Here is a 57,671-nt window from a genome sequence, read left to right as displayed (position 1 = left end):
GCATGCTGGAAGGAGCCGGTGGAGGGCCTGCGGGTCACCTCGGCCGGCACGGATCTGCTGTGCCGCCCGTGCGCCGTCGGCAACTACCCGCGGCGCGTCGAGCTGTTCCCGCCGCTCGGCATCTTCGGGTTGACGGAGCGCCAGATCGAGTCAGGTAAGCACGGGTCCGGTTCGCCGAAGACCCCGCCGGACCAGGGGCCGCCGCTGCCTCACCCCCCGCCGGCTCCTTCGCCGCCTGGCACGCCGCCGGTCTAGGCGACGAGGTCGGCGAGCGGGACGCCAAGGGCTGCCGCCAGGCGGAGCAGCATGCTGAGACTGGGGTCGGACATCGCGTACTCGATGCGGTGGACGGTCTTGTGATCCATCCCTGCGCGCTCGCCGAGCTGTATCTGCGTCAGTCCGCGGTCCTCTCGGAGCTCGCGGAGATGCCGCCCGATCTGCTGCCGGCGGGCGAGCGCCCGGTCCGGGGGCGGTTCGGTCGTCACCGGTCCACCGTCAGACGATCATGATCCGATGTCTTTACCTGACCAGGTAAATTTGCGGATCATGGACATGCGTGCGGTCAGGTCGTGATGGGCGTCCGCCTCGACCGCACCTCCTCGGCCACATTTGGCCGAGGAGCGCCGCCCCACCCCTCGCGCGGGGGTGGGGCGGTTTACTGTGTGCAGCACGACGCCCCCCTGCCGAATTCACCGGCAGGGGGGCGCGTTCCGACCCGGAGCCTCCCGAGCATCCGGGCCGGGTCTGTCTGGGGTTGGGCGTCAGACGGGGCCGAGAGCGCCGACCGTCCCCCCACCAGGCACTCTACGCACGGCGCACCCGCGATCTACAGGGGGTACGCCCAGTGCACACAGAGTCGTGACACCGTGTGCGAATCACGGAAGGTCCCGCTCCGGGGACCGCCCCCACCAGGCCATGACCTGGTACAGCGTGCGAACGCCGAGCCGGTCCCGAAGGGCCGCGAGCTCCTTTGTCACTGTGCGCTCCGCGAGCCCGAGCCGGGGGCCGGCCTGCTGCTGCGAGTACCCGGCCTCCAGCTCGTGCAGGATGTCTCGCTGGCGAGCAGTCGTCGCCGCGCCCTCGGTGGCCCGGTGCAGGGCTTGCCACGGGGTCGCGCGGTCCCACATCAGCTCGAAGACCATCCGAGCCCACATCACCGCAGCGCGGTCGGAGACGTGCCACCCCGAGTGCGCGGAGGCGGCCTCGACGACTAGGTTGTCGATGAACAGGTGTTGGCGGTCGAGGAGGACGAGCCGGGGGAAGGCACCGCCGATCACTCGGACGTCGACCCCGGCCTGGACCAGGTCGTCGATGTGCTCCCGCGTCTGGGGGTGTTCGTGGGCGCGGGCGTTGTAGAGGGAGCGGACGCGGGCTCCTCGGCGGCACGCGGCGGCGGTGCGCTCGGCACCCGCGCGGAGGATCTCGGGGTCGCGGTCGGCCGGCTCTCCGGGTTGGGAGCTGTAGACCTCGACCGTGGCCGCATCGGTGAGCGGCAGGATCCGCGCGTTCATGAGTCCGGGCGTGCCGAGGTATTCGGAGCCGGGGCCGCCATACCAGCGGTGGGGGTCGTAGTCGGCGGCGAGCGCTTCGACGGTGGGGATCTGCCCGATTCGCTCGACGGTTGCGGCGAGGTCCGCGAGGGCGGCTGTCATGAGGTTCTGGGCGACGGCGCGGGGGTCGTGGGCGATGTGCTGGCCGGGGGCGTACGGATCGGGGGCGACGAGGCCGAGGTCGAGGAGGTTGGCGAGCCCGGCTTCGTCGGGCGGTACACCGGCGGAGACCGCTCGGTAGGTTTCTGCGGCGGTCTCCGCGAGTAGAGGCGGGCGCGTTTGCCCAAGTTCGTTCATTTTTCCCCCGGTTGGCGTGACACAGAAATCTGTACGTGCGGATTTCAGCACGGCGAGCCCCTTGGTGTCACCGTGTCGGCATGGGAGCCTACGTAGAGCAACGAGAAAGCGAACACGCTTTCGATTAAGGGGTACCCGTATGGCCAGATCCAGGATCGGACTGCTTGCCGCGTCGCTGCTCGTGGCCGCCTCCGCCGCCGTCGGAGTAGCTGCCACCGCAGCCGCCGACGAGGCACACCCTCCCGCACCGGCGAGCGAGACGGGCCACGGACCGGCCCCCGCACCCGCCGCCACCACACTCCCCTCACCGACCGCCTCACCCGCAGGCGACGTCGGCTGGGGCTGACGCCCCCACAGGACGTCCAGCCAGGATCGGGAGGCCCCGGCCGGACAGCAGCAGGCCCCCGCCGCGGAAACCGGCGGGGGCCTGCTGTGTTCTGGCCACAGAGTAGCTGTGAACCGGCCAGACGGATACAGGCCGGGTCCAGCAGGAAGTTACGGACCAGTAGCGGACTCTCAAGATCAACAAATGTAGAAGGCCGGTAGATCCCCAGGATCTACCGGCCTTCTGACCAGGCGTTACGCCTCGGTGGGGCTAACAGGATTTGAACCTGTGGCCTCATCCTTATCAGGGATGCGCTCTAACCAACTGAGCTATAGCCCCGCCGCGCTGTACTGCTCCGCGCTGACCTCTGAAGATTAGCGCACGTCGGGGCCAGTCCCAAAATCGATACCCGGCGCCCTACTCGTCCTCGGCCAGGGTGAGCTCGACGCCGCCGACGAAGCCCGCCGACAGGTTGTAGATGAAGGCGCCCAGCGTCGCCAGCGCGGTGGCCAGCACCACGTCGATCACGGCGATGACCGAGGTGAAGATGAGCACGCGCGGCAGCGACAGGAACGACTGCAGATCGAAGCCGTTGCTCTCGTTCGAACCGGTGGCCTCGCTGATCGTGCCGCCGACGGTCTCGAAGACGCCCATCGCGTCCATGACCATCCACAGCACCGCCGCCGCCACCACCGTGCAGATGCCCAGCGCGATGGACAGCAGGAAGCTGACCTTCATCACCGACCACGGGTCGGCCTTGGCCACCCGCAGGCGCGCCTTGCGGGTACGCGGCGTCGTGCGCGCCCCCGTGCGCGGCTTGCGCGTCGCCTGAGCGCCGCCCATGCCCTGCGCACCGCCCAACGTGCCCCCGGGGCGCTGCTGGCCGCCCTGGGTACCGCCACCGGGCGCCTCGTACGCCTGGGGCGGGTGGTACGGCCCCGACGGCCCCGGTGCGGGCTCACGCTCGCCGGGCAGCGGCCCGGTCGCGTAACCCTCGTACTGGGGCTGAGGCCCTCGTGTGTCCGTCACAGTGCCCCCTTGGGAGTCCGTGGCAGGGCCACGGGCACCGTTCGCTCCTGCTCCGGAAGCGGCCGAACCGGCGCCCGTGGCTCCACTCACGCTCTTACTCCTCGTGCTCCCCGGTCGAGGGCTCCGTGCCCTCGACTGTGCCCTCGTTCACGCCCTCGGCGTGAACCCCGGCCGTCCCGCCCTCGGCGTCATCGGTCCCGTCGACCTCTTCCGCCTCACGACCGGCCTCGGCGTTGCGCGCGATGCCGACGACGGCGTCGCGCTTGCCGAGATTGATCAGTTGGACGCCCATGGTGTCACGGCCCGTCTCCCTGACTTCATTGACTCGCGTACGAATCACACCACCGCCGAGCGTGATGGCGAGAATCTCGTCCGTCTCCTCGACCACCAGCGCGCCGACCAGCGACCCGCGGTCCTCCACGATCTTGGCGGCCTTGATGCCGAGGCCGCCGCGGCCCTGGACGCGGTACTCGTCGACGGCGGTCCGCTTCGCGTATCCGCCGTCGGTGGCGGTGAAGACGAACGTACCGGGCCGGACGACATTCATCGAGAGGAGTTCGTCGCCCTCGCGGAAACTCATCCCCTTCACACCCGAGGTGGCGCGGCCCATCGGGCGCAGCGCGTCGTCCGTCGCGGTGAACCGGATGGACTGGGCCTTCTTGCTGATGAGCAGCAGGTCGTCCTCGGCCGACACCAGCTCCGCGCCGATCAGCTCGTCGTCGCCGCCGTCCGGCGTCTCGCGCAGGTTGATCGCGATGACACCGCCCGAGCGCGGCGAGTCGTAGTCCTTGAGCGCGGTCTTCTTCACCAGACCGCCCTTCGTCGCCAGGATCAGGTACGGCACGGCCTCGTAGTCGCGGATCGCGAGGATCTGGGCGATCTTCTCGTCCGGCTGGAAGGCCAGGAGGTTGGCGACGTGCTGGCCGCGCGCGTCCCGGCCGGCGTCGGGGAGCTCGTACGCCTTGGCCCGGTAGACCCGGCCCTTGTTGGTGAAGAACAGCAGCCAGTGGTGGGTCGTCGAGACGAAGAAGTGGTCGACGATGTCGTCCTCGCGCAGCTTCGTCCCGCGCACGCCCTTGCCGCCGCGCTTCTGCGAGCGGTAGTCGTCGGTCTTCGTCCGCTTCACGTAGCCGCTGCGGGAGATCGTGACGACGATGTCCTCCTCGGCGATCAGGTCCTCGATGGACATGTCGCCCTCGAAGGGCACCAGCTTGGAGCGCCGGTCGTCGCCGAACTTCTCGACGATCGCCGCCAGCTCCTCGCTGACGATCTCGCGCTGCTTGGAGGGCGAGGCCAGGATCTCGTTGTACTCGTTGATCTTCGCCTGGAGCTCGTCGTGCTCGGCGGTGATCTTCTGGTGCTCCAGCGCGGCCAGCCGGCGCAGCTGCATCTCCAGAATGGCGTTGGCCTGGAGCTCGTCGATCTCCAGCAGGCCCATCAGGCCCTCACGCGCGATCTCCACCGTGTTCGAGCGGCGGATGAGGGCGATGACCTCGTCGATGGCGTTCAGGGCCTTGAGGAGGCCGCGCAGGATGTGCGCCCGCTCCTCGGCCTTGCGCAGCCGGAACTTCGTCCGCCGGACGATGACCTCGATCTGGTGCGTCACCCAGTGGCGGATGAACGCGTCGATCGACAGCGTGCGCGGCACCCCGTCGACCAGGGCCAGCATGTTGGCGCCGAAGTTCGTCTGGAGGTCGGTGTGCTTGTACAGGTTGTTCAGGACGACCTTGGCGACCGCGTCCCGCTTGAGGACGACGACCAGGCGCTGGCCCGTGCGCGAGGAGGTCTCGTCGCGGACGTCCGCGATGCCCCCGACCTTGCCGTCCTTGACCAGGTCGGCGATCTTCTGCGCGAGGTTGTCGGGGTTGGTCTGGTAGGGCAGCTCCGTGACGACCAGGCACTGCCGGCCCTGGATCTCCTCGACGGCGACGACCGCGCGCATCGTGATGGAGCCGCGCCCGGTGCGGTACGCCTCCTCGATGCCCTTGCGGCCCACGACCAGCGCGCCGGTGGGGAAGTCGGGGCCCTTGATGCGCTCGATCAGCGCGTCCTGCAGCTCCTCGTGCGACGCCTCCGGGTGCTCCAGGTACCACTGGGCGCCCTCGGCGACCTCGCGCAGGTTGTGCGGCGGGATGTTGGTCGCCATGCCGACCGCGATCCCCGCGGAGCCGTTGACCAGCAGGTTCGGGAAGCGCGCCGGCAGGACCGTCGGCTCCTGGTTGCGGCCGTCGTAGTTGTCCTGGAAGTCGACGGTCTCCTCGTCGATGTCCCGGACCATCTCCATGGACAGCGGCATCATCTTGCACTCGGTGTACCGCATGGCGGCGGCCGGGTCGTTGCCCGGGGAACCGAAGTTGCCGTTGGAGTCCACCAGCGGCATGCGCATCGACCAGTGCTGCGCGAGGCGCACCAGGGCGTCGTAGATGGAGGAGTCGCCGTGCGGGTGGTACGTGCCCATGACGTCGCCGACGACGCGGGCGCACTTGTAGAAGCCCTTCTCGGGCCGGTATCCGCCGTCGTACATCGCGTACAGCACCCGGCGGTGGACGGGCTTCAGACCGTCCCGTACGTCGGGGAGCGCACGCGAGACGATGACGGACATCGCGTAGTCGAGGTAGGAGCGCTGCATCTCCGTCTCGAGCTGGACGGGCTCGACACGCATCCCCACGCCGGGGACGGTGATCTCCTCGTCGGGCACGGCGGATTCAGGTGTCACGGGGGTGTTCTCGTCGGCCATTGCTGGTCAAAGTCCTTTCGAGCTGCGGCGTGGCTGGTGCGGCCGACTCAGATGTCGAGGAAGCGGACGTCCTTGGCGTTGCGCTGGATGAACGAGCGCCGCGCCTCGACGTCCTCGCCCATGAGCACCGAGAACAGGTCGTCGGCCTGCGCCGCGTCGTCCAGCGTGACCTGGCCGAGCACCCGGTGGTCGACGTCCATGGTGGTGACGCGCAGCTCCTCGGCGTTCATCTCGCCGAGGCCCTTGAAGCGCTGGATCGAGTCTTCCTTGATCCGCTTGCCGTTCTGCTTGCCGAGGGCCACCAGGGCGTCCCGCTCGCGGTCCGAGTACGCGTACTCGAAGTCGTCCCGGCCCCACTTGATCTTGTAGAGCGGCGGGCGGGAGAGGTAGACGTGACCGGCCTCGACCAGCGGCTTCATGAAGCGGAAGAGGAAGGTCAGCAGCAGGGTGTTGATGTGCTGGCCGTCGACGTCGGCGTCCGCCATCAGGATGATCTTGTGATAGCGGAGCTTCTCGATGTCGAAGTCCTCGTGGACCCCGGTGCCGAACGCCGAGATCAGCGCCTGGACCTCGGTGTTCTGGAGGATCTTGTCGACCCGGGCCTTCTCGACGTTCAGGATCTTGCCGCGGATCGGGAGGATCGCCTGGTACATCGGGTTGCGGCCGGACTTGGCCGAACCGCCGGCGGAGTCACCCTCGACGATGAAGATCTCGCACTTGGTGGGGTCGTTCGACTGGCAGTCGCTGAGCTTGCCCGGCAGCGAAGCGCTCTCCAGGAGGCCCTTGCGCCGCGTCAGGTCGCGCGCCTTGCGGGCCGCCACGCGGGCGGTCGAGGCGGCGATGCCCTTGCGGATGATGTCGGCGGCCTCGTTGGGGTTCCGGTCGAACCAGTCCGTCAGCTGCTCGTGGACGACCTTCTGCACGAAGGTCTTGGCCTCCGTGTTGCCCAGCTTGGTCTTCGTCTGGCCCTCGAACTGCGGCTCGCCCAGCTTCACCGAGATGATCGCGGTGAGGCCCTCGCGGACGTCCTCGCCGGTGAGGTTGTCGTCCTTGTCGCGGAGCAGCTTCTTGTCGCGCGCGTACCGGTTGACCAGCGAGGTCAGCGCCGCGCGGAAGCCCTCCTCGTGCGTACCGCCCTCATGCGTGTGGATCGCGTTGGCGAAGGAGTACACGCCCTCGGTGTACTGCGTGTTCCACTGCATGGCGATCTCGACCGACAGGAGCCGGTCCTTGTCCTCGGACTCGATGTCGATCACCGACTGGTGAATGACGTCGCCCTTGCGGGAGTTGAGGTACTTCACGAAATCGACGATGCCGTTTTCGTAGTGGTACGTGACCGAGCGGGCCGTCTCCTCCTCGGCGGGCTCGGCCGCGTCCACGCTGTCCGCGCCGGCCGTGGCCTTCGCCGACTCGCGCTCGTCGGTGAGCTTGAGGGTGAGGCCCTTGTTGAGGAACGCCATCTCCTGGAAGCGGCGCGAGAGGGTCTCGAAGCTGTACTCGGTGGTCTCGAAGATGTCACCGTCGGCCCAGAAGGTGACCGTGGTGCCGGTCTCCTCGGTGGCCTCGTGCTTCGCCAGCGGGGCGGTCGGGACGCCGAGCTTGTAGTCCTGCGTCCAGCGGTAGCCGTCGCGCTTGACCTCGACGGCGACCCGGGTGGACAGGGCGTTGACGACGGAGACGCCGACGCCGTGCAGACCGCCGGAGACGGCATAGCCGCCACCGCCGAACTTGCCGCCCGCGTGCAGCACGGTCAGCACGACCTCGACGGCCGGCTTCCCTTCGGACGGCACGATGTCGACCGGGATACCGCGGCCGTTGTCGATTACGCGCACCCCGCCGTCGGGGAGGATCGTGACGTCGATGGTGTCCGCGTGGCCCGCCATCGCCTCGTCGACGGAGTTGTCGACGACCTCCTGCACCAGGTGGTGCAGGCCGCGCTCACCGGTCGAGCCGATGTACATGCCAGGCCGCTTGCGGACCGCGTCCAGCCCTTCCAGCACGGTGATCGCGCTGGCGTCGTACGAGGTGGCGGGGGCCTCGCCCGACTCACCGGCGGTGGACGGAATGTTCTCGTTGGGGTTGCCGGAATCGGCCACGAAGCGCCCTTTCTGGCACAGCACAGGCCGTTCCCCGGACAACCGGGAGCGGCTGCGTCGTTCGGCTTGTATCGACGACTCCCGCCTCAGCGGCGGGATTACTCACCAGTCTACCGGTAGCGCTGACATGAGTGGGGGTTTGCCGGTACCTGAGTACGCATGTGCCGCCCTCAACGAGCGGCTGACGACTCCCCATATTCAGGACGGGGCCCCAAGAGGCCCTGAAGGGCTTTGAGCGCTTCGGCCTGTCAACCTCCCGCTACGGTGAGGGACGCTTCGGCCGTACCGTCCGGTTATCTGCCGCGCGAACCCCGGCCGAATCATCCGAGCATCGCCCCGTACACGACAATTTTGCGCCAAAAGCGCAGCTCAGCGTTGGCGAGCGACGATCCGTGCGGAAGCGGTCGAGGAGGACGGAATCCGACCGCCGACGACCCGCCCCGGCCTCGGGGCCGGGCCCGTCACCCGTAGGTGTCCCCCGGGCCCCTGCTCCCGGGCGCGCGCAGCGGACCGTACCGGCGCTCCGGACCGCCCGGCCCGACCACCTTGATCAGCCGTACGGTGCCCTGTCCCAGATCCGCGTTCAGCCGGGCCACCAGCTGCGGGGCCAGCAACCGCAGCTGCGTCGCCCACGCCGTCGAGTCGCAGCTCACCGTCAGCACCCGGGCGTCCGGGGCGTCGTCGTACCGCAGCGGTACACAGTGCTTCGCCAGGTCCTCGCCGACGATCTGCGGCCACCGCCCCATCACCCCGCCGACCGCCGCGGGCGTCTCCCAGCCCCGCTCGGTGATCAGCCGGTTGATCGCGGACCCCAGCGCCTGCGGATCCCGGCCGTCCGACCGGGCCCCCGAGCGCAGGCCACCGCCCCGCCGGGCCTGCTTCCTCTGCTGCGCCGCCGCGCCCCGCGCCCTGGCCTGCTCCTTCGCGGCCCGCAACGCGACCCGGGCGAGATCGACCCCGGACACCTCGGGCGGCTTCGCGCCCCCGGTCTCCGGCGCACCGTCGCCCGCGCCCGGCTCGCCCGCCCGCTCGTCCCGGCCGGTCATACGCGCTCCACCTCGCCCGCGGTCACCGCGTACCGCGTCCCCGCCAGCACGCCCGGCACGTCCTCGGCCACCGCGGCCGTCACCAGCACCTGCTCGCCCGGGGCCACCAGCTCCGCCAGCCGCTCCCGGCGGCGGGCGTCCAGCTCGGCGAAGACGTCGTCCAGCACCAGCACCGGCTCGTTGCCCTCGGACCGCAGCAGCTCGAAACTGGCCAGCCGCAGCGCCAGCGCGTAGCTCCAGGACTCGCCGTGGCTCGCGTACCCCTTCGCCGGCATCCCGCGCAGCCCCAGCAGCAGATCGTCGCGGTGCGGGCCGACCAGCGTCACACCCCGCTCGATCTCCTGCTTCCGGACCCCGGCGAGCGCGGCGAGCAACTGCTCGTACAGCTCGTCGCGGGTGCGCTCGGGCCCCACGTCGTCACCCACGGAGCTGCGGTACTCCAGCGCCACCGGGCCGCCGCCCGGCGCGACGTCCCCGTACGCCTTGTCGGCCAGCGGCTGGAGCGTGGCGATCAGATCCAGCCGCTGCGCCAGCAGCTCGGCGCCGACCCGGCCCAGGTGCTGGTCCCAGACGTCCAGGGTGGACAGGTCCATCGAGCGGCCGCCGTGCCGCCGGGCCATCGCGGCGGACTTCAGCAGGGTGTTGCGCTGCTTCAGCACCCGCTCGTAGTCGGAGCGGACCCCGGCCATCCGCGGCGAGCGCGCGGTGACCAGCTCGTCCAGGAACCGCCGCCGCTCGCCCGGATCGCCCTTGACCAGCGCCAGATCCTCCGGCGCGAACAGCACCGTCCGGACGATGCCCAGCACGTCACGTGGTCTGACCTGCGAGGACCGGTTGATACGGGCGCGATTCGCGCGGCCCGGGTTCAGCTCCAGCTCGACCAGTTGCGAACGCTCGCCCTGGGTCACGGCCGCGCGGATCACCGCCCGCTCCGCGCCCATCCGGACGAGCGGGGCGTCCGAGGAGACCCGGTGGCTGCCGAGGGTGGCGAGGTACCCGACGGCCTCGACGAGGTTGGTCTTGCCCTGTCCGTTGGCGCCCACGAACGCGGTGACGCCCGGGTCGAGCGGGACCTCGACCCGGGCGTACGAGCGGAAATCGGCCAGCGAGAGGTGGGTGACGTGCATGGTGACCGGCCTCTCCCGTCGGTGTTTCCGCCGCGCGGGCCGTCGCGCCCGCCGCGTCGTACGGCGCGTCCTGCCCGCGCCCTCCCCGTGGTGGGGATGCCGGCGTTCTCACGCCGGCGTGCCGGTCAGTTCTCGGACTTGGACTCGACCGCGTGCCCGCCGAACTGGTTGCGCAGCGCGGCGATCATCTTCATCTGCGGCGAGTCGTCCTGGCGCGAGGCGAACCGCGCGAACAGCGACGCGGTGATCGCGGGCAGCGGCACCGCGTTGTCGATCGCGGCCTCCACCGTCCAGCGGCCCTCGCCCGAGTCGGCCGCGTACCCCCGGAGCTTCTCCAGGTGCTCGTCGTCGTCCAGCGCGTTGACCGCGAGGTCGAGCAGCCAGGAGCGGATGACCGTGCCCTCCTGCCAGGAACGGAAGACCTCGCGCACGTCGGTGACGGAGTCGACCTTCTCCAGCAGCTCCCAGCCCTCGGCGTACGCCTGCATCATGGCGTACTCGATGCCGTTGTGGACCATCTTCGCGAAGTGGCCGGCGCCGACCTTGCCCGCGTGGACGGAGCCGAAGTCGCCCTCGGGCTTGAGCGCGTCGAAGATCGGCTGGACCTTCGCCACGTTCTCGTCGGAGCCGCCGTACATCAGGGCGTAGCCGTTCTTGAGGCCCCACACGCCGCCGGAGACGCCGCAGTCGACGAAGCCGATGTCCTTGAGGCCCAGCTCGACGGCGTGCTTCTCGTCGTCGGTCCAGCGCGAGTTCCCCCCGTCGACGACGACGTCGCCGGGCGAGAGCAGCTCGGCCAGCTCGTCGATCGTGGACTGGGTCGCGGCGCCGGCCGGAACCATGACCCAGACGACCCGCGGGCCCTTCAGCTTGCCCACAAGCTCTTCGAGACTGTGGACATCGGCGACATCCGGGTTGCGGTCGTAACCGATGACGGTGTGGCCTGCGCGGCGGATGCGCTCGCGCATGTTGCCGCCCATCTTGCCGAGGCCGACGAGACCGAGCTCCATCAGAGATTCCTTAAGCGTCGTGGCGATAAGCGTCGGGGCGTGTGCGCCCGTCTCCGAGCCTACGCCCGGCCGGGGACAGCGCGGCGGGCCCGCTCCGCGCCGAGCGGGCCCGCCGGAAAACCGCCGATGAAAGACCCCCGGACGGCCGGGGGCGCCGGGATCAGCCGGAGAGGCGCACCGGCATGATCAGGTACTTGTACGCGTCGTCCGCCTCGGCGTCGACGGCCGGGCGGCCGCTGAGCAGGGCGGGCTTGGTGGACGTGGTGAACGAGAGCTGGGCGACCGGCGAGTCGATCGCGCTCAGACCGTCCAGCAGGAACGTCGGGTTGAAGGCGATCGAGATGTCGTCGCCCTCCAGCACCGCGTCGACCCTTTCCACAGCCTGTGCGTCGTCGCTGGAGCCGGCCTCCAGGATGAGGACGCCCTGCTCGAAGCTGAGCCGTACGGGGGTGTTGCGCTCGGCGACCAGGGCCACGCGCTTGACGGCCTCGACGAACGGGGCCGTCTCGATCACCGCGACGGAGTTGAACTCGGTCGGGAACAGCGTGCGGTACTTCGGCAGGTCGCCTTCGAGGAGCCGCGTGGTGGTGCGGCGCCCGGCGCCCTCGAAGCCGATCAGGCCCTCGCCCGCACCGGAGCCGGAGAGCGCCAGCGTGACCGTGTCACCGCTGGTGAGCGCCTTCGCGGTGTCCAGGAGCGTCTTGGCGGGCACCAGGGCGACGGCCGAGGCGTCCGCGTTCTCCGGCTTCCACAGGAACTCGCGGACCGCGAAGCGGTAGCGGTCGGTGGAGGCGAGGGTGACCGTGTCGCCCTCGATCTCGATCCGCACACCGGTCAGCACGGGCAGCGTGTCGTCGCGGCCGGCGGCGATGGCGACCTGGGCGGCGGCCGAGGCGAAGACCTCGCCGGGGACGGTGCCCGTCGCGGTCGGCATCTGCGGCAGCGCCGGGTACTCCTCCACAGGCAGTGTGTGGAGGGTGAAGCGCGAGGAGCCGCAGACGACCGTGGCGCGCACACCGTCGGTGGAGATCTCCACCGGGCGGTTGGGCAGGGCACGGCAGATGTCGGCGAGCAGCCGGCCGGAGACGAGCACCGTGCCGTCCTCATCGACCTCCGCGTCGACCGAGACCCTGGCGGAGACCTCGTAGTCGAAGCTGGAGAAGCTGAGCGCCCCGTCCTCGGCCTTCAGCAGAAGACCCGCGAGAACGGGCGCCGGCGGACGGGCCGGGAGGCTGCGGGCCACCCAGGCCACCGCCTCCGCGAGTACATCGCGCTCCACCCGGATCTTCACCGGAACCGCCTCCTGCTGTTGCTCGCTCGCCCTGCTGGCCTTCGTCTGTCTGGACCGGAGTCCGCTGCCGAGGCGGCGGAGGCTCCGGGGTCCAGTCTGACGTACCGCACCGACAGCCGTTGCTGCTCGGGGTCAAGTCGGGCCGAGACGTTCGCGGCGGTCGACGGTCGAGTTGTACACAGGCCCCACTTCGAAGCTGATTCCTGGCTAACTCTGAGTGGTAGTAGTAGTAGGCCCTGTGGATACCGTGGATAACGTCGTTTGCGCAGGTCAACGACTGTTTTTTGTCCACCGGTCCTGTGGGCGGCACCCGTGGACAACCGGGCCTTTCTGTGGACGGGCGGAAGTTCTGCACACCCGATGCACAGGAGGGGGCTACTTCTCCCCAGCGCTGTCCCCAGCTTTACCCCCGTTCCCCACAACCCAACCCAGCACCTTGGTGTGACGCCTTTCACTCCGGGCAGTGAGAGCGTGTGTCGCGTTGCCGAACAGTGGACAGGGGTGTGGAGAAGCTGGGGACAACCCGGCCCGGCCTGTGGGCCGCCGGTGGACAACATCGATCACCCCCTGTGGAAGAAAAAACTGTCCACAGGCTGTGGATCATCGTTGGCCACAAATCCCCAAGCGTGTGACCTGGCCTGATGGAGTATCGGCAGCGCACCCTGTGGACGCAATATGGACAACTTCCCAGTCCCCAGGCTGTGGACGGAAAATTCTTCGCACATCTGTGGAGAAGGGCCTCTGAGCTGGCTGTATTCGAACAGCGCGGGCGTGACGGAGGAGGCGCCGGAGGCTCCGCGGCTGGTCGTGAGACCCCGTAGACGCCTTCCAGCACCCTTCTGGACCTCTCCCGACCCGCGGTCCGAGCGCCATCAGGGCGCGCTGGGGACGCGGTGAGGGCGTGGTCCGCGCGGAGGTGGACGCGGGCGAACGCGGAAGGGCGCCCGCCGTTAACCGTGGAGGTCCGCGACAGGCGCCCTGAGGAACGCTCTCCTGTGAACGACGTGATGTGGGAGGCCCGGGGCTCACGAGCCCCGGGCCTCCCACATCACGCCCCGGCCGGGCGCCGGGGTCAGCCGTTCTTGATGCGGTTGGTCAGCTCCGTGACCTGGTTGTAGATGGAGCGGCGCTCCGCCATCAGCGCCCGGATCTTCCGGTCCGCGTGCATCACCGTCGTGTGGTCGCGGCCGCCGAACTGCGCACCGATCTTCGGCAGAGAGAGATCGGTCAGCTCACGGCACAGATACATGGCGATCTGGCGGGCCGTCACCAGCACCCGGCTGCGCGAGGATCCGCAGAGGTCGTCCACGGTGAGGCCGAAGTAGTCCGCGGTCGCCGCCATGATGGCCGGCGCGGTGATCTCCGGAGCCGCCTCCTCACCGCCCGGGATCAGGTCCTTCAGCACGATCTCGGTCAGCCCGAGGTCCACCGGCTGCCGGTTCAGCGAGGCGAAGGCGGTCACCCGGATCAGCGCGCCCTCCAGCTCACGGATGTTGCGCGAGATCCGCGAGGCGATGAACTCCAGGACCTCCGGCGGGGCGTTGAGCTGCTCCTGCACCGCCTTCTTGCGGAGGATCGCGATCCGGGTCTCCAGCTCGGGCGGCTGGACGTCGGTGGTCAGACCCCACTCGAAGCGGTTGCGCAACCGGTCCTCCAGCGTCACCAGCTGCTTGGGCGGCCGGTCCGAGGAGAGCACGATCTGCTTGTTCGCGTTGTGCAGCGTATTGAAGGTGTGGAAGAACTCCTCCTGCGTCGACTCCTTGCTCGCCAGGAACTGGATGTCGTCGACGAGCAGGATGTCCACGTCGCGGTAGCGCTTGCGGAAGGTGTCGCCCTTCCCGTCGCGGATCGAGTTGATGAACTCGTTGGTGAACTCCTCCGAGCTCACGTACCGCACCCGGGTCCCCGGGTAGAGGCTCCGCGCGTAGTGCCCGATGGCGTGCAGCAGGTGGGTCTTGCCGAGCCCCGACTCCCCGTAGATGAACAGGGGGTTGTACGCCTTCGCCGGCGCTTCGGCCACGGCGACGGCCGCGGCGTGCGCGAACCGGTTGGATGCGCCGATCACGAAGGTGTCGAAGAGGTACTTCGGGTTGAGCCGGGCGTGCGGTTCGCCGGGGCCGGGCGCCGGGGCCGGCTGGGCGCCCATCGGCCCGGGGGCCGAGCCGCCGGTCCGCCCGGGGCCGTGGGCCGGGACGCCCTGGCGGTGCTGCGGCTGCTGGTCCTGGCGGTCGGGCCGCTGCTGCTCGTACCCCTGGTGCTCGGACGGCTGCGACCGGTAGTCGTGCTGGGGCCGCCCGGTGCCGTACGGCTCGCGCCACTGCTCGGAGGGCTGCTCCCGGTACTGCTCGGGGTCGCGGTAATGCTCGCTCTCCCGCTCCCGGTAGGAATCGCCGCCGCGGTACGCGTCGTTCTCGCGGTACGCGTCGCTCTCGCGGTACGGCTCGCCGGAGGGCTGCTCGCGGTCCTGGTATCCGCTGTGCCGGGGCTGCTGCCAGGAGAGGTCGTCCTGGGTGCGCGGCCAGGCGCCGGGCGCCGGGCGCTGCTGCTGGTACTCGGGGTAGGCGGGCCGTGCCGTCGGCATGCCGTCGTCGGAGGGCCGGTGGCCGTAACCGTCGTACGCGTCGTCCCGGCCGGAGTCGTCGCGCGGCTGCGGCGGGTAGCGATGGCCCTGCTGGCCCTGGTGCGACCCGGGCATGGGGGGCGCCGACGGGGCGGGCGGCTCGCCGGCGGAGTCGTCGACGGTGATCGCGATCCGGATCGGGCGGCCGCACTCACGGGTCAGTGTCTCGCTGATGAGGGGAGTGAGCCGGGTCTCCAGGACACGCTTCCCCCATTCGTTGGGGACGGCCAGCAGGGCGGTGTCGGCGACGAGTGCCAGCGGCTGGCAGCGTTCGATCCACTGCTTGTCCTTCGGCTCGATGCCTTGCTGCCCCTCCCCGAGGAGGTGTTCCAGCACTCGCGGCCACACTGCGGCAAGATCGGCAGGTACGTCAGCCACAAGGCACGCTCTCTCGCATGTCCCACGAATGTGTGGTTCTCGGGACGGGATGGGTCGGGTCGGGTGAGGCCCGGCAGTCGGGAAGGAAAAGAACCGGAGTTCAGCCACGGTAGTCAGGGCGACCCGCGCGGTTCAAGTTGTTGTCCACAGGCTGTGCACAATGGGGGGCCGTGCGGAGCCGGTTTGACCGGATGGCGTAGCCGCGCGTACCGTGACCAGGTCGAGTTGTCGATGGCTGCTGCCGCCTGCCTCCGATGGGCAAAGATCACGATCTGTGATTGTGAAGCGGTGCACTAAGGCGTTTACGCGAGTTCCTCGTGGGCGCACGGTGACAGCCAGGCGATGTCCCGCCAAGACACACATCATTTCTGGAGCCCCCGAGTGAGCAAGCGCACCTTCCAGCCGAACAACCGCCGTCGCGCCAAGACCCACGGCTTCCGTCTGCGCATGCGTACCCGTGCCGGCCGCGCGATCCTCGCGAACCGCCGCGCCAAGGGCCGCAGCAGCCTGTCCGCCTGATCGCTTACAGGTCCATGACGTGCTGCCTACCGAGAATCGGCTGAGGCGGCGCGAGGACTTCGCGACCGCGGTACGACGAGGACGTCGAGCCGGACGTCCGCTGCTCGTCGTCCATCTACGCAGCGGTGAAACGGACCCGCACGTGACAGGGGAGAGTGCTCCCCCGCCGCGTGCGGGTTTCGTTGTCAGCAAGGCCGTGGGGGGCGCCGTCGTCCGCACCGCGGTGAAGCGGAGACTTCGCCACCTGGTCCGCGACCGGCTGGCTCAGCTGCCCCCCGGTAGCCTTGTTGTCGTACGGGCGCTGCCCGGTGCGGGCGACGCCGACCACGCACAGCTGGCCCGAGACCTGGACGCCGCTCTTCGGCGGCTCCTGGGAGGGGGCGCGCGATGAAGTATCCGCTGCTGGCTCTCATCAAGCTGTACCAATGGACGATCAGTCCACTCCTCGGTCCTGTCTGCCGCTATTACCCGTCGTGTTCCCACTATGGATATACGTCGATCGACAGGCACGGTGCCATCAAGGGAACAGCGCTGACGGCCTGGCGCATCCTGCGGTGCAACCCGTGGTCACCCGGCGGCGTGGATCATGTTCCGCCTCGCAAGCGCCCGCGGTGGCACGAGTTGCTGCGCAACGCCCTGCGCGGTGAAAAGGGCGGGGAGTCCGCCACTGATGTGCCGCCCGGGGGGTCGGTCTCCGAACCTCCGAGCCCGGCCGCAGAGACCTCGCCCAATGCTCAAGGAGCCTGATTAGTGGACACGATTGCCAGTCTGTTCAGCTTTATCACCACACCTGTCTCATGGATCATCGTCCAGTTCCACAAGGTCTACGGAGCGCTCTTCGGCGATGACTCCGGGTGGGCCTGGGGCCTGTCGATCGTGTCGCTCGTGGTGCTGATCCGGATCTGCCTGATCCCGCTCTTCGTGAAGCAGATCAAGTCGACCCGCAACATGCAGGTGCTCCAGCCGAAGATGAAGGCGATCCAGGAGCGCTACAAGAACGACAAGCAGCGTCAGTCCGAAGAGATGATGAAGCTGTACAAGGAGACGGGCACCAACCCGCTCTCCTCGTGCCTCCCCATCCTGGCGCAGTCCCCGTTCTTCTTCGCCCTGTACCACGTGCTCTCGTCCATCGCCTCCGGCAAGAAGATCGGCGCGATCAACCAGGACCTCCTGGACAGCGCGCGTGAGGCCCACATCTTCGGTGCCCCGCTGGCCGCGAAGTTCATGGACAGCGCCGACAAGGTCGCCTCGCTCAACGCCGACCTGCTGGACGTCCGGATCGTCACCGCGATCATGATCATCATGATGTCGGCGTCGCAGTTCTTCACCCAGCGCCAGCTGATGACGAAGAACGTCGACCTGACGGTGAAGACCCCGTACATGCAGCAGCAGAAGATGCTGATGTACATCTTCCCGGTCATCTTCGCCGTGATGGGCATCAACTTCCCCGTCGGTGTCCTCGTCTACTGGCTGACCACCAACGTCTGGACCATGGGTCAGCAGATGTACGTGATCAACCAGAACCCGACGCCGGGCAGCAAGGCGCAGGACGCCTACCTCCAGCGCCTCCTCAAGAGCGTGACCTCCCACGGCGAGGTGCGGGGCCGCACCCGGCGCAAGATGGTCAAGGGGATCGTCGCCAAGGGCAGCGACCGCAACGACATCGAGCGCAAGTTCATCACCAGCCTCGCGAAGCTGGGTCTCGCGGCCCAGGAGGACGGCACGGTCCAGAAGAGCGAGACGGCGGTCGCCGATGCCGAGGGCCAGGCGCACAAGCGCCAGCAGCCCAAGCGCCAGACCAAGGCGAAGCGGCAGACGACCGGCCACGCGACCGCCGGGGCCAAGGACGCGGAGTCCTCGGCGGCCGACTCCAAGACCTCGCTCGAGAAGCAGGACGCACCGCAGGACAGCAAGCCGAAGCCTGCGGGCAAGCCCGCCTCCGGCTCCTCACGCCAAGCCAAGTCCGGACAGCGCAAGGGTCCGCAGCGGCCCAAGCACCCGTCCAAGAAGTAAGAAGGAGTCCATCCGTGACGGAAGGCACCACTTCCACGGCGCCCGCCGAGGCAGGCAGCGACACCCTGACCCGCCTGGAGCAGGAGGGCGAGATCGCGGCCGACTACCTTGAGGGCCTGCTCGATATCGCCGATCTCGACGGCGACATCGACATGGACGTCGAGGCGGACCGGGCCGCGGTGTCGATCATCAGCGAGTCGGCGCGCGATCTCCAGAAGCTCGTGGGCCGCGACGGCGAGGTCCTGGAGGCGCTCCAGGAGCTGACGCGGCTGGCCGTGCACCGGGAGACCGGTGACCGCAGCAGGCTGATGCTGGACATCGGCGGCTTCCGCGCCAAGAAGCGCGCGGTCCTCGCCGAGCTGGGCGCCAAGGCCGCGAACGAGGTCAAGACCTCGGGGCAGCCGGTGAAGCTGGACCCGATGACGCCGTTCGAGCGCAAGGTCGTGCATGACGCGATCGCCGCCGCCGGCCTCCGGAGCGAGTCGGAGGGCGAGGAGCCGCAGCGCTTCGTCGTCGTTCTTCCGGCCTGACCGGACCCTTGTACTGTCGGCCCCGCCTGTTCGCAGGCGGGGCCGAATGTGTCAGCTTGATAGTCGGCCACCAGACAGGCCCTAGGGCGGTACGGAAGGACGGTCCCCCGTGACGGAGGCAGCAGAGCTTCCCCAGGCACCTGCGCAGGCGCAGGCGGTGTTCGGTGAGCTCTTTCCGGAGGCTGTCCGGTACGCCGAGCTGCTGGCGGATGCCGGGGTCAAGCGCGGCCTGATCGGGCCGCGCGAGGTTCCGCGGCTCTGGGAGCGGCACCTGCTGAACTGCGCGGTGCTCTCCGAGGTCGTGCCCGAAGGCGTCACCGTATGCGATGTGGGCTCGGGGGCAGGGCTGCCCGGCATCCCGCTCGCCCTGGTCCGCCCGGACCTCAAGATCACCCTGCTGGAGCCGCTGCTCCGGCGGACGAACTTCCTCCAGGAGGTCGTCGAACTGCTGGGCCTGGACCATGTGACGGTCGTCCGCGGCCGGGCCGAAGAGGTCTTGGGCACGCTGCAGCCGGTGCAGGTGGTGACCGCGCGTGCGGTGGCGCCGTTGGACCGGCTCGCGGGCTGGGGCGTTCCCCTGCTGAGGCCGTACGGCGAGATGCTCGCGCTCAAGGGCGACACCGCCGAGGAGGAGCTCCACGGTGCCAGGGCGGCGCTCAGCAAGCTCGGCGTCGTCGATACCGAGGTGCTTCAGGTCGGAGAAGGCATCGTCGATCCGCTGTCCACCGTCGTCCGGGTCGTGGTGGGTGAGAGTCCGGGCGGTGTGAGGTTCGCCGCAAAGCGCGCCAAGGCCGCCCGCACGGGGCGCGCTCGCAGGCGGCGCTGAGGGCGGCCTTGCAGCGGCGGATCCGCCCGGCGCGTCAGACGGATCGCCGGGCGGTACGCGTATTTCATCCATGCTCGGGGTGATGGGCGGCTTCTCTGCCGGAACCTGGCGGTAGATGACGTCTGCGGAGTGTCGTGGCCTGGTAGTTGCCGCACAGGGGCATCGTGTTTCACGTGAAACGTCGCTCTCTGCTGCAGGGAATCATCGACCGCGGTCGTGCGGCCGCGGCGCCGCGCGACCGCAAACCCGGACGGGTGGCCGAGTTGTCCACACGTACGGATTCATCCACAGAACAGCGGGCCTCGCTGGTTCACGACCCCGAAAGCATGGCACGCTCTGTTCATTGCGAGCCTGAAGTCGAGGAGAGTGAATCCTTGCGGTCCGACGCCAACATCGCGGGACCGATGACCGACCCGGTCCCCGGTCCCCGAACCGAGTCCCTGGGCGATGGTGTTTCACGTGAAACACCGCCGCCGATGGACGACACACCCATCGGCCGTGCCGCTCAGCTGGCGGTTGAGGCCCTTGGCCGAGCCGGTGAAGGGCTGCCCCGCCCCGACCGCACCCGGGTCATGGTGGTCGCCAACCAGAAGGGCGGGGTCGGCAAGACGACCACGACGGTCAACCTCGCCGCCTCTCTGGCCCTGCACGGCGCGCGCGTCCTGGTGGTCGACCTCGACCCACAGGGCAACGCCTCCACGGCTCTGGGCATCGACCACCACGCGGAAGTCCCCTCGATCTACGACGTCCTGGTGGACAGCCGACCCCTCTCCGAAGTGGTCCAGCCCGTACCGGACGTCGAGGGCCTCTTCTGCGCTCCGGCCACCATCGATCTCGCCGGCGCGGAGATCGAACTGGTCTCCCTGGTGGCGCGGGAGAGCCGGCTCCAGCGGGCCATCCAGGCGTACGAGCAGCCGCTGGACTACATCCTGATCGACTGCCCGCCGTCGTTGGGCCTGCTGACGGTGAACGCCATGGTGGCGGGAGCCGAGGTACTCATCCCCATCCAGTGCGAGTACTACGCGCTGGAAGGGCTCGGACAGCTCCTGCGCAACGTGGACCTGGTACGCGGCCACCTCAATCCGGAGCTGCACGTTTCGACGATCCTGTTGACGATGTACGACGGTCGGACGAGGCTCGCCTCCCAGGTCGCCGACGAGGTCCGCACCCACTTCGGCAAGGAAGTCCTGAGAACGAGCATCCCGCGGTCGGTGCGCATCTCGGAGGCGCCGAGTTACGGACAGACCGTCCTGACCTATGACCCGGGTTCCAGCGGATCGCTCTCGTACCTCGAAGCCGCCCGGGAAATCGCTCTGCGGGGCGTTGGAGTGCACTACGAGGCTCAGCCCGCACACACGAGCAACCAGAACAGCCTGCAGAACAATTCGGAGGGCATGCAGTGAGTGAGCGTCGTAGAGGCCTGGGGCGCGGGCTCGCCGCGTTGATCCCCGCTGCTCCTCTGGAGAAAAAGGGCCCGGAGATCGATGATGGCGCCGCTTCGTTCGGCGCGGGGGCGGTTCTGACCGCGGATCGCGGGGTTCCCGCAGCGAAGCTGGCCGGGCTGCCGTCCTCGCCGTTGGTGCCGGAGCCGGCCTCGGCGCCCGAGGAGCGTACCGAGCAGGGCGTCGGGGCGTCCGGTGCGTACTTCGCTGAGCTTCCGGTCGGCTCCATCACCCCGAACCCGCGTCAGCCGCGTGAAGTCTTCGATGAGGACGCACTGGCCGAGCTGGTCGTCTCCATCAAGGAAGTCGGTCTGCTGCAGCCGGTCGTCGTCCGGAAGACGGGCCCGGACAGCTATGAGCTGATCATGGGCGAGCGCCGGTGGAGGGCGTGCCAGGAAGCGGGACTGGAGCGCATTCCCACCATCGTCCGTGCCACGGACGACGAGAAGCTGCTGCTGGACGCACTGCTGGAGAACCTCCACCGGGCTCAGCTGAACCCGCTGGAGGAGGCCGCTGCGTACGACCAGCTCCTCAAGGACTTCCAGTGCACCCAGGACCAGCTGGCCGACCGGATCGGGCGTTCGCGTCCGCAGGTAACGAACACGCTGAGGCTTCTGCGGCTCTCGCCGCCGGTCCAGCGCCGGGTCGCCGCAGGGGTTCTTTCGGCCGGGCACGCTCGTGCCCTGCTGTCCCTGGAGGACGCCGAGGAGCAGGACCAGCTGGCCCATCGCATCGTGGCTGAAGGCATGTCGGTGCGTGCGGTGGAGGAGATCGTGAAGCTGATGGACTCGCATCCGTCCCGCACTCGGAAGCCCAAGGGGCCGAGGGCCGGAGGGCGGGTCTCCCCGGCGCTCACCGATCTGGCGACCCGCCTGTCCGACCGCTTCGAGACGCGGGTGAAGGTCGACCTGGGGCAGAAGAAGGGCAAGATCGTCGTCGAGTTCGCCTCGATGGAGGATCTGGACCGCATTCTTGGAAGCCTTGCCCCGGGTGAGGGCCGGGTGCTGGAGCGTCGGCTCGCCGAGTCGTCCGAGGAGGACGAGGGCTGAGCGTCCAGGCACCGTAGAGGGCGGGCTGTGCTTCCGGTACTGACCGGAACACGGTCCGCCCTTTGCTCTCCCTCGGTGTCCGCATCACCTCTGGGTGGATACGATGCGTTCCGGGGCAGCGCATCCACGGTGATCGACCTCGGAGGAGGCGGAGACCTTGCCACGAGTGAGCCGCGGCCGACTTGTCACGGTCGGACTGGGCCTGGCTGCTGTCGGGGGATTCGTCGGCAGTCTGTTCCATGAACGGAGCGCGCTGGCAGCCGCACGAGGTGCGGCGGGCGGAGGAAGTGGGGAATCGCCGACATGGGGCGCCGACTCGTACCGCTCACCCTGGACAACCTTCCGGACCTCCCGGGGCGTTGCCGCTCCTGCGTTTTCTGGGAGCTTGATCCGGTCAGCGGAGAAGCTGCGGTAAGGGCGGGCAAGCCGGGCCCGGAGAAGGAAGCCTGGATCTCGGCGGTGCTGCTGGAGTGGGGCTCGTGCGGCCGGGTGGTCTATGTGGACGATGTCCCGGTCGGCTTCGTGCTCTTCGCCCCACCTGCGTATGTGCCTCGCTCGACGGCGTTTCCGACCAGTCCGGTCTCCCCCGACGCCGTGCAGTTGATCACTGGGCTGATCGTCCCTGAGTACCAGGGGCAAGGGCTGGGCCGGGTCATGGTGCAGACCGTGGCGAAGGATGTGCTGCGCCGGGGCTTCAAGGCCATTGAGGCGTTCGGGGACGCTCGCTCGGAGCCGACCAGGTGCGTGCTTCCGGCGGACCATCTCCTGGCCGTGGGCTTCAAGACCGTGCGCCCCCACCCCGTCCATCCCCGGCTGCGACTGAATCTGCGGACGACGCTGTCCTGGAAGGAAGACGTGGAGATGGCACTCGACCGGTTGCTGGGAGCAGTTCAAAAGGAACCGGTGCTCCGCCCGCTGTGACGATGTTTCACGTGAAACATCGAGCCGGAGCGCTGCCGAACGGTCAGGCGGGTGCGATGAAGCCTTCGAGGTCGCGGAGGATCGCGGCCTTCGGCTTGGCGCCGACGATGGTCTTGGCGACTTCGCCGCCCTGGTACACGTTCAGGGTCGGGATGGACATCACACCGTACTTGGCGGCGGTGGCCGGGTTCTCGTCGATGTTGAGCTTGACGATCTCGATCTGGTCGCCGTGCTCGGCCGCGATCGCCTCCAGCGACGGGGCGATCTGGCGGCACGGGCCGCACCAGGCAGCCCAGAAGTCCACCAGAACGGGCTTGTCGCTCTTGAGGACGACCTCGTCGAAGGTGTCATCCGTAACGTGCTTCAGGTCGCCGGCCACGGCGGCCTCCTTAGTCTCTCGTGGGGGTGGGATGTGGTGCGGACGTTCAGACGGCCGGGGTTTTCTCCGGCTCGGCGGGCTCGGCGTCGGCCAGGGCCGCGAGGAAGCGCTCGGCGTCCAGCGCGGCGGAGCAGCCGGTGCCCGCTGCGGTGATGGCCTGACGGTAGGTGTGGTCGACCACGTCGCCGGCGCCGAAGACACCGGTCAGGTTGGTGCGGGTGGAAGGCGCCTCGACCTTCAGGTAGCCCTCGTCGTCGAGTTCGAGCTGGCCCTTGAAAAGTTCGGTGCGCGGGTCATGGCCGACGGCGATGAAGAGACCGGTCACGGGCAGCTCGGACGTCTCGCCGGTCTTGGTGTTGCGCAGAACCAGCCCGGAGAGCTTCTGGTCGCCCTTGATCTCGGCGACCTCGCTGTCCCAGGCGAACTTGATCTTCGGGTCGGCGAAGGCCCGGTCCTGCATCGCCTTGGAGGCGCGCAGCGTGTCACGGCGGTGCACGATCGTGACGGACTTGGCGAAGCGGGAGAGGAAGGTCGCCTCCTCCATCGCGGTGTCACCGCCGCCGATCACGGCGATGTCGTGGTCCTTGAAGAAGAAGCCGTCGCAGGTGGCGCACCAGGAGACGCCGCGTCCGGAGAGGGCGTCCTCGTTGGGCAGTCCGAGCTTGCGGTGCTGGGAGCCGGTCGTGACGATGACCGACTTGGCGCGGTGGACCGTGCCGGCGGTGTCGGTGACGGTCTTGATCTCGCCGGTGAGGTCGACCGCGACAACATCGTCGGGGATCAACTCGGCGCCGAAGCGCTCGGCCTGGGCGCGCATGTTGTCCATGAGCTCGGGACCCATGATGCCGTCCTGGAAACCGGGGAAGTTCTCCACGTCGGTGGTGTTCATCAGCGCACCGCCCGCGGTGACGGCGCCCTCGAAGACCAGCGGGTTCAGCGAGGCGCGGGCGGTGTACAGCGCCGCGGTGTACCCGGCCGGCCCGGAGCCGATGATGATCACATTACGGACGTCGCTCACGGGTTTCTTCCTCGTTTCTGCAGACTGCCTAACTGCCTACGGGGTCGGTCAACGACTCTCACCCCACCCAACGGATCCTACGGCTGATGCATTCCCGAACGTGCCGCAGCGGGTGCGGACGGTTTTCAGGGCCGGTCGTAGGCGCGCGTGAGCAGCAGTTGCCCGGGGGACTCCGGGGCGGTGTCCACGCAGGTGGCGGCGACGAGGTATGCCTGGACACGCGAGGAGTCACTGGCGTGGGGAAGGACCACGAGGTAGGCGTTCTTCCCTTCGTACACGCCCTCGTCGAGCGCGAGCGCCGGTGCGGTGCGGCCGGTGGCCTGCTGTACACAGGGGGGCACCACGACGGTGGGGGCCTGCAAGGGGCTCCTGGATGCGTCGGCGTCGGGATTGAGGGCTTCGCTTGACGACTTGGTGTCGGCCTCCGGCGGCAATTTCTTCACGCCGGGGTTGTCCTGGCCGGGTTCACGACCCAGGAGGTCCTGCACGTGGACTTCGAGGGTGTCGTCGGCATAGAAGTCACCGCCGCTGTCCGCTGCGCTGACTCCGTTGGATGCGCTCTTGGGGTGGGAGTCGCCGGAGGGATCGACGGCCTGGAGGAAGAAGATGCTCGCTCCGATGACCGCTGCGCCGAACGCGGTGCCGAGGATCACGGCACCGCGTCGTCGACGGGTGGAGGGGCGTCGACCCGGCCCGGTAGACGCGGAGGGCCTACCCGCGGGGCGGTCGGAGGCAGGAGCGCCACTGCTCAGGGAAGAAGGCCCGGTCGCCGCGCTTGCCCCTGTCCTTGTTTCACGTGAAACAACGACAGGCTCTTCCGCGGCGGATACGTGGAAGCCGCTGGTGTCTGCGGATGCGTCGACCGCAGGTTCGGTGGGCGCGTACGTCTCCGCCGCGAGGGCCGCGTCGATACGGGCGGCGATGTCCTCCGGCATGGGCTCAGGAGTGGGCATCGCTCCGAGGAGCCCGCGTACCGCTTCCAGAGAATCGTGTGTCTCCGCGCAGAGCTCGCACGCGGCAAGGTGCCGTCGGACTTCCGAGGCCCGGGAAGCGGAAAGCAGCCCTTCGGTGAGATCGGAGATCTCGGAGACCTCCGGGTGCTGAGTCGTGTCGGCCGTGGATGTCACGGGTGCCCACCTCCTCCCTTCGTCGCGGCAGGGCTGTTCGCTCCGGTGTCTCTGGGACCCGACGCAGATGGGACGGATGCGCCGGGCGTACGGTTCCGGTGGCCTGAGGCGTCCTCTCCGTCCGGGGCCCGGCCACTGGTTTCCGCACGCAGATGGCGGACCAGAGGGGCCAGTCTCGCTCGTCCCCGGGCGCACCGGCTCTTCACGGTGCCGCTCGGAACCTCCAGGATCTCGGCGGCCTCCGCCACCGGGTAACCCTGCATGTCGACGAGGACCAGGGCCGCCCGCTGCTCGGCGGGCAGCGTGTCCAGGGCCTTCTGGAGCTGACGGTGGAGGTCCTGTCGGACAGCGGGGCCCTCGGCGGATTCGTGGGGCTCCAGAAGCTGGTCGAGCCGTTCGGGGTCGTCCACGGGGGACGTCCTGCGGGAGGCGGCCTTGCGCACCCGGTCCAGGCAGGCGTTGACCGTGATCCGGTGGAGCCAGGTGGTGACGGCGGACTGGCCGCGGAAGGTGTGGGCCGCGCGGAAGGCTTTGACGAGGGCGTCCTGGACGGCGTCGGCCGCTTCTTCTCTGTCCCCCAGGGTCCGCAACGCCACGGCCCAGAGCCGGTCGCGGTGACGGCGTACGAGTTCACCGAAGGCGTCGGGATCGCCTGCCACATGTTGGGCGAGCAGTTCCGAGTCGCTCGGCGCCTCTGGTGGAACGGAATCCACCGTGCTCCCCCTCCGAACCGGATCAGATGTGTTCTACGGGCCGCGCCCGTCGAAGCGGCGCGACGGGGAGAAGCCTGCCGTCACGGGCGGCACGACCGCAACCCTTGCCGCCCGGCCCCGTCGGAGCGAGCAGCCTACGGCGGACTCACCGTAGCGGCTCGACAGGTCTGCTGAACGCGGCTCGGTACCGAGGGACCCTCCGTACCGAGTTCAGCCGAGGACGGAGATGTCGGTGATGCCGCCCCGGTATCCGCCGGTGCCGTCCGCCGGGAGCTCAGTGATGTGGATCAGGACGTAACGCGTGCGGATGGGGGCGTCGAGCTTCTCCTTGAGCGTCTGCCCCGCCACCGTCTGCTTCACGATCGGCTGGTCGAAGTCGGCCGCCGAGGACGGGGCCGTAGCGTCGGGGGAAGCGGCGGAGATACTGGTCGTCTGACCCTTTCGGTACAGGGACACGTCTACGCCGGAGACATCCCGGACCTTGCCGAGGTCGACGATGATTCCGCTGCCCTGCTTGCGCTGGGGGAGATTGCCGAAGTTGGCGAAGCCTTCGTACCGCGGGGTGACCCAGTGCGTGCCGGGGTCGCCGTCCACGGTGTTGCCCACCTCCTGCTGCTTGATCCCGGAGCCGTCGGGGGTGAACTCCGTGGCTCCCGCGATGTCCAGTGGTTCAGCGCGCGGGGCAGGCTTGTCGTCCTTGTTCTTGTCGTCCTCGCTCGGCTCGGTGATCCCGGTGTCGTCCGAGCCCTTCGTCCGGTCGAGCAACGCCTCCGCGAGCTGCCAGCTGCCGAGGCCCAGCGCGGCGATGAGGAGAGCGGACACGGTCCATTTGAGTACGCGGCCGGTCCGGCTCTGCAGGGGGGTGGGAGGCGGCGGTATGACCGGCTGGGTCACGGCGGCCGGGTGCGAGGACGGGCGTCCGTACGTGCCCTGCTGGTAGGTCGTGCGCTGGTACGCCGGCGGGGCGGCGAACGCCGGCTCCGGCGGAAGGACGCGGGGCATGGCCGCGACGGCCTTGGCCAGCTCGTCCGGGGTGGTGCAGGGAGGTTCCTGCCGGGACGCGGTGGCGCCGTCGTTGGCGAGTGCCCGCATCGCGAGCTCGGAGAGACCGCGGTGGACGCCGGCCCGTACCTGGTCCGGGGGGATGAGCCCCAGTTCCTTGGGCAGACCGGTGAGCCCGTGAGCGTCCTCCCCGTACGGCCAGCGGTGGGTGAGCGCGGCGTACAGGAGGGCGCCGATGGCCTCGGTGTCCGCGCGGAGAGGGCGCTCGGCGGTGATGCCGCGCAGGGCCGCGTTCACGGCGAGACCGCGGATGCGGTACTGCCCGGTGGAGCTGCGCAGCACCGCGCCGGGGGTGAGGCGGAGATGGGACAGGCCCTCGCGGTGGGCGGCGGCCATCGCCTGGGAGAGCTGGCTGACGAGCTGGTAGGCGTCGTGGGCCTCCATCGGCCCGGCGGCGAGCAGAGCGGTGAGCTCGGTGGCGTCCGGAAGCCATTCGTGGACGACGTAGACGAGGTCGTTCTCCTCCACGGCGTCCAGGACCTGGACGAAGCGGGGGTCGCCGAGCAGGGCCGAGGAGCGGGCCGCGGCGAGGACCGAGCGGGCCCGCGGGTGGTCAGCGGTGAGCAGGTGGACGCCCACCGCCCGGCGGAGCTTCTCGTCGACGGCGCGCCAGCTGCTGAAGCCGTCCAGCCGGGTGACACACTCCTCCAGCCGGTAGCGCCCGGCGAGCTTGTGACCGCTGTGCAGGTCGGGAGAGGCCGGAACGGCCTCGGAACGGTCCCGCCCGCCGTCCGTCTTCCCGGTCTTCTCGGGGCTCGCGCCCTTGGCGTTCTCGGCTTGCGCCGTCCCGTCGGCCGTGGACTCGTCCGCCTTGGCGGTCAACGGCTCGCCGCCGCTGTTGTCGGCCACGTCGACGGCAGCCGTGCTACGTTCCGCCACCGTCGTTCCTGCCTCCCCATCCGTTGCGCGATGCCCAGCCAGCTCTGCACAGTCACGCCAATTGTGCCCACACTCCGGCACTAAGCACGACACGCGGTGTGCGGCGAGGGTTGTGCGGGCGGGCGCTCATTCAGCGTCCGAGCCGTCCACGGACCATACCCACCAGGCCGTTCACCTCTTCGATCCGCATCTTCTTCGCGGCGACGAAGAAGATGCCGAGGAGGAGGAGACCACCGCAGATCAGGGCGGCCAGGGAGCCGAGGGCCCCGGCACCGACCAGCTCCAGGATCCCGAAGCCGGCGGCTCCGCCGACCAGGGCTGCGGGCAGCGCCGCCATGCAGAGCCGGGCGTAGGTCCGCACGATGTGCGCGCCGTCCAGGTCGCCGCCCAGACGGTTGCTCAGTCGGCGCCAGGCCACGCCGACGCCGACCGCGTAGGCCAGACCGTAGGAGAAGGCCATGCCGACCACGGCCCAGCGGGCGGGCAGGACGACGTAGCAGAGAGCGGAGGCGGCGGCGTTGACGGCGGCGACGATGACCGTGTTGTAGAAGGGGGTGCGGGTGTCCTCGTACGCGTAGAACCCGCGCAGCACGACGTACTGCACGGAGTACGGGATCAGGCCGAGCGCGAAGGCCATGAGGATGAAGCCCATGGAGCGGGCGGCCTCGGTGCCGCTGGAGGCGTAGAGCAGGGTGCACATCGGCAGGCCGAGCGCGAGGAAGGTGAAGGACACCGGCACGATGGCGACGGCCGAGTTGCGCAGTCCCTGGGAGATGTCGTCGCGGACCGCGCCGGGGTCGTTGTCGTGGGCGGCCCGGGAGATCCGGGGCAGCAGCGCGGCCATGACGGAGACGGTGATGATGGCCTGCGGCATGCCCCAGATCAGCTGGGCGTTGGAGTAGGCCAGGAATCCGGTTCCGTCATGGCCGGAGGCCGCGCCGGCCGCCGTGGACAGCTGGGTGACGACGAGGACGCCCGCCTGGTTGGCCAGGACGAAGAGCACGGTCCACTTGGCCAGCTTGACGGTCTTGCCGAGCCCGTGGCCCTTCCAGTCGAACCGGGGGCGGAAGCGGAAGCCCGTCTCGCGCAGGTACGGGAGCATCGCCAGCGCCTGGACGACGAGGCCGAGCAGCGTGCCGATGCCGAGCAGCCGGACACCTTCCGGCGGGATGGTGTCGACGCCCATGCGGGACTCGGCGGAGGTGCCGTAGACCCAGATGAACAGCCCGAACGTGATGATCATGACGATGTTGTTGAGGACCGGGGTCCACATCATCGCGCCGAACTTGCCGCGGGCGTTGAGGATCTGGCCCATCACCACGTGCACGCCCATGAAGAAGATGGTGGGCAGGCAGTACCGGGCGAAGGTGACGGCGACGCTGTTCGCCGCGACATCGTTCGCGATGGTGGGCGACAACATGTGGATCAACGTCGGCGCGAGGAAGACGGCGATGCCGACGATCGCGGCGAGCGCGACCATCACCAGGGTCAGGAGCCGGTTGGCGAATGCCTCGCCGCCGTCCTCGTCGTCCTTCATGGCGCGGACGAGCTGAGGGACGAAGACCGAGTTCAGACCGCCGCCGACGGTCAGGATGTAGATCATCGTCGGCAGGGTGTACGCGATGGTGAAGCTGTCACCGAGCAGTGCCGCGCCGAGCGCCGCCGTGATCACCAGGGACCGCACGAACCCGGTGAGGCGCGAGACGAGGGTGCCGGCGGCCATGACCGCGCTGGACTTGAGGAGCCCGGACACCTTGCCGCCTCCGCCCTTGGCGGGCGGAGGCGCGGGAGCCGGTTCGTGCTGGGAGGGCACCGGAGGCTTCCCCGCCCCTTCCTGGTCCCGGAAGAGATGGGCGAAGGCGTCGGGCTCCTGGCGGTCGTCCGCTGCCTGCGTGACGAGGTCGTCGACGCCGACGAACTGCGTGGTCGCCGGATGCTCGCCGTACGGCAGGTGCCGTGAGGGGCCCGCCGGCTCGGGGGGCGGAGTCTGGGCCCAGACGCGGGGGTCGGGGGCGTACGGAGCGGCGGGAGGCTGCTGGTAGAGCGCTCCCGGATCCTGGTACGTGCCGGGGGGCGGCGGCGGGTGCGCGGCGCGGTCGTAGAGAGCCTCGCCCACCGGGTCCTGGGCGGTCAGCCCCTGCGCCCGGTAGGGGTCCTCCTCGTAGGCGTGCTGGAGGTACGGGTCCGGCGGCACCGAGCCGTCCTGGCCCGGCTGCGGAGGAACCGGAGGCCCGCCCGGAGACGCTGCTCCGCCCGCGCCCTGCCCGCGGTCACCGTCGTACGGCGCGTTCATCGAAACCCCTACCTCATCGTCCCCGGCCGACCGGCCACGACAGACATCGCTCAACGGTCCACTTTCTCACCCGTTTCCGAAGGGTCCCCGCTTTCCGGACCGGTGTCCGGAGTCGGGTCACTCGGCTGCTCGGGTCCGTCACCGTCACCGTTCGCCGTGTCGCCTGCCGCGGCGCGCTTGCGATGGGTGTACATCCTGATGCCTGCCAGCACCAGGAGCAGCAAGCCGCCGGCGATGACGAGCAGGACGGTCGGCGTCACCTCGGAGACCTTCACGGTGAAGGTCATCTCCTCGCCGTACGGGGTGCCGTCCTCCGTGAACAGCCGGGCGGTCACCTGGGCGCGTCCGTTGGCGCTGGTCGTCGTGTCGAACTTCACCGACTGGCTGTGGCCGCCGGCGATGCTGATGGGCAGCTCGGTCCGGGACCCGTCGTCGTTGAACTTGAGCCGGATGTTGTCCGACGTCAGCCGGAGGACCAGGCGGTCCACGCCCTGCACCAGCTGGTTCTGCACGGTGACCGGAATGGTCGCGCTGCGCCCGGAGAGGGTCACGTCGGACTTCTTGATGAGCTGTACCTCGGAGGTGAGGCTCTTCAAGTATCTGTGGACCGTCGTGCGGTACTGGCGCGCCTCCACGGGCTGATCGCGCCAGGACGTCGACATCGAGCGGTTCACGGCGTTGCCGAAGGGCGTCACCACGCGGTCGGGCTGCGTCAGGATCGTCTCGAAGGTGTCGAGCGAACCCTGGATCGTGCGGATGTCCTGGAACGCCTGGGTGGGCAGTTCCCGGGCGCGGAGCTTCTTCGGGTAGGCGGATCGACGGGGCAGCTTGGTGGTGGCCCGCGGGTCGGGCTTGGCCTCGGAGGCCGCCACGAGGTCGAGGGGCTGGGTCCAGCGGTTGCCCGACAGGGCGTCCAGCGCGCGGGCCATCGTCTGGGCCTGCGCGGCGGTGGGCATTCGGGGTGGTGCCACGACGATGCTGCGCTCGTCGTCCGGTGCCTGCTCGGTCAGCGCGAGGGTCTGGGCGAGGAACTTCTGCACGGCCAGGGTGGAGGCGCCCGCCCTCGACATGTCGCCGTTGAAGAGGGTCGACAGCCGGGCGTCCGCGACGACCGCGGTGGTACCCCCGCCGATCGGCCGCGCCGCGGTCGGCGTGTACGGAAGGTCCGAGGTCTCGCGGAAGCTGTCGCTGCGGGCGATCACGTTGTGCGCGCCGGCCGAGGTCGCCACATCGACGATGGACGAATCGACGGCGCCGTTCACGGGCCAGGCGAAATCGGTGGACGGCTTCACGTGGAGGATGGTCTCCACGGTGGTCGCGGCCACGGTGGAGGCGTTCTGCAGATGGCTGAGAGTCCCGGAGACGTTCTTGCCGCGGTGGGCGATGGACGCCAGATCGGGATCGGCGAACGGCAGGGCGATCACCTTGCCGTCCTCCACCACCTTCTCCAGAGCGCTGAGCCACTGCTTGGCGACGGCCTGGTTCTTGCCCGGGACGGTCTCGTCCCCCGACGCGATCTCGTACTTCCCCGCCATCGCCGCGACGCTCGCCAGGAGGTCCGGGTCGATGACCCAGGTCACCGGGAGGCGACTGCCCAGGGACACCATCTGCTCCAGCCGGCCACCCGGCGCCAGCTCCTTCGCCAGGTCGTCGTTGGCGAAGACCGGAGTCTGCTGGACGTCCGAACGGGTCTCCGCCGTGACATGGGGCGAGGAGATCAGCGGCCAGAGGAAGGTCAGCTTCGTCCTGCTGTCGCTCGCTTCGGGCTGCCAGGGCAGGAACGTGCGCTTGATGCCGAGTACCTGCTCGCCGGCGCGCTCCGTGCGGCCGGAGACCGAGACGCCGAGCTGGTAGACGCCCGGGTCGTCGAGGCCCAGCTTGTCGACCGGGACGGTGAGCGTGAAGTCCTGACTGATCCCCCGGGCAAGCCGGGGAATCTCCAGCGTGTACGTGTCCCCCACGGTGGCCGGGTCGACGCCGGGAACATACGTGGAGCGCTTGGCGGCGTCGTCGACCTCGCCCCGGCCGGTGAGACGGGGGCCTACCCGCAGATCGACCTCGGCGTCGCTGATCGCCTCCTTGCCCTTGTTGGTGAGCGTTCCGGAGACGGTCAGGGTGTCGTCCTTCGAGGGGACACTCGGGGAGAGGGTGTTCAGCGACACATCGACCGTACGGGAGCCGGTGGAGGCCTTGGCCGGCTCGGCGGCCGGCGCGGCGACGGCCGGAACGGTCAGCAGGCCGGCCAGGAGCGGCGCTCCCAGTACCGCTGAGGCCGTGCGCCGGAGCCACCGGCGGGCAGGAGAGGGACGAGTCCCCTGAAAGTCTGCCGCCTCCGCCACGCGCCTACCCGTCTCTCGTCGTCGTCAGATGCTGTCGATCGTTCGGCCTTGCGTCCACGCATGGTAACGAGGTGCGGCGGGCCGGAGTGCTGCGGTCCGCCGTCCATGATCGCGGGCGCGACGCAGGGCCCAGCGGACGGTGACGCCGCCGTCGGCCCGTGCACGTACCCTTTTCTGTTGTGCCGAACGCCAACGAAGAGAACGCCAGTGCACTGAACCATGTGCAGCACCATGCGGTGAGTGAGCTGCTGAGGGTGTCCCCGGTAGCCGACGACCTCGCCCGCCGATTCCAGCAGGCCGGATTCGGTCTCGCGCTGGTCGGTGGGTCGGTTCGCGACGCATTGCTGGGCCGGCTCGGAAACGACCTGGACTTCACCACCGACGCCCGCCCGGAGGACGTACTCAAGATCGTCCGTCCGTGGGCCGACTCGGTGTGGGAGGTCGGAATCGCCTTCGGCACCGTCGGCTCCCAGAAGGACGGCTACCAGATCGAGATCACGACCTATCGGTCGGAGGCGTACGACCGGACCTCGCGCAAGCCGGAGGTCTCCTACGGCGACTCCATCGAGGACGACCTCGTGCGCCGCGACTTCACGGTCAACGCGATGGCCGTGGCGCTGCCGGGGACGGAGTTCGTCGATCCGTACGGAGGGCGGGACGACCTCGCCGCCCGTGTCCTGCGTACCCCCGGCACGCCTGAGGCGTCCTTCTCCGACGATCCGCTGCGGATGCTGCGCGCTGCCCGGTTCGCCGCCCAACTCGACTTCGAGGTCGCCCCCGACGTCCTCTCCGCGATGACGGAGATGGCCGCGCGGATCGAGATCGTCTCCGCCGAGCGGGTCCGCGACGAACTGAACAAACTGCTGCTCTCCCGGCATCCGCGCAAGGGCCTGGGGATCCTGGTCGACACCGGACTGGCGGCCCACGTGCTGCCGGAGCTTCCCGCGCTGCGGCTGGAGAGTGACGAGCATCACCGGCACAAGGACGTCTACGAGCACTCGCTGACCGTCCTGGAGCAGGCCATCGATCTGGAGCAGGACGGGCCCGACCTCGTCCTGCGCCTGGCCGCGCTCCTCCATGACATCGGCAAGCCCCGGACCCGCCGCTTCGAGAAGGACGGCCGTGTCTCCTTCCACCACCACGAAGTGGTGGGCGCGAAGATGACCAAGAAGCGCATGCTCGCGCTCAAGTACTCCAACGAGCTGGTCAAGGACGTGTCGAGACTGGTGGAGCTGCACTTGCGGTTCCACGGATACGGGGACGGGGAGTGGACCGACTCCGCGGTACGCCGGTATGTGCGTGACGCCGGGCCACTGCTCGAACGTCTCCACAAGCTGACCCGGTCGGACTGCACGACCCGGAACAAGCGCAAGGCCAACGCGCTCTCCCGCACGTATGACGGTCTGGAGGAGCGCATCGCCCTGCTCCAGGAGCAGGAGGAGCTCGACTCGATCCGCCCCGACCTGGACGGCAACGAGATCATGCAGATCCTGGAGGTCGGTCCCGGCCCGGTGATCGGCAAGGCGTACGGGTTCCTGCTGGAGCTGAGGCTGGAGAACGGGCCCATGGAGCGGGACGACGCGGTCGCCGCGCTCAAGGAGTGGTGGGCGCAGCAGGGCTGAGCGTGGCGGGACGAGGTTTCACGTGAAACATCGTGGCTGGACGTGGCGTCGAAAAGGGGGAGGGGCGCTGTTTCACGTGAAACAGCGCCCCTCCCCTCCTCTGTCGGCTAGCGGTGGATGTCCGCTCGACGGCGTCGGAACATCGTCACCGCGACCGCCGCGTACAGCACCGAGACAACCACGATGACCAGGGCCGATCTGCCGTCCGGGGGGAGCATCAGGGCTGCCGCACCGGCGGCGCCCACGAAAGCGACGTTGAAGAGCACGTCGTAGAGCGAGAAGACCCGACCGCGGAAGGAATCGTCGACCGAGGTCTGCACCACGGTGTCGGTCGCGATCTTCGATCCCTGTGTCACGACGCCGAGCACGAACGCGGCGATCACCATGGGAACCGGGGCGAACGACAGGCCCAGGGCCGGGACGAGGACCGCCGCCGACCCCGCGCACCCCACGATCCATCCGTACCGGCCCAGCCTCTCCACCGCCCACGGGGTGACGACGGCGGCGACGAAGAAGCCCGCCCCTGAGGCTCCGACCGCCAGGCCGAGCAGGGCCAGCCCTTCGGACTCGGTGTCCGACCAGGCGTAGCGGCACAGCATGAGCACCGTCACGGTGAGCGCGCCGTAGCAGAAACGGATCACGGTCATCGCGGCCAGGGCGCGGGCCGCGCTGCTCCGTTGTGCGAGATGCCGTAGCCCGGAGGCCAGCCCGCGTGCGGTGACGGCCAGTGCGGTCCGCACGCGCAGGGGGTTCGCGTCGGTGTCCGGTCCCAGCAGAGTGCGGGGCAGGCGCAGGGATGCCAGGGCGGACAGGAGGTAGAGCGTCGAACCCAGCAGGACGACCGCCGCGTCGGATTCGTCGGCCACCAGCCGTACGACGAAGGCGAGACCCCCTCCAGCGGTCGCCGCCAGGGTGCCTGCGGTCGGGGAGAGGGAATTGGCGACGACGAGTCGGTCCTCGTCCACGACCCGGGGCAGAGCGGCGGAGAGGCCGGCCAGGACGAACCGGTTGACGGCGGTGACGCAGAGGGCCGAGACGTAGAAGAGCCAGTCGGGCACCGCGGCGAGCATCAGCAGCGCCGTGGAGCAGGCCAGGGCGGCCCGCAGGAGGTTCCCGTAGAGGAAGACCTGGCGTCGGGGCCAGCGGTCCAGCAGTACCCCGGCGAAGGGCCCGATCAGTGAGTAGGGCAGCAGGAGTACAGCCATGGCGGACGCGACGGCGGACGCCGTCGCCTGCTTCTCCGGGGAGAAGACCACGTAGGCGGCGAGCGCGACCTGGTAGACGCCGTCGGCGGACTGGGACAGGAGCCGCACGGTGAGCAGGCGGCGGAAGTTCCGCAGGCGCAGCAGGGTGCGCAGGTCACGCGCGACAGACATGGGATCAAGCGTCACACACGTCGGGGGCCCGCGGGCGGATTGCCCGGGACCCCCGAGGTGCGGCAGGAAGAGGTGAACGTGTTCCGCTCAGCGCTCCGGTGAGGCTGTCGGCCGAGTCGGCCGGATCAGCGCTCCGTCTCGCCCTTGATGAACTTCTCGACGTTCTCGCGGGCCTCGTCGTCGAAGTACTGCACCGGCGGCGACTTCATGAAGTAGCTGCTGGCCGAGAGAATGGGGCCGCCGACGCCGCGGTCCTTGGCGATCTTCGCCGCACGGACGGCGTCGATGATGACACCGGCCGAGTTCGGGGAGTCCCACACCTCGAGCTTGTACTCCAGGTTCAGCGGAACGTCGCCGAAGGCACGGCCCTCAAGGCGCACGTACGCCCACTTGCGGTCGTCCAGCCAGGCCACGTAGTCCGAGGGGCCGATGTGGACGTTGTCCTCGCCGAGCTCGCGGTCACGGATCTGCGAGGTGACGGCCTGCGTCTTCGAGATCTTCTTGGACTCCAGGCGCTCGCGCTCGAGCATGTTCTTGAAGTCCATGTTGCCGCCGACGTTCAGCTGCATCGTGCGGTCCAGGATGACACCGCGGTCCTCGAAGAGCTTCGCCATCACGCGGTGCGTGATGGTGGCGCCCACCTGGGACTTGATGTCGTCGCCGACGATCGGGACACCGGCCTCGGTGAACTTGTCCGCCCACTCCTTGGTGCCGGCGATGAAGACCGGGAGAGCGTTGACGAACGCGACCTTGGCGTCGATGGCGCACTGCGCGTAGAACTTCGCGGCGACCTCGGAACCGACGGGCAGGTAGCAGACGAGAACGTCGACCTGCTTGTCCTTCAGGACCTGGACGACGTCGACCGGGGCGTCCGCGGACTCCTCGATCGTCGCGCGGTAGTACTTGCCGAGCCCGTCGTGGGTGTGACCGCGCTGGACGGTCACGCCGGTGCTCGGCACGTCCGCGATCTTGATGGTGTTGTTCTCGCTGGCACCGATGGCGTCCGCCAGGTCGAGGCCGACCTTCTTCGCGTCGACGTCGAAGGCGGCGACGAACTCGACGTCGCTGACGTGGTAATCGCCGAACTGAACGTGCATCAGGCCGGGCACCTTGCCGGCCGGATCGGCGTCCTTGTAGTACTCGACGCCCTGCACCAGCGAGGCGGCGCAGTTGCCCACGCCTACGATGGCTACGCGAACCGAACCCATTCCGGTTGCTCCCTGTGTAATCGGTGTTTCCGATGAAGTCGCCGCGGAGTGCGACGACTTCACTTGGCGGTGTCGTCGGACGGATCCGGCGGGACGTCGTCCCGGTGCCGGGGCAGGCCGCCCGTCTCTCCAGGTGTGTCCTGCTGAGCAGAGCCCTCGGACGAGGATCGTCGCCGATCCCGTCCCGACCGCTCGCTCTCGATGAGCTCGTTCAGCCAGCGCACTTCGCGCTCCACGGACTCCATGCCGTGCCGCTGCAGCTCAAGTGTGTAGTCGTCGAGTCGTTCACGGGTGCGGGCGAGAGAGGCGCGCATCTTCTCCAGGCGCTCCTCCAGCCGACTGCGCCGGCCTTCGAGAACACGCATCCGCACGTCGCGTTCGGTCTGGCCGAAGAAGGCGAAGCGGGCTGCGAAGTGCTCGTCCTCCCAGGCGTCCGGACCTGTGTGCGACAACAGCTCCTCGAAGTGCTCCTTACCTTCTGCCGTCAACCGGTAGACGATCTTCGCCCGGCGTCCCGTCAGTGAGGAGGAGGCAGAGGCCGAACGCCCTGCGGCCGATGCCGAGTCGGCTGGATCGCCGACCGGTTCCTCGATCAACCAGCCGCTGGCCACCAGCGTCTTGAGGCAGGGGTAGAGGGTCCCGTAACTGAACGCACGGAAGATCCCCAGTGAGGTGTTGAGACGTTTGCGCAGCTCATAGCCGTGCATCGGCGACTCGCGGAGCAGGCCGAGAACGGCGAATTCGAGGATGCCGGAGCGTCTGCTCACCCGTGCCTCCCCCTCCTCCCGCTGCCTTCGTCGGCATGGTCAACCGGCGCCACCGATGTACCTATGCCGTGCTGATGTATCGACTCGATACATCAGCACGATAGATCTGTCCGTCGTCTTCGACAAGGGTGACCTTCGTGAGCGGTGTCACATCGACAATTCCCAGGGTTCGACTTGCGTTGTTTGGGGTGAAGTTCGGCCCTAGGCGGGTTTTGACCGTGCGTAGTCTGTGCGGCATGCAGACCACCGGGAACCGCGAGGCGCTGACGCGCGTCAGTCATCGCGGACTGCCGGATGCACTGCGGATGAGCCTCCCGCAGCGGCTTGTCCGTTATTCGGGGGGACCGGATCTCAACTGCCGCTTCCAGGCGCTCTCGCCTGCCCGAGGAGTAGTCGTTCCATGAGCGAGCACCGTCGCAAATCGCCTCAGCCACAGGGTGGCGGGCGTGCCGCGGCCAGACGAGCCGCCCAGCAGTCGACCGGACGCCGATCAGGCCCGTCACGCAGGGTGTCTTCGGAATCACCTTCCGAATCGTCATTCGGACCGTCCGGCGAGGAGCGCCAGTACGGGAGCCGCGCCGAGGCACGGCGGGCCGCCCAGAGGGGCGGACGGCGCCGCGGCGCCGACGCCGGAGGGCACGGCACGGGCGGCGGAGGCCGTCGGCGTGGCGGCGGTGGCCCCGGTGGTTCCGGAGGCCGGGGGCACGACGAGGGCCGCCCCGGCAAGAAGCGTTTCATCGACTACCCGCGCCACGGCAGGTACGGGTTCCGTCGCTGGCTGCCCTCGTGGAAGCTGGTGTCGGGACTCTGCCTGGGCTTCCTCGCGCTGCTGATGGGCATCGGGGGCATCGCGTACGCCTTGGTGGTGCCGCCTGAAGTCAGCAAGACCGCCAAGGCGCAGAACAACGTCTACTACTGGGCAGACAACACGCAGATGGTGGCGACGGGCGGCGCGGTCAACCGCCAGGAGCTCAAGTACGAGCAGATCCCGGAAGCCATGCGCAACGCCGTGATCTCGGCGGAGAACAAGAGCTTCAATACCGACCGGGGCATCGACCCCATGGGCATCGGCCGAGCTCTGTTCAACATGGCGACCGGCGGCGAGACCCAGGGTGGTTCGACCATCACCCAGCAGTACGTCAAGAACTCGATGCTTACCCAGGACCAGACCCTCACCCGCAAGTTCAAGGAGCTCTTCATCACGCTGAAGGTGGGCGGTGAGATGAAGAAGGAAGAGGTGATGGCGGGCTACCTCAACGTCTCCTACTACGGACGCGGGGCTTCCGGGCTGCAGGCGGCGGCGCGCACGTACTACAACAAGGACGCCGGTGAGCTGAACGCGAGCGAGTGCGCGTTCCTGGCCACCTTGCTGAAGGGCGCGAGCTACTACGACCCTGCCGGTGCCCTCGACATCGACAAGGAGAACGCGACGCCGGCGAAGAACAGGAAGCGGGCGGAGGAGCGCTGGAAGTGGATCCTTGACGAGCAGGTCAAGGACAAGCGGATGACGGCTCAGGAGCGCGCCAAGTACACGAAGTTCCCGGAGCCGCTGAAGCCGAAGAAGGACGCCAAGCTGGGCGGTCAGACCGGCTACCTGGTCGAGCTCGCCAAGAAGTACTTCCTCGCCAACAACGACAAGAAAATCACCGCCAAGGACCTCGAACTGGGCGGCTTCGAAATCCACACCACCTTCCAGAAGAAGCAGGTGGACCAGCTCGAAGCGGCGGTGAAGAAGGTCTACAAGGCCAAGATCCGCCCCGAGGAGCGTCCCAAGACGGACACGCACGTCGAGTTCGGCGGGGCGTCCGTGGATGCGAAGACCGGGGCCATCATCGCCACGTACGGCGGCCAGGACGCCACGACGCACTTCACGAACAACGCCGACGCCACCGGCGCCCAGGTCGGTTCGACGTGGAAGCCGTTCGTGCTGGCGGCGGCGATGCAGTACGGCGTGCGCGATCCTTCCGGCCCCCCGGAGCAGAACGAGTCCCAGCGCACCAAGATCTCGCCCAAGAGCATCTACAACGGGGACGACGGTGTGCGGATCAAGGACTACACCGGCAAGATCTGGCTGGACAAGGACAACAACGAGTGGCGCCAGACCAACGACGGCAACCACGACCACGGTGAGATCGACCTGCGCGAGGCCATGGAGCAGTCCGCGAACTCCCCGTTCGTGCAGCTCGGCATGGACGTCGGTACCGACAAGGTCAAGGACGTCGCCGTCGCCGCCGGTCTGAAGAACGACACCTTCATGGCGGACTCGTCCGTCCCCTCGTTCTCCATCGGCACCTCGTCGCCCAGTGCCATCCGTATGGCGGGCGCCTATTCCACGTTCGCCACCAGCGGCCGGCAGAACGACACGTACTCGGTGACCGAGGTCAAGCGCGAAGGCGAGGTCGTCTTCCAGCACAAGAAGCGGCCCAAGCGCGCCTTCAGCGCGGCCATCGCCGACAACGTCACCGACGTTCTGAAGAACGTCGTGGAGAACGGGACGGGCAAGCCCGCCCGCCTGGAAGGCCGTGAGGCCGCCGGCAAGACCGGTACGACCGACGGCAACCGCTCCGCCTGGTTCGTCGGGTACACGCCGCAGATCTCGACCGCCATCAGCATGTTCCGGCTCGACGACGACGAGTCGAACACGAAGCGCAAGTTCGAGGAGATGTTCGGCACGGGTGGCGAGAAGAAGATCCACGGAAACTCGTTCCCGGCCTCCATCTGGCACGACTACATGACCCAGGCGATGAAGGGCAAGAAGGCCGTCTCCTTCCCGGAGCCGCAGGACCTGGGCGACGTCGTGTGGGGCGGTGGGGCGGTCAGCCCCAGCCCGACGCCCAGCCCCACGCCGTCGGCAACGCCCTCCGAGGAGACCTCGCCGACCCCGACGCCGACGCAGACCACCCCGAGCCCCCCGCCCTCTCCGACGCCGACCAAGAGCTGCAGCATCTTCGACCCGACCTGCCATGAGGCGAACGGTGGCCAGAACGCCGGGGTCGACGGCGGTGGCCAGAACGCCGGGGCCGACGGCGGCGGCCAGAACGCCGGGGCCGACGGCGGCGGCCAGAACGCCGGGGCCGACGGCGGCGGCGGAGACACCGCGGGTACTCAGGGAGCGACCGGCAACCCCGGCGGGGGCGGCACGATCTGGGGCAACAACGGCTAGCAGGATCATCGGACCGGAATCCATCGGCCGATCCAGCACGGCGGCGAGGGCCGCCGCACCCACCCGGGTGCGGCGGCCCTCGCCGCGTTCCGGAAGCACGTACGGCATCGGCCCTCCCCCACGGCCTCCCGGAGCGGCCCTTGCCCCGCGCACCGCCCCGTACGGCAGGATGTGCGGCATGCCAAGCCCCAGCGCGGAAGAGACGAGAGTGGACCAGGGACGGACCATCGTGCGGCCCGCCGACCAGGACGAGGTCGCGGCGGCCGGCAGCGAACTGTTCGGCGGCAGGGCCGGGCGCTGGGCGCGACTGGGCGACGGCCCGCTCACGCCCGTGCGCGTCGTCGCGCTGGTCACGATCGGCATGTTCGCCCTCGGCATGGTGCAGAAGATCCCCTGCTACGAATGGGCGTGGTTCCGCGGCGCCACCTCGCAGTACACGCACGCCTGCTACTCCGACATTCCGCACCTCTTCCTGGGGCGGGGGTTCGCCGACGGGCTCGTGCCGTACTTCGACCGGCTGAGCGGCGACATGCAGTACCTGGAGTACCCGGTGCTGACCGGGGCGTTCATGCAGGTGGCGTCCTGGCTGACGCTGACACCCGACAGCGACCCCATCCAGCAGCGCGAGCAGATGTACTGGATGGTCAACGCGGCCATGCTGATGGTCTGCGCGGTCGTCGTCGCCGTGTGCACCGTCCGTACGCACCGCCGACGTCCCTGGGACGGGCTCCTGGTCGCGCTGGCCCCCGCGTTCGTCCTCACCGCGACCATCAACTGGGATCTGCTGGCTGTCGCTCTGACAGCCGCGGCGATGCTCATGTGGTCCCGGAGCCGGGTGCTCGCGTTCGGTGTGCTCATCGGCCTGGCCACGGCCGCCAAGCTCTACCCCGTGCTGCTGCTCGGCCCGCTCCTGGTGCTCTGCTGGCGGGCGGGCCGATGGCGCGAGTTCGGGACGGCGCTGCTGGGCGCGGGCGCGGCCTGGCTGGTGGTGAACCTTCCGGTGATGGTCTTCGCCCCCGAGGGGTGGCGGAAGTTCTACACCTTCAGCCAGGAGCGGCCCATCGACTTCGGGTCGTTCTGGCTGGTCATCACGCAGCGCACCGGCAAGCCCATCGACGTGGAGACGGTCAACACGGCGTCGGTCGTCCTGATGGTCGTGTTCTGTGCCGGCATCGCGGGGCTCGCGCTGTCCGCGGCCCGCAGGCCCCGTTTCGCCCAGCTGGCGTTCCTGGTGGTCGCCGCGTTCATCCTGACGAACAAGGTCTACTCACCGCAGTACGTGCTCTGGCTGATTCCGCTGGCCGCCCTGGCCCGTCCGCGCTGGCGCGACTTCCTGATCTGGCAGGCATGCGAGGTCATGTACTTCCTCGGGATCTGGTTCTACCTCGCCTACACCAGCGGCGGCGACAAGCACCAGGGGCTGCCGCAGGAGGGCTATCAGGTCGCGGTCGCCCTGCACCTGCTGGGAACGCTGTACCTGTGCGCGCTGATCGTCCGGGACATTCTCCGGCCGGAGAAGGACCCGGTGCGGGCGGACGGGTCGGACGACCCGTCGGGCGGTGTTCTCGACGGGGCTCCGGACGCGTTCGTACTGGCACCCGAGGCCCATGCGTCCCCGCACTCCGCTCCGGCGGTCACCGGGCCCCAGGTCGAGTGGGGAGCGGCGCCCACCCGGGACGGCTGACCATGTCCGGGCGCGGCCGCTGCCGGCCGCGCCCGGGGGCTCAGCGGTCGACGAGCCGGTCGTACTGCGTGGTGGTGTGGCGCAGGTGGGCGACGAGCTCGTCCCCGACCCGCGGTTCCTGCGCGTCGGACGGCACGAACAGGATCGACACCTGCATGTGCGGCGGCTCGGCGAACCAGCGCTGCTTGCCCGCCCAGACGAACGGCGACAGGTTGCGGTTGACCGTGGCCAGGCCCGCGCGGGCGACGCCCTTGGCCCGCGGCATCACGCCGTGCAGCGCCTTGGGCGCTTCCAGGCCGACGCCGTGCGACGTGCCGCCTGCCACGACGACCAGCCAGCCGTCGGAGGCGGCCTTCTGCTGGCGGTAGCCGAACCGGTCTCCCTTGACGACGGGAGTGACGTCCAGGACGGCGCCCCGGTACTCGGTGGCCTCGTGGTCGCCGAGCCAGAGCCGGGTGCCGATCCGGGCGCGGAAGAGGGTCTGCGGGAACTGCTGCTGGAGCCGGGCCAGCTCCTCGGCGCGCAGGTGGCTGACGAACATGGTGTGCAGCGGCAGCCGGGCCGCCCGCAGCCGGTCCATCCAGCCTATGACCTCCTCGACGGCGTCGGAGCCGTCGGTGCGGTCCAGCGGCAGGTGCAGGGCGAAGCCTTCGAGCCGTACGTCCTCGATCGCCGCGTGCAGCTGTCCGAGCTCCTCCTCCTTGACGCCGTGCCGCTTCATCGAGCTCATGCACTCGATGACGACCCGCGCCCCCACCAGGGCGTGTACGCCGTCCACGGAGGAGACGGACCGGATGACACGGTCCGGAAGCGGCACGGGCTCCTCGCCGCGACGGAACGGGGTCAGGACGAGCAGGTCGCCGCTGAACCAGTCCTTGATCCGGGCCGCTTCGTAGGTCGTTCCGACCGCGAGGGTGTCGGCCCCGAAGCGGATCGTCTCGTCCGCGAGACGCTCATGGCCGAAGCCGTAACCGTTGCCCTTGCAGACGGGCACGAGCCCGGGGAACTGGTCGATCACGGACTTCTGGTGCGCCCGCCAGCGCGCGGTGTCGACGTAGAGGGAGAGCGCCATGGCCGGCCCGGAACCTTTCTGGTGGCTGCGGTGAATCAGGAACGAACGAGGGTGCGCCCGAAGGGCGCGGTGGAGCGGGTCAGCGGCGCGACATGTAGATGTCGAGCGCCTTGTGGAGCAGCTTGTTGAGGGGGAAGTCCCACTCGCCGACGTACTCGACGGCCTCGCCGCCGGTGCCGACCTTGAACTGGATCAGGCCGAAGAGGTGATCGGTCTCGTCCAGCGAGTCGCTGATCCCGCGCAGGTCGTAGACGGTGGCGCCCATCGCGTAGCTGTCGCGCAGCATGCGCCACTGCATGGCGTTGGACGGCCGGACCTCGCGGCCGATGTTGTCGGAGGCGCCGTAGGAGTACCAGACGTGCCCGCCGACGACGAGCATCGTGGCCGCGGAGAGGTTCACGCCGTTGTGCCGGGCGAAGTAGAGCCGCATCCGGTTGGGGTCCTCGGAGTTGAGGACGGTCCACATGCGCTGGAAGTACGAGAGCGGTCGCGGCCGGAAGCGGTCGCGCACGGCGGTGATCTCGTACAGCCGCTGCCATTCGGCCAGGTCCTCGTAGCCGCCCTGGACGACCTCGACGCCGGCCTTGTCGGCCTTCTTGATGTTGCGGCGCCACAGCTGGTTGAAGCCCTTGAGGACGTCCTCCAGGGAGCGGTTGGCCAGCGGCACCTGGAAGACGTAGCGGGGCTGTACGTCGCCGAAGCCGGCGCCGCCGTCCTCGCCCTGCTGCCAGCCCATCTTCCGCAGCCGGTCGGAGACCTCGAAGGCGCGCGGCTCGATGTGGGTGGCCTCGACGTCGCGCAGGCGCTTCACGTCCGGGTCCTGGATGCCGGACTTGATGGCCGCCGCGTCCCAGCGGCGGATGACCACAGGGGGGCCCATCTTCACGGAGAAGGCGCCCTGCTGCTTGAGGTGGGCGAGCATCGGCTGGAGCCAGTCGTCCAGGTTCGGCGCGTACCAGTTGATGACCGGGCCCTCGGGGAGGTACGCCAGGTAGCGCTTGATCTTGGGCAGCTGGCGGTACAGGACGAGGCCCGCGCCGACCAGCCGGCCCTCCCGGTCGAACCAGCCCAGGTTCTCCGAACGCCATTCGGACTTCACGTCGGCCCATGCCGGAACCTGGCAGTGACTGGCCGAGGGCAGACTCTGGATGTACGCCAGATGCTGCTCTCGGCTGATGGTCCTCAGGGTCAGGCTCATGCGGGGCGCTCCTCGGCAGGTGTGTCCCCATCGGTCAGGGGCTCCGGCTCTCGCGCCGAAGCCTACTGTGAGCCGCGCCCGCCCGGCCTGGCCCCGGGGGGCCGGAAAGCGCGGAGGGCCGGTACGGGCGCGCCTGGGCGTCCGTACCGGCCCGTGCTTCGGCCTGGTCGGCGGCCGGTGCTCCGGTCAGGTGATCACGCCGCCGAAGAGGCCGCCGTGGGCCATGCCGAGGTAGAAGCCGACCGCGGAGGCGCCGATCCCCATGATCAGGCCGAACCTCTCCCAGGTGGTCTTCGAGATGTACTGGCCGTAGATGCCGGTCAGAATCCCGACGAGCCCGGCCCAGGAGCTGATCAGGTGCAGGTGGTGGAACATCGCCGTGACGAAGGCGAGGATGCCGAGCACCCCGGTCACCACCATCAGGACGTCCTGGACGGGGTGCGGCCTGCCGTCCGTGGCGAAGAGCGAGCCGGTGGCCGGACGGCCGGTCACGGACCGGGATCCTGCGGGGCGGATGGTCTGTGCCATGGAGTACCTCCTGGCCGGACGGGTGGGCGGGCGAATCCGGCGCTCCCGCGCTGGCGGGTGTCGCGCCTCTCACACCGCATCTGTCTCGATTGTGCCCTCTGAGCTCCTGATTTCAACCGGAGGCCGGTCTACGGGTAGTCTGTACGGTCTGCACCGGTGTCTGCCCAGGCCAGCACGGCGAGCCCCTCCCCGAACCCCCGACCCGGGATCGTTCGGGAGCGGAATCGTCAGTGCGGGGTGTTCTCCTCGGGAACACCGTTGCATCACGCATCACGACCCTCCTGCCACGGAACGACCGTGGCCGCTGAGTCCAAAGGAGGTGGGTTCCACATGCGTCACTACGAGGTGATGGTCATCCTCGACCCCGATCTCGAGGAGCGAGCAGTCTCCCCGCTGATCGAGAACTTCCTCTCCGTCGTCCGTGAGGGCAACGGAAAGGTGGAGAAGGTCGACACCTGGGGCCGTCGTCGGCTCGCCTACGAGATCAAGAAGAAGCCCGAGGGCATCTACTCGGTCATCGACCTGCAGGCCGAGCCTGCGGTCGTCAAGGAGCTCGACCGCCAGATGAACCTGAACGAGTCGGTCCTCCGGACCAAGGTCCTCCGTCCCGAAGCCCACTGAGCATCTAGCTCAGCGGTTTTCGGGTCCGAGTAGCAGCAAGCAGCCAGAAGCAATCCCCGCCGAGAGGTTCACCCATGGCAGGCGAGACCGTCATCACGGTCGTCGGCAATCTCGTCGACGACCCCGAGCTGCGCTTCACCCCGTCCGGTGCGGCGGTCGCGAAGTTCCGTGTCGCGTCCACTCCCCGCATCTTCGACCGTCAGACCAATGAGTGGAAGGACGGCGAGGGCCTGTTCCTCACCTGCTCGGTCTGGCGTCAGGCGGCGGAGAACGTCGCGGAATCGCTCCAGCGAGGCATGCGCGTCGTCGTGCAGGGCCGGCTGAAGCAGCGGTCGTACGAGGACCGTGAGGGCGTCAAGCGCACGGTCTACGAGCTGGACGTCGAGGAAGTCGGCCCCAGCCTCAAGAACGCCACGGCCAAGGTCACCAAGACCACCGGTCGCGGTGGCCAGGGCGGTCAGGGTGGATACGGCGGCGGCCAGCAGGGTGGCGGCAACTGGGGCGGCGGTCCCGGTGGCGGCCAGCAGGGCGGCGGCGGTGCACCCGCCGACGACCCGTGGGCGACCGGCGGCCAGGGCGGGGGACAGCAGGGCGGCGGGGGTGGCTGGGGCGGAAGCTCCGGCGGTTCCGGCGGCTCCTCCTCCGGCGGCGGCTACTCGGACGAGCCTCCCTTCTAGGGCTGCTCGTACCCCCACTTCTTGATCACACAGGAGAAACACCATGGCGAAGCCGCCTGTGCGCAAGCCTAAGAAGAAGGTCTGCGCGTTCTGCAAGGACAAGACCCAGTACGTGGACTACAAGGACACGAACATGCTGCGGAAGTTCATTTCCGACCGCGGCAAGATCCGTGCCCGCCGCGTCACCGGCAACTGCACGCAGCACCAGCGTGACGTCGCCACGGCAGTCAAGAACAGCCGTGAGATGGCGCTGCTGCCCTACACGTCCACCGCGCGATAAGGGAAGGGTGACAACAGCATGAAGATCATCCTCACCCACGAGGTCTCCGGCCTCGGTGCCGCCGGCGACGTCGTCGACGTCAAGGACGGGTACGCCCGTAACTACCTGGTCCCGCGTGGCTTCGCCATCCGCTGGACCAAGGGCGGCGAGAAGGACGTGGCGCAGATCCGCCGCGCCCGCAAGATCCACGAGATCGCGACGATCGAGCAGGCCAACGAGATCAAGGCCAAGCTCGAGGGCGTGAAGGTCCGTCTGGCTGTTCGCTCCGGCGACGCCGGCCGTCTCTTCGGCTCCGTGACCCCGGCCGACATCGCCTCGGCGATCAAGGCTGCCGGTGGTCCCGACGTCGACAAGCGTCGCGTCGAGCTCGGTTCGCCGATCAAGACGCTCGGCGGGCACCAGGTGTCCGTCCGCCTGCACCCCGAGGTCGCTGCGAACCTCGGCGTCGAGGTCGTTGCCGCCTAAGGGCAGAGCTCAGCAGAGCTAATGAAGGGCCGCACCCACCGGGTGCGGCCCTTCATTGTGTTTCACGTGAAACGAGCGTCCTGTTTCACGTGAAACAGGACGCTCGCCCGATGCCGTCAGCGCGTGGCACCGGTGACGATCCACCGCCCCGACCGCGTACGTACCCAGAGCGTGATGAGGCGGACGGCCATCATCAGCGTCATCGCCCACCAGAGGGCGGTGAGCCCGCCGCCGAGGGTGGGCACCAGGAGCGCGACGGGAGCGAAGACGGCCAGGGTCACGAGCATCGCCCAGGCGAGATAGCGACCGTCGCCGGCTCCCATCAACACACCGTCCAGGACGAAGACCACGCCGGCGATCGGCTGGGAGACGGCCACCACCAGGAGGGCGGGGAGCAGGGCGTCCTTCACGGAGGGGTCGCTCGTGAAGAGCGGGATGAACAGGGGGCGGGCGAGCACGATCAGGGCACCGAGCACGATGCCGCAGCCGATGCCCCACTCGACCATACGGCGGCACGCCTCTCGCGCGCCCTTCTCGTCGCCCGCCCCCAGGTAGCGTCCGATGATCGCCTGTCCTGCGATGGCGATGGCATCGAGGGCGAAGGCGGTCAGGCTCCAGAGGGAGAGGATGATCTGGTGTGCGGCGATGTCGACGTCCCCAAGGCGGGCGGCGACGGCGGTGGCGATCATCAGGACGGCCCGCAGCGACAACGTGCGGATCAGCAGAGGGACGCCCGCCCGGGCGCTGGCCCTGATGCCGGCAGCGTCGGGCCGTAGAGAGGCGCCGTGCTTCCGTGCACCGCGGATCACCACGAAGAGGTAGGCGGCGGCCATGGCGGCCTGGGCAATCACCGTTCCCCAGGCGGACCCGGCGATGCCGAGCCCGGCACCGTACACGAGGGACACATTGAGGATGGCGTTCGCCGTGAAACCGCCGATGGCCACGTACAAGGGGGTCCGGGTGTCCTGGAGCCCGCGCAGCACGCCGGTGGCGGCGAGCACGACGAGCATGGCCGGGATGCCGAGGACGGAGATCCTCAGGTAGGTGATGGCGTACGGAGCCGCGGTGTCCGACGCGCCGAACACGTCGACGAGCCAGGGCGCGGCCGGCAGTGCCGCGGCGACCACGGCTGCTCCGAGCAGCAGGGCCAGCCAGATGCCGTCCATGCCCTGGCGGATCGCGGCGGGGAGGTCGCCCGCCCCGACCCGGCGGGCCACGGCGGCCGTGGTCGCGTAGGCGAGGAAGACGAAGATGCTCACAGCGGTCATCAGGAGGGCTGCGGCGATGCCGAGGCCGGCCAGTTGCGGGGTACCGAGGTGGCCGACGACGGCGCTGTCGACCATGACGAACAAGGGCTCGGCGACCAGCGCGCCGAACGCCGGGACGGCGAGAGCGATGATCTCGCGGTCATGCCGTCGACGACCGTTCTTCGGGGGCGCGGAAGCCTGGTTCATGGAGGTCAATCTAATCTTCCACAGGTAAGAGATGCAATCCGCTACTGGTCCTTACTTTCGTGGTGGGCTGGGCTTCCTTGTCTCGCCCTGCGCGGTGATCTTGAAAGGAAGGTGAAAGTTTTTCTCCCCCACAGTCCGTGGATGGGGAAAGTGCAGGTCAGATGGGTTGTGCCGCTGGTGCTATGAGTTTGTCCACAGTGCTGTCCCCCGGTCCGTGCACAGGTTCGGCCGGGTTCTCCACAGCATCTGGCCAGTCATCCACATGCCCTGTGGATAACCAGATTGGCTGACGGTGCGGAGGGGCCTACCGTGGTGCGGCGCCCGCACTCCGTTCCGGCACCGGATTCCTCCGAACCAGACGCGCCGGAAGTGGAGTCGGGCGACCTGTTTGTCGGTGCCGTGACGTAAGAAAGAGTGGCACGGCTAGGTCCGCGACGCGGACGGGAGGAGGCGGCCCGGTGAGCATTCCGGAGCCTTTGGACGACCCCTGGACCGATACCGGTCCCGGGGACCGTCTGCCTGTCTCCCGCCAGCGTCGCGGCGACCGCAAGGGGCGCGAGGACCGTCACGACCGCGGCTCGGACGAGGCGTGGGAGGGCGGCGCTCCCGGATTCGAGCGGGTGCCGCCCCAGGACCTCGACGCCGAGCAGTCGGTTCTCGGCGGCATGCTGCTGTCCAAGGACGCCATCGCCGAGGTCGTCGAGGTCATCAAGGGGCACGACTTCTACCGTCCCGCCCACGAGACCGTCTTCACGGCGATCCTGGACCTGTACGCCAAGGGCGAGCCGGCCGACCCGATCACGGTCGCCGCCGAATTGGTGAAGCGGGGCGAGATCACCAAGGTCGGCGGCGCACCGTATCTGCACACCCTGGTGCAGTCGGTTCCGACCGCGGCCAACGCCTCGTACTACGCGGAGATCGTCCACGAGCGGGCGGTGCTCCGGCGACTGGTCGAGGCCGGTACGAAGATCACGCAGATGGGATACGCGGCGGACGGGGACGTCGACGAGATCGTCAACACAGCGCAGGCGGAGATCTACGCGGTCACCGAGCAGCGCACCAGCGAGGACTACCTCCCCCTCGGCGACATCATGGAAGGGGCGCTCGACGAGATCGAGGCCATCGGCTCGCGCAGCGGCGAGATGACCGGTGTGCCGACAGGTTTCACGGACCTCGACGCCCTGACGAACGGGATGCACCCCGGCCAGATGATCGTCATCGCGGCCCGCCCCGCCATGGGCAAGTCCACCCTGGCGCTGGACTTCGCCCGCGCCGCGTCGATCAAGAACAACCTGCCCAGCGTCATCTTCTCCCTCGAAATGGGGCGCAACGAGATCGCGATGCGTCTGCTGTCGGCCGAGGCGCGGGTGGCCCTGCACCATATGAGATCCGGGACCATGACGGACGAGGACTGGACGCGGCTCGCACGCCGGATGCCCGAGGTCTCGGCCGCCCCGCTCTACATCGACGACTCCCCCAACCTGTCGATGATGGAGATCCGCGCGAAGTGCCGCCGTCTCAAGCAGCGCAACGACATCAAGCTCGTGATCATCGACTACCTGCAGCTGATGCAGGCCGGCGGTTCGAAGCGCTCCGAGAGCCGGCAGCAGGAGGTCTCGGACATGTCGCGAAACCTGAAGCTGCTGGCCAAGGAGTTGGAGGTGCCGGTGATCGCGCTCTCGCAGCTGAACCGTGGTCCCGAGCAGCGCACGGACAAGAAGCCGATGGTCTCCGACCTGCGAGAGTCCGGCTCCATCGAGCAGGACGCCGACATGGTCATCCTGCTGCACCGCGAGGACGCGTACGAGAAGGAGTCACCGCGAGCGGGCGAGGCCGACATCATCGTCGGCAAGCACCGTAACGGCCCGACGGCCACCATCACCGTGGCCTTCCAGGGCCACTACTCCCGCTTCGTGGACATGGCCCAGACCTGACGGGTAACCCGTGTGGTGGCCACTTCCCACCGTGAGGCCGCCCGGTGGCCCGGTCGGCCGCGCCTGTCAGCGGACGGGGCCGCGCTCGTCCACCAGGAAGGTCGGCTCCGACAGGAACACGTCCGGGGCCACGGGACCGTGGGCGATGTTGAAGGTGTCCAGCCAGTACGACCAGTCCCGTACCCCGGCGGCGCTGCTGAACCGGTAGTTCAGCTGCCAACGGACCCACTGGCCCGGCAGCAGATGTACGGCCGGCGGCCGCCGACGGCGTGGTGGCAGACCGTACAGCGGATCCACACGCGGCAGCACCCGGAGCCGGTCGCGCTCGATACGCAGGCTGAGCGCGACCTCACGAAGGGGCTTCTCGCTCTCGCGCGGTACGAAACCGTCGTCCTCGGACATCCGGATGACCTGGGCGCAGGAGGGTGGTACCCGAGACAACGGGAACCCGGTCGGTGCCGCGTTCCTGAGGGTGGCGGCCTCACCGCCTCTGGAGCGCTTCGTCCAGAACGTCCTGACGCACTGCACCGTGATCTCCACCGACACCTGCCTCTCGCCCCGCGAGACTACGGTGCGGGCGGCCCGACGGGCACCCTGTTTCCCGCGTGTGTGCCACCCACCGTCAGCGTCGCGGCTCCGTGCGGCCCCGATGCCCCATCATGTCGGCCTGTCCGGACGGCTGGGGCCTGGAATTCGACCCGCGGGACATGACTGCCTCGCAACGCCTGCTCGACGGGAACCACGGGGAGGTCTGGGTGGCCGGCGGCTGCCCGGCCCTCCTCGTCCGTGGGCGTCGCAGTACGGTCCTCACCGCCCAACACGCGAGGAGCACGGCCGCACGCCGCCCTCGCACCCGGCTGGTCGGACTGCCTGCGGGCCACGCCGTGCATGCGTCCGCCCCGGGGGAGTCCGCATCGACCGTGCGCGAGTTCCTCGACACCTTGTGAGCGCGCTGAGCTGTAACGGCTCCGGTCGGCGAGCGCACGCGGCCGCAGTCCCTCGTTCAAGCAGACTCCGCCGGGGGAGCCGGGCGGGCTCCGGCGAAATGCGTTCGTCAACCGGGGGGTCCGTCGGATAGAGGTGGTGCCATGACCTCAATCGGCGAAGACCTGCTTCCCAGTACCCGTCGTGCTCTGTCGCACCGCATCGCCGTGGCGCAGCGGGACGGGCGGGCGCCGTCTCTGGTGGCCGCGGTGCGCCGGGAGGGGCGTACGGCCTGGAGCGGGGCGCGTACGGGTGTCGAGGACCATGGTCCTGACGCCGACACGCAGTACCGGATCGGCTCGATCACCAAGACCTTCACGGCCGTCCTGGTCCTGCGGCTGCGCGACGAGGGCCTGATCGATCTGGCCGACCCTCTGGAGAAGCACCTGCCCGGGACGGGCGTGGGCGACGTGACCATCTTTCAACTGCTGTGCCACAGCGCGGGGCTGGGGGCGGAGACACCGGCTCCCTGGTGGGAGCGCACGCCGGGGGACCTGCGCCCCGGGATCGCTGACGTGCTGGGCGACCGGCCGCAGCCGCACCCGGCAGGTCACCGTCACCACTACTCCAACCCGGGCTACACCCTGCTCGGCTCGCTGGTCGCCGCGGTGCGCGGCGTCTCCTGGGAGGAGGCGCTGCGCCGCGAGATCCTGGAGCCACTGGGCATGCACCGTACGACCAGCGATCCCGTCGCGCCGCATGCGGGCGGCTGGGCCGTGCATCCCTGGGCCGACGTCCTGCTGAGCGAACCGGTCGAAGACCTCGGACTCATGGCGCCGGCCGGCCAGCTCTGGTCCACCACGGAGGATCTGCTGCGCTTCGCCGCGTTCCTGACCGCTGGGGACGACCGGGTTCTCCCGGCCGCCTCCGTACGGGAGATGCGGACGCCTGCCGCACCGGTGGAGGCGGGGGCCAGTGGCTACGGTCTCGGGCTCCAGATCGTCGGGGGCGAGGGACGCGTCCTCTTCGGACACTCGGGATCACTTCCGGGGTTCGTCGCGGGCCTCTGGGTGTGCGAGGAGGAGGACGTGGCCGCGGTCGTCCTCGCGAACGCGACCTCGGGACTGCCCGCCGCGACGGTGGCAGCCGAGCTTCTGAACATCGTCGTCGAGGCCGAGCCCCGGATTCCCGATTCCTGGCGGCCCCTGCGTGACGTGGACGACGAACTGCTCGCGCTGACCGGTGTCTGGTACTGGGGCACCATGACGTTCACGTTGTCGCTCGCAGCGGACCGGGGCCTCCAGCTCACGCCGCTGGGCGGCATGGGGCGCGGATCGACCTTCACTCACCGGCCGGACGGAACCTGGACGGGGCAGAACGACTACTACGCGGGAGAGACGCTGCGCGTGGTGCGCAAGGACGACGAGTCCGTGGATCACCTGGACCTCGGCTCGTTCGTCTTCACACGGGAGCCCTACGAGACCGGGGCGGCCGTTCCCGGCGGAGTGGACGCGGAGGGCTGGCGAGGTCTCGGCGGCTGAATCCCCGAGCTGTGCTGATGGGAGGGGGTGGGTGTTTCACGTGAAACACCCACCCCCTCCCGGTTCGCTCAGAGGGCCAGCTTGAAGCCCACGTGGCTGGCGGTGAAGCCGAGCCGCTCGTAGAAGCGGTGAGCGTCCTCGCGTGTGACGTCGGAGGTCAGCTGCACCAGCCGGCAGTCCTGGCGGCGTGACTCGTCCACCGCCCACTGGATGAGCTGCGTACCGAGCCCGCTTCCGCGCTCATCGCCGTGGATGCGTACGCCCTCGATGATCGAGCGAGTGGCTCCCCGCCGGGAGAGTCCCGGCACGATGGTCAGCTGCAGGGTGCCGACGACACGGCCCTCGCGGACGGCGACGACCACGTGCTGGTTCGGGTCGTCCGTCAGCCGCTGGAGGGCTTCCTCGTAGGGAGTGAGGTCGTCCGGGGACTCACGCTGGGCGCCCAGCGGGTCGTCGGCGAGCATCGCGACCACCGACGCGAGGTCGTCCGCGGTGACAGGGCGTATCTCGAGATCACTCATGATCGGCATCCTAGGTCGCCGCCGGTGAGCGCCTGGCGGATCAGACCGGGACCTTCAGCTCTTCCACAGCCCTGACCAGGGGGGACAGCTCCGGATTCTCCGCTGCCTCGTCCAGCGCCGCGCGCAGGGCTCGCTCGTTGGTCGGCCTGGCCTCCCGCAGCAGCGCGAGTCCGGCCTCGGTGACATCGGTGTAGATGCCCCGGCGGTCGGTGTCGCACAGATAGCGGGTGAGCAGTCCTCGGTCTTCGAGCCGGGTGACGAGTCGGGTCGTGGCGCTCTGGCTGAGGACGACGGCGTCGGCGACCTGCTTCATCTGGAGATGCCCGCCGGGGCCGTTGTGCTGGCGGCTCAACACGTCGAGCAGGGAGTATTCGCGCGCGCTGAGCCCGTGGCCGGCTTGGAGGGCCCGCTCGATCCGCGCCTCGATCTTCCCGTGGAGCAGGGAGAGCGCACACCAGCTCTGGGCGATGGCGGTCAGAGCCGGGTCGGTCGCTGTCATGTCTGTCTCCTCCGGACGGGAGCGGCGTGACCCCAGGATAGGGGACATCTGCAATAGCCCGCGCTTGCAATTAACTTGCGTCTGCAATTATTGTGGACGCCTGTTAAGTGCAGGCGCAATCTTCAGGAAAGGTGGCACCCATGCCGCTCGCGCTCCTCGCCCTCGCCATCGGGGCCTTCGGGATCGGAACGACCGAGTTCGTGATCATGGGGCTGCTCCCCGAGGTCGCCGGTGACTTCCAGGTCTCGATCCCGGCCGCGGGCTACCTGGTCACCGGCTATGCGCTCGGTGTCGTCCTCGGAGCCCCGCTGATGACGTTGCTGGGCACCCGCGTCACCCGCAAGCGCATGCTGATGCTGCTCATGGGGCTGTTCATCGTGGGCAATACGGTGTCCGCGCTCGCCCCCGCTTTCGGCGTGATGCTGGCCGGGCGGGTGGTCGCCTCCCTCGCCCACGGCGCCTTCTTCGGTATCGGTTCGGTGGTCGCGGCCGGCCTGGTCGCACCGCAGAAGAAGGCCGGGGCCATCGCCATGATGTTCACCGGGCTCACCGTCGCGAACGTCGTCGGGGTTCCGCTCGGCACCTTCATCGGTCAGTCCGCGGGCTGGCGGACCACGTTCTTCCTTGTCGCCGCGCTCGGCGTCGTGGGCCTGCTCGGCGTCGCGAAGCTCGTTCCGGAGCAGCCGAAGCCCGAAGGCGTGCGCATCCGGCACGAACTGGCCGCGTTCCGCAACGTCCAGGTCCTGCTGGCGATGGCCATGACCGTTCTGGGCTTCGGCGGAGTCTTCGCCGCGATCACCTACATCACCCCGATGATGACCGGGGCCGCCGGCTGGTCGGCCGCGTCCGTCACCTGGCTGCTCGTCCTCTTCGGCCTCGGCATGGTGGGCGGCAACCTCATCGGCGGCAGGTTCGCCGACCGGCACCTGATGCCCATGCTGTACGTGTCGCTCGGCACGCTCGCCGTGGTCCTCGCCCTGTTCACCGTGACCGCCCACGACAAGATCGCCGCGGCCGTCACCATCGTGCTCATCGGCGCCCTGGGCTTCGCGACCGTGCCCCCGCTGCAGAAGCGGGTCCTCGACCAGGCGGCCGGTGCTCCGACGCTGGCCTCCGCGGTCAACATCGGCGCCTTCAACCTCGGCAATGCCCTCGCGGCGTGGCTCGGCGGTCTCGTGATCGCCGCCGGTCTCGGCTACACCGCCCCCAACTGGGTCGGTGCCGCGCTGGCGGCCTCGGCCCTGGTGCTGGCCGTGCTCTCCGGCCTGCTGGAGCGCCGGGAGGCGGGCAGGAGCCGGATCGTCGCCGGGAGCACCCTTGAACCCGCTCCGGTACCGGCCTCCCGGCACTGAGCCCACGGCTTCCGAGGGAAATCGTCAGGCTCGGAGCAGGACGAGCCTGCTCACGCCGCTCGTCGGCCGCGCCGCCTTTCCGGCGGTGTGGCCGACGCGCGTCAGCCCGTCGCGGGAGTGAGCGGAGCGAACCTGCGTGCGGCGTCGCCCGGCAGTTCAGCGGTGCCGTACGTCATCACCGTCGTCCGGGAGACGGGCTTCAATCCCCGGTCCGCCAGCAGCCCGAGCAACTCCTTGTGCCGGTGCTCGACGTCGATGCGCAGCGGCCGGTCCGTCGTCGCGGCCAGGTCCGTGATCAGGGCCTGCGCGACGGCCGTGTCCCGGGCGACCAGGGGCCCCACCACCGCGGTGGGCCCGCTCGGCCAGAGCGCCGCGTAGCCGACCAGCTCGCCGTGGTCCTCGGCCACCTGGAGGCGGTCGGAGAAGGCGGGCAGCCGGGCGAGAAGATGCGTCCGATCAGCGCCGAACGCGGTGAGGTCGAGACGGATCATCGCCTGAAGGTCGTCCGCCGAGGCCGGGCGGGTGGTCACCGAGGAGGTGGAGAGCGCGGTTGAGGGGGAGCCGCTCGGGCCGACCGGTGTCCATCGGCCGCCGACGCGTTCGGCGCGGCCCACGGGGGAGAAGCCGAGCTCCTCGTAGAGCGGCCGGCCCTGATCAGTGGCGTACAGGGCGAGCGGGGCGCCCTTCTCCGTCTCCATCACCTGCCGCATCAGCCGTCGCGCGATCCCCTGGCGGGCGTAGCGTCCGGCGACGAGCAGCATCCCGACCGCGGTGAGGCCGGTTCCGTACGAGGTGGTCAGACAGGTCGCCGCCAGGCCCTTGCCGTCCGGTGCGTCGATTCCGTACCCCGTTCCGGCCGAGAGCATCAGCCCCCACCGGTGTTCGTCACGCGGCCAGCCGCGGTCCTCGCAGAGGTCGGCACAGGGGACCAGGTCTCCCCGGTTCAGGCGCCGGATCGGCAGGTTGGCGAGGGAGTGGGGTGATGGGCTGTGCATGGGGCCAGGCTGGCCGACGGACTGATCACCCGTCCACCGATTTCGCGGAACTGGCCGAGATCCGTGGCCACCAGGCGGTACGGCAGGTCCGGCCCTGTCCACGGTTTCACGTGAAACACGATGGCGAGCGGGCCGAACAGCCGGTCGTACCGGGGCCTCAGCCCAGGTCGGGGGCGTGCATCGCCCGTACGCCCTCGATGTTGCCGTCCAGATAGTGACGCAGGGAGAGCGGGACCAGGTGCACGGCCGCGATGCCCACCCGACTGAACGGCACCCTGACGATCTCGTACTCCCCGCAGGGCTCGTCGACCTCCGGTCCGTGCCGCCGCGAGACGTCCATCGACGCCAGGCGGCAGACGAAGAAGTGCTGGACCTTGACCCCTGTCACTCCGCCGTCCGCGATGTGCTCGACGGTGTCCACGAAGCACGGGACCACGTCGGCGATCTTCGCGCCGAGCTCCTCGTCGACCTCGCGGTGCAGCGCGTCGACGACGGTCGCGTCCTCGGGCTCGACGCCGCCGCCGGGTGTGAGCCAGTACGGATCGACACCCGGCTTCGTACGTTTGATCAGGATGAGGTCGTCGCCGTCGAGCAGCACGGCGCGTGCGGTGCGCTTGACCACAGGACGTTCGGTCATGGCAAGAGAGTGGCCCGTTGGGGACGGTCTGAAACGCCGCCGGTCTACCGGGCCGCCGCGTTCAGCGCCTGTTCGACATCGGCGAGCAGGTCCTCGGGGTCCTCCACACCGACGGAGAAACGGATGAACCCCTCCGCCACGGCGTCGCCGCCCCAGCGCCCCCGGCGTTCCGCGGTGGACCGTACGCCGCCGAAGCTCGTCGCGTCGTCGACCAGGCGCAGCGCGGACAGGAAGCGTTCCGCGGCTTCCCGGTCGGCCAGCTCGAAGGAGACCACGGAGCCGAACCGCCGCATCTGGCGTGCCGCGACGGGGTGCGACGGGTCGCCGGGCAGCCCGGGGTAGCGCAGCCCGGTGACCTCCGCACGCTTCGCCAGCACCTCGGCCAGGGCGAGGGCGGTGGTGCACTGCCGGTCGATGCGCAGGTGGAGGGTGGCCAGCGAGCGGTGCGCCAGCCATGCCTCCATCGGACCCGGGATCGCGCCGGCGATCTTGCGCCAGCGCCGCACGTCCGCCGTCAGCCGGGGGTCGCGGCAGGTG

Annotated in this window: 51 protein-coding genes and 1 tRNA gene (2 of these 52 cut by a window edge); 21 read left to right on the top strand and 31 right to left on the bottom strand. The window is 69.2% G+C overall.

The annotated features are described in order from the left end of the window. On the top strand, positions 1-255 hold the 3' portion of the coding sequence (locus IF19_RS0119605; RefSeq protein ID WP_030115132.1) for a hypothetical protein. It extends 42 nt beyond the left edge of the window; the window shows 255 of its 297 coding nt (coding positions 43-297); its start codon lies off the left edge, out of view; it ends in the stop codon at positions 253-255. On the opposite strand, the gene IF19_RS0119600 is transcribed toward IF19_RS0119605, so the two are convergent. After that, positions 252-485, bottom strand: a complete 234-nt coding sequence (locus IF19_RS0119600) for a helix-turn-helix domain-containing protein (protein ID WP_030115131.1) — start codon at positions 483-485, stop codon at positions 252-254. The two genes, IF19_RS0119605 and IF19_RS0119600, sit on opposite strands and share 4 nt — an antisense overlap. Before the next feature lie 390 nt (positions 486-875). Beyond that, on the bottom strand, positions 876-1,847 hold the full coding sequence (locus tag IF19_RS1000000135450; RefSeq protein WP_050493843.1) for a LuxR C-terminal-related transcriptional regulator: 972 nt from the start codon (positions 1,845-1,847) through the stop codon (positions 876-878). Positions 1,848-1,986: 139 nt separating this feature from the next. Here IF19_RS1000000135450 and IF19_RS1000000137435 point away from each other — a divergent pair, with 139 nt between their 5' ends. Continuing rightward, positions 1,987-2,193, top strand: coding sequence for a hypothetical protein (locus IF19_RS1000000137435; protein WP_136975142.1), 207 nt, complete (start codon positions 1,987-1,989; stop codon positions 2,191-2,193). Between the two features lie 244 nt (positions 2,194-2,437). On the opposite strand, the gene IF19_RS0119590 is transcribed toward IF19_RS1000000137435, so the two are convergent. From IF19_RS0119590 to dnaA, 9 genes are all read right to left on the bottom strand, one after another. Next, positions 2,438-2,511, bottom strand: a tRNA-Ile gene (locus IF19_RS0119590). A 78-nt stretch (positions 2,512-2,589) separates the two neighbouring features. After that, positions 2,590-3,201 carry a DUF3566 domain-containing protein gene (locus IF19_RS0119585; protein ID WP_030115129.1) on the bottom strand — a complete coding sequence of 204 codons (612 nt, stop codon included), beginning with the start codon at positions 3,199-3,201 and terminating at the stop codon, positions 2,590-2,592. Between the two features lie 94 nt (positions 3,202-3,295). Further along, positions 3,296-5,938 (bottom strand): DNA gyrase subunit A, encoded by a 2,643-nt coding sequence (gene gyrA / locus IF19_RS0119580; protein ID WP_030115128.1) that lies wholly within the window; start codon positions 5,936-5,938, stop codon positions 3,296-3,298. A 47-nt stretch (positions 5,939-5,985) separates the two neighbouring features. Further along, positions 5,986-8,058: a DNA topoisomerase (ATP-hydrolyzing) subunit B gene (gene gyrB / locus IF19_RS0119575; protein ID WP_030115127.1), complete on the bottom strand. Its 2,073-nt coding sequence runs from the start codon at positions 8,056-8,058 to the stop codon at positions 5,986-5,988. Between the two features lie 437 nt (positions 8,059-8,495). Continuing rightward, the gene (locus IF19_RS0119570) at positions 8,496-8,999 is read right to left on the bottom strand and encodes a DciA family protein (RefSeq protein WP_030115126.1); all 504 of its coding nucleotides are present in this window, start codon (positions 8,997-8,999) and stop codon (positions 8,496-8,498) included. A 77-nt stretch (positions 9,000-9,076) separates the two neighbouring features. After that, positions 9,077-10,207 (bottom strand): DNA replication/repair protein RecF, encoded by a 1,131-nt coding sequence (gene recF, locus IF19_RS0119565; protein ID WP_030120442.1) that lies wholly within the window; start codon positions 10,205-10,207, stop codon positions 9,077-9,079. 125 nt (positions 10,208-10,332) lie between these two features. After that, positions 10,333-11,217: a phosphogluconate dehydrogenase (NAD(+)-dependent, decarboxylating) gene (gene gnd, locus IF19_RS0119560; protein WP_030115123.1), complete on the bottom strand. Its 885-nt coding sequence runs from the start codon at positions 11,215-11,217 to the stop codon at positions 10,333-10,335. A gap of 160 nt (positions 11,218-11,377) precedes the next feature. After that, positions 11,378-12,508, bottom strand: coding sequence for a DNA polymerase III subunit beta (gene dnaN / locus IF19_RS0119555; RefSeq protein WP_030115122.1), 1,131 nt, complete (start codon positions 12,506-12,508; stop codon positions 11,378-11,380). 1,072 nt (positions 12,509-13,580) lie between these two features. Next, the gene (gene dnaA / locus IF19_RS0119550; protein ID WP_078581005.1) at positions 13,581-15,506 is read right to left on the bottom strand and encodes a chromosomal replication initiator protein DnaA; all 1,926 of its coding nucleotides are present in this window, start codon (positions 15,504-15,506) and stop codon (positions 13,581-13,583) included. A 381-nt stretch (positions 15,507-15,887) separates the two neighbouring features. Between dnaA and rpmH the strand changes: the two genes are divergently transcribed. The 9 genes from rpmH (at position 15,888) to IF19_RS0119505 (ending at position 22,806) form a co-directional block, all read left to right on the top strand. Beyond that, a complete protein-coding gene (gene rpmH / locus IF19_RS0119545; protein ID WP_018489831.1) occupies positions 15,888-16,025 on the top strand; it encodes a 50S ribosomal protein L34 in 138 nt (45 codons plus the stop codon). Between the two features lie 19 nt (positions 16,026-16,044). Beyond that, positions 16,045-16,416, top strand: coding sequence for a ribonuclease P protein component (gene rnpA / locus IF19_RS1000000136265; RefSeq protein WP_078581008.1), 372 nt, complete (start codon positions 16,045-16,047; stop codon positions 16,414-16,416). Further along, positions 16,413-16,772 carry a membrane protein insertion efficiency factor YidD gene (gene yidD, locus IF19_RS1000000136260; protein ID WP_078581009.1) on the top strand — a complete coding sequence of 120 codons (360 nt, stop codon included), beginning with the start codon at positions 16,413-16,415 and terminating at the stop codon, positions 16,770-16,772. The genes rnpA and yidD overlap by 4 nt, the downstream gene beginning before the upstream one ends. 3 nt (positions 16,773-16,775) lie before the next feature. Continuing rightward, positions 16,776-18,038 (top strand): membrane protein insertase YidC, encoded by a 1,263-nt coding sequence (gene yidC, locus IF19_RS0119530; RefSeq protein WP_030115119.1) that lies wholly within the window; start codon positions 16,776-16,778, stop codon positions 18,036-18,038. Between the two features lie 14 nt (positions 18,039-18,052). Continuing rightward, complete coding sequence (locus tag IF19_RS0119525; protein ID WP_030115118.1) at positions 18,053-18,568, top strand: Jag family protein; 516 nt, start codon at positions 18,053-18,055, stop codon at positions 18,566-18,568. A gap of 109 nt (positions 18,569-18,677) precedes the next feature. After that, positions 18,678-19,394 (top strand): 16S rRNA (guanine(527)-N(7))-methyltransferase RsmG, encoded by a 717-nt coding sequence (gene rsmG, locus IF19_RS0119520; RefSeq protein WP_030115117.1) that lies wholly within the window; start codon positions 18,678-18,680, stop codon positions 19,392-19,394. Positions 19,395-19,720: 326 nt separating this feature from the next. Further along, positions 19,721-20,797 carry a ParA family protein gene (locus tag IF19_RS0119515; protein WP_078581011.1) on the top strand — a complete coding sequence of 359 codons (1,077 nt, stop codon included), beginning with the start codon at positions 19,721-19,723 and terminating at the stop codon, positions 20,795-20,797. Beyond that, complete coding sequence (locus tag IF19_RS0119510) at positions 20,794-21,885, top strand: ParB/RepB/Spo0J family partition protein (protein ID WP_030115115.1); 1,092 nt, start codon at positions 20,794-20,796, stop codon at positions 21,883-21,885. Before IF19_RS0119515 ends, IF19_RS0119510 begins: the two co-directional genes overlap by 4 nt. A 303-nt stretch (positions 21,886-22,188) precedes the next feature. Further along, the gene (locus IF19_RS0119505) at positions 22,189-22,806 is read left to right on the top strand and encodes a GNAT family N-acetyltransferase (RefSeq protein ID WP_030115114.1); all 618 of its coding nucleotides are present in this window, start codon (positions 22,189-22,191) and stop codon (positions 22,804-22,806) included. A gap of 43 nt (positions 22,807-22,849) precedes the next feature. On the opposite strand, the gene trxA is transcribed toward IF19_RS0119505, so the two are convergent. From trxA to IF19_RS0119470, 7 genes are all read right to left on the bottom strand, one after another. Further along, a complete protein-coding gene (gene trxA, locus IF19_RS0119500; protein WP_030115113.1) occupies positions 22,850-23,185 on the bottom strand; it encodes a thioredoxin in 336 nt (111 codons plus the stop codon). Between the two features lie 46 nt (positions 23,186-23,231). Next, a complete protein-coding gene (gene trxB / locus IF19_RS0119495) occupies positions 23,232-24,203 on the bottom strand; it encodes a thioredoxin-disulfide reductase (protein WP_030115112.1) in 972 nt (323 codons plus the stop codon). 125 nt (positions 24,204-24,328) lie between these two features. Continuing rightward, entirely contained in the window at positions 24,329-25,330 is a 1,002-nt protein-coding gene (locus IF19_RS0119490) for an anti-sigma factor family protein (protein WP_030115111.1), read from the bottom strand. Further along, positions 25,327-26,043: an RNA polymerase sigma factor SigM gene (gene sigM, locus IF19_RS0119485; protein WP_030115110.1), complete on the bottom strand. Its 717-nt coding sequence runs from the start codon at positions 26,041-26,043 to the stop codon at positions 25,327-25,329. The genes IF19_RS0119490 and sigM overlap by 4 nt, the downstream gene beginning before the upstream one ends. 210 nt (positions 26,044-26,253) lie before the next feature. After that, positions 26,254-27,984 carry a protein kinase family protein gene (locus IF19_RS0119480; protein ID WP_030276511.1) on the bottom strand — a complete coding sequence of 577 codons (1,731 nt, stop codon included), beginning with the start codon at positions 27,982-27,984 and terminating at the stop codon, positions 26,254-26,256. 130 nt (positions 27,985-28,114) lie between these two features. Beyond that, positions 28,115-30,277, bottom strand: coding sequence for a murein biosynthesis integral membrane protein MurJ (gene murJ / locus IF19_RS0119475; protein ID WP_030115108.1), 2,163 nt, complete (start codon positions 30,275-30,277; stop codon positions 28,115-28,117). 50 nt (positions 30,278-30,327) lie between these two features. Beyond that, complete coding sequence (locus IF19_RS0119470; protein WP_030115107.1) at positions 30,328-32,616, bottom strand: DUF6049 family protein; 2,289 nt, start codon at positions 32,614-32,616, stop codon at positions 30,328-30,330. Between the two features lie 179 nt (positions 32,617-32,795). On the opposite strand from IF19_RS0119470, the gene IF19_RS0119465 reads away from it, so the two are divergent. After that, positions 32,796-34,238: a CCA tRNA nucleotidyltransferase gene (locus IF19_RS0119465; RefSeq protein ID WP_030115106.1), complete on the top strand. Its 1,443-nt coding sequence runs from the start codon at positions 32,796-32,798 to the stop codon at positions 34,236-34,238. A 107-nt stretch (positions 34,239-34,345) separates the two neighbouring features. Here IF19_RS0119465 and IF19_RS0119460 read toward each other — a convergent pair whose 3' ends face one another. The 3 genes from IF19_RS0119460 to IF19_RS0119450 form a co-directional block, all read right to left on the bottom strand. Further along, complete coding sequence (locus IF19_RS0119460; protein WP_030115105.1) at positions 34,346-35,614, bottom strand: MFS transporter; 1,269 nt, start codon at positions 35,612-35,614, stop codon at positions 34,346-34,348. A 125-nt stretch (positions 35,615-35,739) separates the two neighbouring features. Further along, positions 35,740-36,822, bottom strand: coding sequence for an inositol-3-phosphate synthase (locus IF19_RS0119455; protein WP_030115104.1), 1,083 nt, complete (start codon positions 36,820-36,822; stop codon positions 35,740-35,742). 59 nt (positions 36,823-36,881) lie between these two features. Then, positions 36,882-37,589: a PadR family transcriptional regulator gene (locus tag IF19_RS0119450; RefSeq protein ID WP_030115103.1), complete on the bottom strand. Its 708-nt coding sequence runs from the start codon at positions 37,587-37,589 to the stop codon at positions 36,882-36,884. A 400-nt stretch (positions 37,590-37,989) separates the two neighbouring features. Between IF19_RS0119450 and IF19_RS0119440 the strand changes: the two genes are divergently transcribed. Both IF19_RS0119440 and IF19_RS0119435 read left to right on the top strand, forming a co-directional pair. Then, positions 37,990-40,752, top strand: a complete 2,763-nt coding sequence (locus IF19_RS0119440) for a transglycosylase domain-containing protein (RefSeq protein WP_078581012.1) — start codon at positions 37,990-37,992, stop codon at positions 40,750-40,752. Positions 40,753-40,921: 169 nt separating this feature from the next. Further along, a complete protein-coding gene (locus IF19_RS0119435) occupies positions 40,922-42,436 on the top strand; it encodes a glycosyltransferase family 87 protein (protein ID WP_169748531.1) in 1,515 nt (504 codons plus the stop codon). A gap of 40 nt (positions 42,437-42,476) precedes the next feature. Here IF19_RS0119435 and IF19_RS0119430 read toward each other — a convergent pair whose 3' ends face one another. From IF19_RS0119430 to IF19_RS0119420, 3 genes are all read right to left on the bottom strand, one after another. Beyond that, complete coding sequence (locus IF19_RS0119430) at positions 42,477-43,508, bottom strand: alanine racemase (RefSeq protein WP_030115100.1); 1,032 nt, start codon at positions 43,506-43,508, stop codon at positions 42,477-42,479. Between the two features lie 79 nt (positions 43,509-43,587). Further along, on the bottom strand, positions 43,588-44,706 hold the full coding sequence (locus IF19_RS0119425; RefSeq protein ID WP_030115099.1) for a lipid II:glycine glycyltransferase FemX: 1,119 nt from the start codon (positions 44,704-44,706) through the stop codon (positions 43,588-43,590). 186 nt (positions 44,707-44,892) lie between these two features. After that, positions 44,893-45,234: a hypothetical protein gene (locus IF19_RS0119420; protein ID WP_030115098.1), complete on the bottom strand. Its 342-nt coding sequence runs from the start codon at positions 45,232-45,234 to the stop codon at positions 44,893-44,895. A 330-nt stretch (positions 45,235-45,564) separates the two neighbouring features. On the opposite strand from IF19_RS0119420, the gene rpsF reads away from it, so the two are divergent. From rpsF to rplI, 4 genes are all read left to right on the top strand, one after another. Then, positions 45,565-45,855, top strand: a complete 291-nt coding sequence (rpsF, locus tag IF19_RS0119415) for a 30S ribosomal protein S6 (protein WP_030115097.1) — start codon at positions 45,565-45,567, stop codon at positions 45,853-45,855. A 74-nt stretch (positions 45,856-45,929) separates the two neighbouring features. After that, entirely contained in the window at positions 45,930-46,532 is a 603-nt protein-coding gene (locus IF19_RS0119410) for a single-stranded DNA-binding protein (RefSeq protein WP_030115096.1), read from the top strand. Positions 46,533-46,575: 43 nt separating this feature from the next. Beyond that, positions 46,576-46,812, top strand: coding sequence for a 30S ribosomal protein S18 (gene rpsR / locus IF19_RS0119405; protein WP_003967857.1), 237 nt, complete (start codon positions 46,576-46,578; stop codon positions 46,810-46,812). Between the two features lie 18 nt (positions 46,813-46,830). Further along, a complete protein-coding gene (rplI, locus tag IF19_RS0119400; RefSeq protein ID WP_030115095.1) occupies positions 46,831-47,277 on the top strand; it encodes a 50S ribosomal protein L9 in 447 nt (148 codons plus the stop codon). Between the two features lie 116 nt (positions 47,278-47,393). Here the strand turns inward: rplI and IF19_RS0119395 are convergent, their stop codons facing one another. Further along, complete coding sequence (locus tag IF19_RS0119395) at positions 47,394-48,731, bottom strand: MATE family efflux transporter (protein WP_030115094.1); 1,338 nt, start codon at positions 48,729-48,731, stop codon at positions 47,394-47,396. A gap of 458 nt (positions 48,732-49,189) precedes the next feature. Here IF19_RS0119395 and dnaB point away from each other — a divergent pair, with 458 nt between their 5' ends. Continuing rightward, entirely contained in the window at positions 49,190-50,665 is a 1,476-nt protein-coding gene (dnaB, locus tag IF19_RS0119390; protein ID WP_030115093.1) for a replicative DNA helicase, read from the top strand. Positions 50,666-50,731: 66 nt separating this feature from the next. Here the strand turns inward: dnaB and IF19_RS0119385 are convergent, their stop codons facing one another. After that, complete coding sequence (locus tag IF19_RS0119385) at positions 50,732-51,205, bottom strand: hypothetical protein (protein ID WP_030115092.1); 474 nt, start codon at positions 51,203-51,205, stop codon at positions 50,732-50,734. 548 nt (positions 51,206-51,753) lie between these two features. Here IF19_RS0119385 and IF19_RS0119375 point away from each other — a divergent pair. Next, positions 51,754-53,130: a serine hydrolase domain-containing protein gene (locus tag IF19_RS0119375; RefSeq protein WP_030115090.1), complete on the top strand. Its 1,377-nt coding sequence runs from the start codon at positions 51,754-51,756 to the stop codon at positions 53,128-53,130. Between the two features lie 68 nt (positions 53,131-53,198). On the opposite strand, the gene IF19_RS0119370 is transcribed toward IF19_RS0119375, so the two are convergent. After that, the gene (locus IF19_RS0119370) at positions 53,199-53,651 is read right to left on the bottom strand and encodes a GNAT family N-acetyltransferase (RefSeq protein WP_030115089.1); all 453 of its coding nucleotides are present in this window, start codon (positions 53,649-53,651) and stop codon (positions 53,199-53,201) included. Positions 53,652-53,691: 40 nt separating this feature from the next. Continuing rightward, positions 53,692-54,150 carry a MarR family winged helix-turn-helix transcriptional regulator gene (locus IF19_RS0119365; RefSeq protein WP_030115088.1) on the bottom strand — a complete coding sequence of 153 codons (459 nt, stop codon included), beginning with the start codon at positions 54,148-54,150 and terminating at the stop codon, positions 53,692-53,694. Positions 54,151-54,290: 140 nt separating this feature from the next. On the opposite strand from IF19_RS0119365, the gene IF19_RS0119360 reads away from it, so the two are divergent. Beyond that, positions 54,291-55,502 carry an MFS transporter gene (locus IF19_RS0119360; RefSeq protein ID WP_030115087.1) on the top strand — a complete coding sequence of 404 codons (1,212 nt, stop codon included), beginning with the start codon at positions 54,291-54,293 and terminating at the stop codon, positions 55,500-55,502. Between the two features lie 101 nt (positions 55,503-55,603). Here IF19_RS0119360 and IF19_RS0119355 read toward each other — a convergent pair whose 3' ends face one another. The 3 genes from IF19_RS0119355 to IF19_RS0119345 all read right to left on the bottom strand — a co-directional run. Continuing rightward, positions 55,604-56,497, bottom strand: a complete 894-nt coding sequence (locus IF19_RS0119355) for a GNAT family N-acetyltransferase (RefSeq protein WP_030115086.1) — start codon at positions 56,495-56,497, stop codon at positions 55,604-55,606. 157 nt (positions 56,498-56,654) lie between these two features. Continuing rightward, positions 56,655-57,134: an NUDIX domain-containing protein gene (locus IF19_RS0119350; RefSeq protein WP_030115085.1), complete on the bottom strand. Its 480-nt coding sequence runs from the start codon at positions 57,132-57,134 to the stop codon at positions 56,655-56,657. A 44-nt stretch (positions 57,135-57,178) separates the two neighbouring features. Then, positions 57,179-57,671 carry the 3' portion of a cystathionine gamma-lyase gene (locus IF19_RS0119345; protein WP_030115084.1) on the bottom strand. Its footprint extends 632 nt past the window's final position, so only the last 493 of its 1,125 coding nucleotides appear in the window; its start codon lies off the right edge, out of view — the gene reads right to left on this strand; it ends in the stop codon at positions 57,179-57,181.

This window comes from Streptomyces californicus, assembly GCF_000717645.1.
GTDB lineage: Bacteria > Actinomycetota > Actinomycetes > Streptomycetales > Streptomycetaceae > Streptomyces > Streptomyces californicus.
This window is presented reverse-complemented; position numbering and strand designations above follow the sequence as displayed.

What these genes read in the sequence shown, in the direction of transcription:
- IF19_RS1000000135450 (WP_050493843.1), bottom strand. Translation starts at nt 1,847, where the DNA reads ATGAACGAACTTGGGCAAACGCGCCCGCCTCTACTCGCGGAGACCGCC.
- IF19_RS1000000137435 (WP_136975142.1), top strand. Translation starts at nt 1,987, where the DNA reads ATGGCCAGATCCAGGATCGGACTGCTTGCCGCGTCGCTGCTCGTGGCC.
- gyrA (WP_030115128.1), bottom strand. Translation starts at nt 5,938, where the DNA reads ATGGCCGACGAGAACACCCCCGTGACACCTGAATCCGCCGTGCCCGAC.
- recF (WP_030120442.1), bottom strand. Translation starts at nt 10,207, where the DNA reads ATGCACGTCACCCACCTCTCGCTGGCCGATTTCCGCTCGTACGCCCGG.
- gnd (WP_030115123.1), bottom strand. Translation starts at nt 11,217, where the DNA reads ATGGAGCTCGGTCTCGTCGGCCTCGGCAAGATGGGCGGCAACATGCGC.
- yidD (WP_078581009.1), top strand. Translation starts at nt 16,413, where the DNA reads ATGAAGTATCCGCTGCTGGCTCTCATCAAGCTGTACCAATGGACGATC.
- IF19_RS0119515 (WP_078581011.1), top strand. Translation starts at nt 19,721, where the DNA reads ATGGCACGCTCTGTTCATTGCGAGCCTGAAGTCGAGGAGAGTGAATCC.
- IF19_RS0119505 (WP_030115114.1), top strand. Translation starts at nt 22,189, where the DNA reads ATGGGGCGCCGACTCGTACCGCTCACCCTGGACAACCTTCCGGACCTC.
- murJ (WP_030115108.1), bottom strand. Translation starts at nt 30,277, where the DNA reads ATGAACGCGCCGTACGACGGTGACCGCGGGCAGGGCGCGGGCGGAGCA.
- IF19_RS0119460 (WP_030115105.1), bottom strand. Translation starts at nt 35,614, where the DNA reads ATGTCTGTCGCGCGTGACCTGCGCACCCTGCTGCGCCTGCGGAACTTC.
- IF19_RS0119455 (WP_030115104.1), bottom strand. Translation starts at nt 36,822, where the DNA reads ATGGGTTCGGTTCGCGTAGCCATCGTAGGCGTGGGCAACTGCGCCGCC.
- IF19_RS0119440 (WP_078581012.1), top strand. Translation starts at nt 37,990, where the DNA reads ATGAGCGAGCACCGTCGCAAATCGCCTCAGCCACAGGGTGGCGGGCGT.
- IF19_RS0119435 (WP_169748531.1), top strand. Translation starts at nt 40,922, where the DNA reads ATGTGCGGCATGCCAAGCCCCAGCGCGGAAGAGACGAGAGTGGACCAG.
- IF19_RS0119430 (WP_030115100.1), bottom strand. Translation starts at nt 43,508, where the DNA reads ATGGCGCTCTCCCTCTACGTCGACACCGCGCGCTGGCGGGCGCACCAG.
- IF19_RS0119425 (WP_030115099.1), bottom strand. Translation starts at nt 44,706, where the DNA reads ATGAGCCTGACCCTGAGGACCATCAGCCGAGAGCAGCATCTGGCGTAC.
- IF19_RS0119420 (WP_030115098.1), bottom strand. Translation starts at nt 45,234, where the DNA reads ATGGCACAGACCATCCGCCCCGCAGGATCCCGGTCCGTGACCGGCCGT.
- rpsF (WP_030115097.1), top strand. Translation starts at nt 45,565, where the DNA reads ATGCGTCACTACGAGGTGATGGTCATCCTCGACCCCGATCTCGAGGAG.
- IF19_RS0119410 (WP_030115096.1), top strand. Translation starts at nt 45,930, where the DNA reads ATGGCAGGCGAGACCGTCATCACGGTCGTCGGCAATCTCGTCGACGAC.
- rpsR (WP_003967857.1), top strand. Translation starts at nt 46,576, where the DNA reads ATGGCGAAGCCGCCTGTGCGCAAGCCTAAGAAGAAGGTCTGCGCGTTC.
- rplI (WP_030115095.1), top strand. Translation starts at nt 46,831, where the DNA reads ATGAAGATCATCCTCACCCACGAGGTCTCCGGCCTCGGTGCCGCCGGC.
- IF19_RS0119395 (WP_030115094.1), bottom strand. Translation starts at nt 48,731, where the DNA reads ATGAACCAGGCTTCCGCGCCCCCGAAGAACGGTCGTCGACGGCATGAC.
- IF19_RS0119375 (WP_030115090.1), top strand. Translation starts at nt 51,754, where the DNA reads ATGACCTCAATCGGCGAAGACCTGCTTCCCAGTACCCGTCGTGCTCTG.
- IF19_RS0119370 (WP_030115089.1), bottom strand. Translation starts at nt 53,651, where the DNA reads ATGAGTGATCTCGAGATACGCCCTGTCACCGCGGACGACCTCGCGTCG.
- IF19_RS0119365 (WP_030115088.1), bottom strand. Translation starts at nt 54,150, where the DNA reads ATGACAGCGACCGACCCGGCTCTGACCGCCATCGCCCAGAGCTGGTGT.
- IF19_RS0119360 (WP_030115087.1), top strand. Translation starts at nt 54,291, where the DNA reads ATGCCGCTCGCGCTCCTCGCCCTCGCCATCGGGGCCTTCGGGATCGGA.
- IF19_RS0119355 (WP_030115086.1), bottom strand. Translation starts at nt 56,497, where the DNA reads ATGCACAGCCCATCACCCCACTCCCTCGCCAACCTGCCGATCCGGCGC.
- IF19_RS0119350 (WP_030115085.1), bottom strand. Translation starts at nt 57,134, where the DNA reads ATGACCGAACGTCCTGTGGTCAAGCGCACCGCACGCGCCGTGCTGCTC.